This window comes from Brucella pseudogrignonensis (genome assembly GCF_031454375.1).
Classification (GTDB): Bacteria; Pseudomonadota; Alphaproteobacteria; order Rhizobiales; family Rhizobiaceae; genus Brucella; species Brucella pseudogrignonensis_A.
Genome location: NZ_JAVDQT010000004.1, coordinates 115,343 through 173,013 on the forward strand (window position 1 = coordinate 115,343; position 57,671 = coordinate 173,013).

The following is a 57,671-nucleotide window of genomic DNA, read 5'->3' on the forward strand; positions in this document are numbered from 1 at the left end:
AACCACTCCGAAAACTCATATAAACCGGCCCATTTTACCGCTTATGATAAAATGGGCCGGGCTGGAAAACCTGTTAGCGAATGTCGCTACCGATCCATTCCATCGAGATTTTTTCGTAAGTGCCGTCAGCAAGCATATCGTCCAATGCCTTCTGCATAGCGGCTTTCAGTTCTGGATTGTTCTTACGAATAGCAATGCCGAGCGCTTCACGTGCGCCATCAATATTCGGAGTTTCGAGAATGCGGACCTTCTGGCCGGTTTCCTTAACGGCGATCATCACCGGAATGCTATCCATGACCAGCGCATCAAGACGACCCGCATCAAGGTCGATCAGCATTTCTGGCAGACCCTTATAGGTGCGAACTGTCAGGTCGCCCTGAGCCTTGGCCCATTTTTCATGAGCATCACCCATCGTGACGCCAACAGTCTTGCCGTTAAGCTCTTCGAGTTTCTGAACAGGCGAGCTGTCCTTAACAACGACTGTACGTCCGGCATGATAGTATGGGCCGACGAAATCAACCGCTTTTTCGCGCTCTGGCGTAATGGTCATCGAGGCCACAACGGCATCATATTTCTTCGCCAGCAAACCAGCAATAATACCGTCAAAAGGGGTTGTAACGATTTCTGGCTTTACGCCCAGACGGTCGGCAATTGCAGAACCAATTGCGACGTCAAAGCCAACAACTTCGTTCTGCTCATTGGTGAAGCTGAACGGTGGATACTGACCGCTCATCGCAATGCGCATTTTGCCAGCGTCTTTGAGCTTGGCAAGTTCATCCGCCTGCACCGGGGCAATCGAGAACGTTGCAGCAATTGCTACAGCTGCGACAGCAATCAGGCTCTTAATCCTGGAATTCATGATTTTCGGTTTCCTCTGGATTTGTCTTTTTGTTTTAGGGCTATGGTTTACCATCAACCTTCATGACGGAGCTTGGCACAGGCTTTGTTTTCAAGCATCCAGCAATATGTCTGCAAGCCCGACACATTGCCGGAATTGACCGGCATATTGTCGGCACTCTTGCCACCAAATTTTTGCACCCAAACTCAAACACAAAAAGGTCGCACCCTTATCCCTTACGGATAAAAAGATGCGACCTTCAAAATAGCAAGTGAGCTATTTATTATTTCAAAGCGGCGGCAAAACTATCGCTCAATACGCTCAAGAGATGATCTGCATTGGCACGGCTGAACACCATCGATGGGCGCATTTTCAGCACGTTATCATGCGGGCCTTCAGTACCCATCAAGATGCCGCGCGCTCTTGCGCCATCATTGATTGCGCGCGCCAAAGCCGTTGCAGGCGCTTTGGTTTTACGATCTGTCACCAGCTCAATGCCGAGGAACAAACCGCTGCCGCGAACGTCACCGATAATATCGAAGCGCTTCTGCATCGCCCGGAAACCGTCAAGCAGATAGTTGCCGACATCAAGCGCATTTTCGCGCAGCTTATCACGTTCGATCACGTCAAGAACCGCGAGACCAGCAGCACAGGAAACAGGATTGCCGCCAAATGTGTTGAAGTACTCCATGCCATTGTTGAAGCTATCAGCGATTTCCCGCGTGGTGACAACTGCCGACATTGGATGGCCGTTACCGATAGGCTTGCCCATGGTGACGATTTCCGGCACCACATCCTGCAATTCAAATGCCCACCAATGGCTGCCCACGCGGCCAAAACCGACCTGCACTTCATCCGCGATACAGACGCCACCAGCGGCGCGAACCATCGCATAAACTTCCTTGAGATAGCCTTCAGGCAGGAACACCTGACCAGCGACACTCGGAATGGATTCCGCCAGGAAGAAAGCCGGACTACGTCCTTCTTTGCGCATGGATTCAATATGCTCTGCGATATTGGCTGCAAAGCGCTTTGCGTGTTCCTCGACTGGCCAGTCTTCCGGAGCGTGATAGCTGTCAGGAATTGTGCCTTCATAAACATGAGCAGGACGACCCTTACCGGCCTTACGCTTATATTTATAGGGGCTGAGGTCAATCAATTCCTGTGTGGTGCCGTGATAGGCCCAGTCGAGAACAATTGCTTCATTGCGATTGGTATGGTTGCGCGCCATGCGCAACGCCAGACTGTTTGCTTCGCTGCCCGAACAGGCGAAAGAAGCAACCGTCAGACCTTCCGGCAAAGTCGCTGTCAAACGCTCCGCGTAATTGACGATATTATCGTGCAGATAGCGGGTGTTGGTGTTGAGTAACGCCGCCTGACGCGCAATGGCTTCCACCACTTCCGGGTGGGCATGGCCGATATGACAGACATTGTTGAAGCAATCGAGATAGGCACGGCCTGTATTATCGATCAGCCAAGCGCCCTCACCGCGCACGAACTTGATCGGCTCAGAATAAGAGATTGAAAGGTTTGGCAGCAAAATCTGCTTACGCTTTTGGATAATCTCTGCGCGTGTGTAACCATCCTGATGGAAGGTTTCAGGCGGAATACCGGCCAGTTCAGCGACATCCGGGAACAGATCAGCCCAAACATCCAGATAGGCAGTTTCGCCCACACCCAGAACTTCCGTCGCAGTCAAATTGAGATCGGTGGTCATGCCGAAATGCAGATGCGGAGTCCATCCACCATTCTCATGAATATCACCCATATAGCCAACCAGATCACCGGCTTTGAGCTTCTGCCCCGCCTTCAGGCGATCCAAAGCCTCCTGCGCCATATGTCCCCATAAGGTCACGAATGGCGGACAACCTTCAGGGCTGTGCAATAGCGTTACCAGACCACCATAGCCGAGCGGCTCGCGTTCGACTTCAACGCTTTTTACGACTGCATCAAGCGGCGTATAAAGCGAGGTTCCAGCTGGCATAAACAAGTCAACGCCGAGGTGATGGATGCGGCGCTGACCATCGATGAAGCGCGATTCAAAAGCCGTATCTGTATAAACGGTGCGCTTTTCGCCCCATGAACCAATACCGAGCTCGATATTGTTTTCGGCGCAGAAATTATCCCACCACTCTGTTGCTTCTTTTGCACGCTGCTCAGCAGATGCGACCGTCATAAAGTGCGTTTCATCGCCATAAGGTACGATTGCCTTGGTCATGGTAGCCGGTGCGGGCTGCACGATTGGCGCAAAGCTTTTGTGGTTGTCGGAAATCCATTTGCGAATTGCACCAGCGCCTGAAATCGCATCAAAACCACAGGCTTTGCGCAGAATAGCGGTGGCAAAGCGTGGATTCATCGCATCCATCTTGGCCAGCAAATTCCATGCCGGTGCTTCGCTGATAGCGAGATATGGATTGTCTTCTGTCTGATCGCGACGCGATGCCGAGAATGTCACGCTGGTGACAAGCCGCATCGCGATGAGATCAAACAGCAGGTCAACTTCTTCTTCTTTCAGCGGATATTTTTCATGAAAGCCTGCGGCCAACGCTGCGGCTGCGCCAATCGGGTCTTCTGTATCAAGCGCTGCATAAGCACAGGCAATCGCCACTTCTGCTATCAGCACCGTATGAACGGCATCGCCGAAATCGATCAGCCCGGCAATCTTCTCATTGTCTTGCTTATCGACCAGAATATTCCAGTCATTCGCGTCATTATGAATGACCTGCGCGCGCAGACCTGCAAGTTTCGGCGCAACCAGTGTTTCAAAGCGAACGATAAAACGCTCAAGCAATGCCCTTTTGTCTGCATCACCGACAAAGTGCAGGCGCGTGCGTGCGCGTCCAGCATGACGCAGATCCCAGTCGAGTTCACGCACGGCACCGGGATGGATGAAGCCCTGAAGTGCATGATCCAGTTCGCCCAGCGAGCGACCCAGATTGCGCATCAGTTCAAAGGTGCGCGTGACCTGCGCCATTGGCGTGCCGGGAAGCCAGCCAACCAGCCGCACGGCATGGTTTTCGCCATCGGCAGCGGTGACGGATGCAAGCATTTCACCGGAGAGACTTGGCTTGAGATAAGGCACAGCCAGTTTGGAATTACCATTTGCGAGATGCCGGAAAAGCGCTGTCTGGAACTCGCTTTCGACCTTTGGTTCACTGGCATTAACGATTTTCAAAATCCAGCCTGCATCGCTTTCGGTTTTCAGCCGATAATTGCAGTCCCGTTCGCTATCAAGTGCGGATGCGCTTCCCGTGACACCGAATATGTCTTTGGCGAGCTTTTCAGCATCAATTGGCGAGAACTGGGGTGCGGGATGAGTGAGATCGGTCATAAACAGTTTTCCGGGTTAGATTTGGTGTCGGCAGCTTGGCACGTCAACCATTTTCAGGCATCAAGTATCCTGTCGGGATAACCGGCACATTGTCGGAATAGACCGGCATATGTCCGGCACTGTGAATGGAATTGGAATGCGGGAACTAGACGCCAAAGATCGCGAAATACTGGCTATCTTGTCGAAAGAAGCACGAATTGCGCTTAAAACGCTGGCCGGACGTATTGGCCTGTCGCGCAGTGCTACGAGTGAACGCGTCACCAATCTCGAAAAAAGCGGCGTTATCCGAGGCTATCGCGCAGACATAGGCGAGATCGATGCCAATGTTATCCGGGCCGCCCTGTTGATTAATCTCCGTCGAACGCCTGCACATGAATTGCTGGACATACTTGCCCGGCACCCTGAAGTGCGGCGCGTATCCTCGGTCAGTGGTCAGCTTGATCTCATCGTTGAACTTGAGGCCGCATCTATTGATGGTCTTAATCGCGTAAGAGACCTTCTCGCAGGTCATGATATTGTCGAAGATCTGACAACCGCCATTATATTGCGACGCGACATTGATCGCGAAATGAAATAATTCCAACCTGTTTCATATTCACAACCACATTGTTTATTCTCGGAATTTAAATTCCGGGCAACGAAGCTGCTTGCCAGTACAGCCTTTAAACTGACGTCGCTTTAAAAGCCTCTTTCTAGAGCGCATCCCGAAAAGTGTGAAACGGTTTTCGGATAAGATGCGCGTTAAAACAAATAATGAGAGCGTCGAACCCGAAATTCGCTCCGAGAGTTGCGTCAAAGTGATACGAATTTCGGGTTCGCCATACTAGGCGATTTATACATTATTCTAATATCATTCATGAAATTATAATATATAGTTCACCCCAATACAGTGAATGTGAGTAGATCAAAAACAGATAAATCTCATTAAAAAGCAGATTTGTCCAATATCCAAATACATAAGTTGAATAAAATTATCAACATTACCATTTGAGCTATTAGGGGCAAAATTATGACTGACGAGACAAAGGGTGTGAAGGATTATCACGGGCCAGCCGGCGGTTGGGGCGCACTTAAAGCTGTAGCGGAGGCGGTTCGTGATCAAATGGGTACAAGCACAAACACACGTGCTTTGCTACAAATGAACCAGCCAGACGGATTTGATTGCCCCGGCTGCGCATGGCCCGATCCAAAACACACTTCGTCTTTTGAATTTTGCGAGAACGGCGCGAAAGCTGTAACATGGGAAGCAACACCGAAGAGAGTTGACCCAGAGTTTTTTGCACAACACACCGTCTCTGAATTATGGGAATGGAGCGATCACAAGCTGGAAGCGCAGGGACGCCTCACCACGCCATTGCGCTATGATGCAAAGACCGATCACTTTGTTCCTATATCGTGGGAAGAAGCTTTTGAGAGAGCTGGAACTGCTTTGCAGGCCCTCGGAGATGCCAATAAGGCCGAGTTTTACACGTCTGGCCGCGCTTCCAACGAAGCCGCATTCCTGTTTCAGCTTTTTGCACGCGAATTTGGCACCAACAATTTTCCCGATTGCTCCAATATGTGCCATGAGGCCACCAGTGTTGGGCTGCCAAAATCGATAGGGGTTGGCAAAGGCACGGTCACACTTGAAGACTTTGATCATGCCGATGCCGTGTTCTGCATAGGCCATAATCCGGGAACCAATCATCCGCGCATGCTCGGGACCTTGCGATCTGTGTCTTTGCGCGGCAAGCCTATTATAGTGCTCAATCCAATGCGCGAGCGCGGTCTTGAGCGATTTGAAAATCCACAATCGCCCACTCAGATGCTGACGGTTGGATCGACACCACTCGCATCCTCCTATTATCAGGTCAAAGTTGGCGGCGATGTCGCGGCAATCAAAGGCGTGATGAAAGCTCTGTTTGAGGAAGATCATGCACAGGTTCAGCGCGGTGAACAGGGCCTGCTCGATCTTGAATTTATAGCAGAGCACACGGTCGGCTTTGAAGAACTCAAAGCTGATATTGAAGCTACCAGCTGGCAAAAAATTACCGCTCGCTCCGGCTTGAAACGCGAAGCCATTGAACAAATGGCGATGGTCTACTGGTCATCAAAGAACGTTATAATTTGCTATGGCATGGGTATAACACAACATCGCCACGGTACCGAAGCAGTGCAGCAGTTAACAAACTTGCTCATGCTGCGCGGGAATATCGGGCGCGAGGGAGCTGGCATTTGCCCGCTACGCGGACACTCAAATGTTCAGGGTGATCGTACTGTTGGCATCACTGAAATACCGACAGAGGCATTTCTGGATCGCCTGGATAAAGCATTTGGTATCAATGCACCACGCGCGCACGGGCATAATGCAGTGAAAGCTGTCGCTGCTATGCGCGATCACCAGTCCAAAGCCTTCATAGGATTGGGTGGCAATCTCGCAGTTGCAATGAGTGATCCGCAGGCAAGTTTTCCTGCATTCAAACAATTAGACCTGAGTGTTCAAATTTGCACAAAGTTGAACCGGACTTGCCTTCTCACGGCACGCGAAAGCATTGTTCTGCCTTGTCTTGGACGTACAGAGCGCGACATTCAGGCGACAGGGCGCCAGTCGATCACTGTTGAAGATTCAATGGCGATGGTTCATGCATCTTCGGGTAAGTTAAAGCCTGCGTCCGATCTGCTTAAATCTGAGCCAGCTATTATTGCCGGACTTGCAAAGGCCACCATTCCGAACACTAAAGTTCAGTGGGACGATCTGATTGCCGATTACGATCGTATTCGGGATAAAATCGAAGAAGTATTCCCCGACTTTCATAACTTTAATGCCCGTATTCGCATTCCCGGAGGCTTTCGCCTGCCTGTCGGTGCATCGGAGCGTCAGTGGGGCACTCCAGACGGAAAAGCCCACTTTCTTGTCGAGGCAACTACGGATGAAGATGATGGCCGCGACGATTCCGAACTAACACTCATGACAATTCGCAGCCATGACCAGTATAATACAACCGTCTACGGCATGAATGATCGTTATCGCGGTATAACTGGTCGGCGCGATGTCATTTTTGTAAACGAAGACGACATGCTCGATCTTGGCTTCGCAAATGGTGACGTTGTAGACGTCATTGCGGGCCAAAGGGTTTTGTCCTCACAAACACTGGTGGCTCATGCGATTTCGCGTGGCTCTGTCGCAGCTTACTATCCAGAAGCAAACTGTCTGATCGGTCTGGAAGATGTCGATAAACAAAGCTGGATACCCGCTTATAAATCCGTGCCCGTAAAACTCAGGGCAAGCTGATACCCCGGCTATTATCATCGCAAAACTCATAGTTTTAGAGCGCTGATCTGACGTGAACAGATCGGCGCTCTTATTATATGTTTTACGTATTTTTCCCGAACATCATCTCGTTTTCTTTTCATCTGGTCGCCTAAAAAAGGCGCCCCGACACGCATTGGCTGAATAATTTGCCGAGAGCCGGAATATTCTAACAGCTTTTCAAGCCAAACACTTCCTGCAACCATCTGCAAAATTCCTGTCTACAGAAAAAGAATACAAACAAAATAAAATTGATAATTTTGAAATAACGTGAAATATTTATTGTAATTATAATTTTATTTATTTGGATATTAAAGATGAATATTAATAATATTATAATATACACATCTTATACATTCATAATATACTTTGCAACATCACTTGAAACTACTTACGCTCAAACCGGGCAAATTAAAGCCGGGTATGGGGAGACAGTGGACATCCAGCCAGATGTCGTCACGACGCAATCCAATACGAGTGGTTACGGTCTTTATGCGACCGACGGCGGCATTATCCATTCGGGTCTCGGAAATGTGTCAACATCCGGCAGCAGCGCAACAGGCCTTTTTGCAGCCGAGCCCGGCAGCATCATTTACTGGCAGGGCACGAACATTTCCACATCCGGCTTTCGCGGGCGCGGCATCGATACTGTTCGTGGGGGGCAGGTTATTGGCTATGGAACAATCATCACCACCGGAGAGCGAGCCCATGCGATCCAGGCAGGCGACACCAATTCAACGGCAGGACCGGCAAAGGTAACTCTCTTATCCGGCACCTCTGTTCACACCACTGGCAATGGTTCTTACGGCCTGCACGCCTATGCGACTGGCACGATAAGCGGGACAGCGAATATCATAACAGAAGGTGTCAGTAGTTTCGGTGCGCATGCAGAAAAAGACAGCACAATTACGATCCACAACTCTAGCATTGAAACCCATGGTCTGAATGCTATTGGCCTTCTAGCAAACACAGATTCCATAATGCCCGGCGTCGATTACACGCCGGGGCACCTGACCGCAACGTCCAGTGTTGTCAAAACGACGGGAGACAATGCTTTCGGTGCTTTCGCTGATGTTCAGGCGTCGATCACCCTTATCGACACCACAATTGAAACATTTGGCGACAATGCAATTGGCCTGTTTGCAAACCGTGGCGGCACGATCGATAGCAAAAGCAGCGTGAGCACAAATGGCAACAACGCCCATGGCGTTGCAGCTGGAGTGATCGCAGTACCGGGAATGACGGACAGCGTTAAGCAGAATGGTAGCATCATTACAAAAGGAGACGATGCTTACGGCGCCTTTGCCCAAAACGCGGCTGAACTTGATATTTCAGGCTCCATTCAGACCTTTGGTGACGCTTCGCATGCTGCTGTCATTGACGGAGCAAAATTACGAATAGACAATCTGAGCGTTAAAACTGAAGGCAATGATGCACTCGGACTTTATGCAAAGGCTGGCGCCACCATTACTGGACAGGGAGACATTGCCACACAAGGTGGACATGCCCATGGCATCGTTGTTGAGACCGGTAGCGTTGTTAATCTGGATAACACGACGATTAAAACATATGGCGCATTTGCCGATGGGGCATCGGTAAACAAAGGCGCATTCACAATCGCCAACGGTGCTATTTCGACAAATGCGCATGGCATCGCCGTCGCGGACAGCTCCAATGTAACACTGGTGAACACAGACGTTGAAAGCAAACTAAGCACAATAGTAGCGCGGTTCACCGAAAATAATGCACAAATCAATCTGCACATTGACGGCACATCGAATCTAAAGAGCGACAACGGTGTTTTGCTTCACGTCGAGCGCGATGTGTCAGCAGCCAAGACGGGTGCGGTTAATTTAGTTATCGCCGACCAATCGACCGTTATAGGCGACATTGTAGACAATGACGCAAAGACAAGCGGTTATACGGATGTGACCCTCGGTGCCAATGTCACATGGAATGGCAGCGTACAGGGTGTCCGCCATTTCAAATCGACCGGCGGCAGCAGTCGTATCAGTTTTGGTGAAGGATCCAGACTGCATGGCGATTTCCACGCGATAAGCTCCGATATCAATTTTCATCAGACCGGAGCGAGTGTCGAAGGCAATATACTATTAAGTCAGAACTCCAATGTAGCGGGCGGCTCACCAACCAGCGCAATTGCTGTCGCGGGCACTATGATTGTCGATGCTACATCCTCCATGCGTGGCAGTTGGGCAGTTGCCGGAAACCTCACAAATGACGGAACAATAGCGCCGGGAACAACTGTAGGAACCATAACGGTCGGCGGTAACTTCGTTGCTTCTGACAGCTCTGTCTATGAAGTTGAAATTGATGCTTACGGCAACAACGACATCATCACTATTGCGGGAACAGCAACACTTGGCGGGCGTGTGTCTCTACTAACGCAAAGTCAAGAGAGTGGTTTCACCGTAAACCACCGCTATACAATACTATCGGCCCAAGGCGGCTTGAATGGAACAACATATGATAGTCTTGTGAATTGGAATGGTGCATCACCTTTCATATATGTAGCTCCAACACTATCCTATGACCTGCAGAATGTTTACCTAACGCTTGCGCGCAACAATGTCATGATCTCCAGCGCAGGCGAGACACCCAATGAGCAAGCAGTTGGTCGGGTCCTTGATTATGGCGGACTATCTGGCAATTTTGAGAGAATATTATTGCTGCAAACCAATCAAAAGGCTGTAAAGTCGCTACTGTCACAGCTTACAGGCGAAGCGCATCAGTCTCTTCTCAGTGCTCTGCAACAAAGTTCATCACACACGCGAGATACTATCAATGACCGGCTGCGCGATGCCTTTGCAAACGACGGTCCCGTTGTCTGGTCACGTGCGATCAATACGGACAGCACGACAAAATCCTATCCCGAATATAGTAGCCTGAAACAAAACAGCACCGCCCTTTTCGTAGGTGCAGATACAACCATTGTTGAAGATATCCGTGCTGGCATTATGGCTGGTATCAGCAACACTGACTTCAACGTCGACGCTTTGGGATCATCTGCGCATTCAAACAGCTATCACATTGGTGCTTATGGCAGTTGGAACTATGAAGATTGGAGGCTGAGTTTAGGAAGCGCTTACAGCTGGCATAACATTTCCATGAAACGCTCATTTCCAATTTTTGGTACGCTACAAGCGCTTGAGAGTGAATATCGCGCACATAGTTTTCAGGTATTCAGTGAAGTCGGTTACAAGTTTAAATGGGATGCGATTACCGTCGAGCCATTTGGTGGGTTGGCATATATTCAGACGAACCGCGATAGTTTCAATGAGGATGCGTATAATAGCACCTTCGCGGTCAATCTTAACGGCGAGCAATCATCGATGCGCAACACTATCTCATCGCTTGGCATTCGTTTGCAGAGCGAATGGCAGCTCGAAAATGCAATGCAGCTTGAACTCTATGTAACGCCAGAATGGCGCCACAGCTTTGGCAATCAAAATGCGCGTTCCTTGTTTTCATTCAACAACAGCAACAGCTTTGAGATAAGCGGACTACCAATCACTCGCGATGTATTCGCCATCAACAATGCATTGATGCTTTCCCTCAATGAGGCTGTAAGCCTGAGTGTGAGTTACAATGGTCAGTTTGGCAAAGGCTTCGTTGAAAACTCTATTAAAGGCCTCGTCAAAATCAAATTCTAGCCCACTTAGTCCATGCGCATCTTGCCACTGATAAGAGAAAACGTGGCGACCCGCGCCGCCACGTATAGATTGCAGACCGAAGACCCATCCTCAAAGAAACAATGCAGTCTCCGGTAAAGTACGGTCTTAAACAAAGAACCAAAGCACAGATCTGATACAATCAGATTGGAGCGCTAAATATTTGTTTAACGCACATCTTCTCCGAAAAACGTTTCACACTTTCGGAGTGGGCTTTAGTGTCCCTGAATATAAACGACATGCGTTTCCGTAAATTCGTAAAGACCGTGCTTTCCGTCAGCACCACCAATACCAGACTTGCGACGTCCCGCATGAAAACCCTGCATTGCCTCAAAGTTTTCGCGATTAATATATGTCTCACCAAACTTCAGTTCACGGCTGGCTTTCAAGGCAGCGTTGATATTGTTGGTATAGATAGACGAGGTGAGGCCATATTCTGAATCATTGGCGCATTGGATGGCTTCATCGAGACTATCGACAATCTGTATTGGCAGAACTGGGCCAAATGTTTCTGTCCGCATAATGTCCATATCAGAATTGGCTCCGACAATCAGTGTTGGCTGGTAATGGAAGCCCGGCCGGTCGTCCGCAACTTTACCGCCAGTGAGCACTTCTGCGCCCTGCTTCTTGGCTTTTTCTACCGCCGCCGAAACCTTCTCCAGAGCCTGCTTGTTGATAAGCGGCCCCATATCAAGATCATCACTCTTTGATGGATCGCCATATCTCGTATTCTCGAACAAGGCTTTGAGTTTTCCAACAAAGACATCATGCACAGCGCGCTCAACATAAACGCGCTCGGCACAGTTACAGACCTGACCAGTATTGATCACGCGTGAGTCAAAAATTGCTTTAGCGGCTAGATCAAGATCAGCGTCTTTCAAAACAATTGCCGGAGCCTTGCCCCCTAATTCAAGATTGACTCTGGTCAGGTTCTTACCGGCTGCCTGCATGATATGGCTACCTGTCTGAACACTTCCGGTGAAGGTGATCAGATCAACGGATGGATTGTTGATCAGCGCATTACCCGTAACTGCTCCGCGCCCGCCAACAAGGTTAAACACACCGGCTGGAAGATCCGTCTCTGCAACAAGTTGTGCGAAGATAAATGCGTTGAGCGGCGTCTCCTCACTTGGCTTAATGACAATTGTATTGCCTGTGACCAAAGCCGGAGCAAGTTTTCTCGCAATAAGAAAAAACGGGAAATTCCACGGCAAAATGCCAGCAACAACGCCCAGCGGCTTGCGGAACAAAAGCATCGTTTCGTTTGGACGATCGCTGGTAAGAATCTCACCCTCAAGACGTCGCGCCCACTCTGCCATATAATCAATATAGTCAGCGGTAAAATCGACTTCGACTTGCGCGAGCCCGCGTACTTTGCCTTGTTCCTTCACAATCACATCAGCAAGTTCGACACGGTGCTCCCGCACCTTGGCGGAAATCTTGCGCAGATAATTTGCGCGCTGGATAGCTGGCAAAGCTTCCCACGCTGGTTGTGCCTTACGCGCAGCTTCCACTGCCTGATCAACGATTGCAGCATCGCTATCTGGCACCCGTCCAAGCACATCATTTGTCGCGGGATTAAGCACGTCTATATAACTTGATCCGTCGTCGACGAACTTTCCATCAATATAATTTAAATAGGAAGCAGCCTTGTCTGAAAAAGAGCCTGCAACGGGACGCTTCGAGGTCTGTGATGTCAATTTCTTTCCTCCAGTTTGAGCTGCGCTTCAACAAAGGCAGCGATAGAGAAAAGATGTCGAATTCAAACAGGCATGTCATCTGGCCAACAGGCTATTACGTCCTTAAGTGGCTCAAGCTTGAGCCATTACGTGTTCTTTTTGACTGCATATTGCGTGATTTTCCGTTTCATTGTCGCACGGCTTACACCCAACGAGTCTGCCGTTGCTGAAACATTGCCTTTATTGCGACGCAGGCCACGCTGAATGACGCCCAATTCCGCCTGCGCGAAATCGTCTGACGCACGATCATTTAACAGATCTCCTGCAACCAGTCCCTCTTTGAGCATCTTCGGCACAATACCCAGATAATGACGCGCAGCGCGCGTGGCGCCGATAACCATGTCATAGGGGTCGAGAGCAAGGAGACGAAGACCAGTTCCCGGCACCTCAGGAAGAGAAACAAAACGCGCTGATGCATATGCATGGCGGAACAATCGCTCCTCGATTTGACGTACCGTGTTCAGCAACAAAGTTTGAACGATTTGCGTCTGCCAGCGAAATTGCTCATCTTTGTATAATGTGACGTTCAAAACGCCGTTTATTCCAGCCTCGGCATCAAAAATCGGTGCGGCTATGCAACTGATATTGACCTTGTCGACATAGAAATGCTGGTCTCGACGCACGGTGAGGCAACGCCCTTCGACCAGAGCAGTTCCAATGCCATTTGTTCCCTGAAATGGCTCGCTCCAGTTTACTCCGGGGGATAGTCCCCATTGCGTCAAGTCTTTCAAATCAGCCTGCGAACCACGCCGCGAAAGCGGAATACCATTTGCATCCGAAAGCAGAACGCAGCAGCCAATCTCCTCTACAGCGTTGAAAAAATCGTCTAGTGCGGCAGATGAAACGTGCAACAATATCTCGCTTTGCTCAAGAGCATCGTTAAGCTCCATCTGGCTTAACACATGCATGCGCCGGGAATTGGATGGGTCAAGATTATGAACATTGAGACAGCGTTGCCAGGATGCAACCGAAAATGAGCGTACAGCATCTCCAGCCTGAACGGCGTTGCTTATTCTCTGATAATGCTGTTCAGCCTCGACCATAACCTTCCCCATATGCCTGATGACAGATTTAACAAAGCATACATTCCCGGATCGGACGCTAAACTACCCATCGGCCAGCCACAACTCTTTAACATCATCTTTTTTGAGCATGAAACACATAAAAAGGAGCCGACATGATCAAATCATCGGCTCCTTAAGAATACGCGTTACGATGCAACACAGCGCAAATTTTAAAGGAAAGGGCTAGGCTTAGAACTTCATTCTTAGATTAGCATTGACGCCATTTTGCGTGAGGCCGGAGCCGAACTGTCCCTGATAGGAGACATTCAACAAAGCAGATTTGCTCAGTTCAAAATCGAAGCCACCCGAAACCAACGCAGTGTCTTTCCCAATGCTGGTTCCTCCAATGACAAAGCCATCAGATCCGGCAAAGCTTGCAAATGAGTTTGATCTGTCATCACCAAAGGCATGGCGCCATCCAAGATCTGCGCGTGCTTTGACGGGAATGACCTTCTCATTCAAAGTCGCTGTCGCACGGAAACCGAGCGTCGAAAGCGTGGTGTTCATCGAGTTTTCGTCGACGTTCAGCCCTGCTCCCTGACTGCTGGTTTCTGAAAAAGCATCTGTTTTCAGTCGAACATAAGCGAGATTTGCGTATGGCTCGAAGCTCGCCTTTTCGGTGAATGGAAGCTTATAACCCAATTCCCCAAACACCTGGAAACTGCCAGCATCATAGCTTGATGACAGACGGTCATCGAAACCAGCAAATGCAATTGCGCGCTTCATCTCAATGTTGTGCCATGTATAGGACAGGCCCGAGCGGAATGCGACAACGCCCTGTGCCACAGGTATTTCCGTACCTGCATAAGTGCCGATTGTGTAATCATCACTGGTACCGGACGACATACGCTCATTGAGACGGAAATTTGTCTGGCTGTAGCTGGCCAGCACACCGAGACGCCAGTTGTCAAAAACCTGCGCATCTATGCCGGAGACGAAACCACCAATGCTGGATTTCGAGCGTGCTGCATTGCCATCACCAGACAGGTTCGTCCAACCGCCAAAGCCGTGCCCCCAAATGGTTGGCAAACGCCCATTTTCTGGAAGCTGGTTACCTTCCGCAGATGCCGACGCGAAAGCCTGCGACAGATTATTGTAAACTGCCGAACGCGTATAAGCACTGTTGTTGATGAAGATCGACTGGACCGACGCATAGGCTTCGCCAGAGAGTTGATCATAAGCCTGACGAGCATCTTGCTGTGTCAAAAACAGAATATGATCATAGAGGGTGCCACCGCTCCCCTGACTTTCCAGCGCTACAGCCGTCGAAAACTGGTTTTGGCTATTTGCGATATCCGCAAATGCAACATCTGAGCGGCTTGTATCGAGAAAGACATTGTTGGCATCATAATCGAGCGCAAAATTGATAAAGCGCGCATCCTGAACATAGGAACCAGCGATCTCGCCATAAGTGCCGTTCACGCCGCCCGTTGCACTGAGCAAAACAGAACGCGATGAGGCCTGTGCGCCAGAAGAAAATCCTTTGTGCACCAGTTCGAGCGAACTGCCATCCTGAAGATCAGCGGCTCCATCGACAACAATCTGGTCAACGCCAGCATCTGGCCCATTTCCTGAAATGAGATCCGCCAGATAGGTTGATCCCGCTTGCTGCGTGAATGTTCCGTTGACAGTGAGCGTGCCAATCGCATTTTCGGGGTTGAACGCACTGCCCGGCGCAACGTTACCACCATCAAACAAGGTCAACTCGCCCACAGCACCAAGTCCGGCAATCGTGCCTTCTTCAGACACATCTGTGGGTGAAGTGATGCTGCCATTCACCTCAAGAACGCCACCAACGATGCTGGTTCCACCCTGATAGCTATTGTTGCCATCAAGAACGAGAATACCTTCGCCACGCTTGGTCAAATCGCCAATGCCCGAGATCGAGTTTGACCAGATCGAAGAATAGCCTTGCGTATCGACATCGAAAACGCCGGTATAGCGAAATGCCATGGGGCCATCGACGGCAGCACCGAGATTCAAAAGCCCTTGCCCGAACTTCGCTTCGTCTTCAAAACCTTCTTTGGTCGCTGTTGTGAGGATTGTTTCAATCGTCTGACGCGCGTTCAGATAAGGAAATGCTGATCGCACCACGGCTGCAGCCCCCGCAACATGCGGCGATGCCATCGAGGTGCCCGATGTGTATTTATACTCTAGATTGCCATTCGTCGGATCACCAGCTGGCCAGGTAGAAAAAATACCGTCCGGGTCATCTTCAGCTATTCCACCAGGAGCGGCCAGACACCATTCTGCTGCCTCACCACATTCATTGCTGTAGGGGGCCATTTTCCCGTCTGGCCCAACGGAGACAACAGCAATAAGCGAGCCTTTCAGATCAGAGAAATCCATGTCGTCGAAGTCGGGATCAGCGGGGTCGAGAAAAGTATAAGTGGATGGATCATTTATATTCAGGTCAGGGTTATCGGTATCGATAAACCTGATTTTTCCGCTACGAATGAAATCCGGCGTGATGAGTGGAAGCATACCATTCCCACTTGGCATGGACGTAGCATCGCCCGGCTGCTTCTGGCGACTATTACCCGCGGCAAAGACCAGCACAACGTCTTTTTCCGCCGCATATTTCAGTGCTTCATAAGTTTCCTCCAAAGACGCTGGATCGCTATAAACGGGTTGGTAGTCAAGAACCCAATAATTTGGATTTGGTTGCTGATCAATTTCTGGTAGCGGGTAGACAGGTGGACCATAACTGCCGTTCAAAACCTGAGCACCATGATCAGCAGCATAAAGAATAGCTTCGTTTTGTGGAAGAATATCTGGGTTTCTACCGCCGACCTCAATGGCACTTAGTGGCATGATTGTTGCATCATAAGCCACGCCTTGCATGCCAAATCCATTTCGCCCGGCACCGATAGTCCCTGCGACATGAACGCCATGCCCGTTCAGCGAGCCATCAGAACCCCGCAGAGGAAAAACATCATCGACCACCGGATTGCTGCCAAAGTTGTACAAAAACGGTGAAACACGTCCGGCAAATTCGGGATGATTCACATCAAACCCGGAATCGACAACCGCCACGACCACACCCTTGCCTGTGAAGCCCTTCTTATAGGCTGGCAGGGCGTTGATCATATCAAGCCCCCAATTGGCATAATATTCGGCATCAGCAAGATTTTCGGAGGCTTGCGGCACAGTCTGCGCAAAAGCAAAATTCGGCGTCATAAGCGCCGTTGATAGCAGCAGAAATTTCAATCCACTCTTAAAAGAAAACATGCCCGCCCCATAAAACTCGACAAATCAAATGCACCCCTGAAAAGAGGCCCCCAAAATATGATATTACTAAATAAGAATAAGTAATCCCTGAAATTGGCTATAATCACATAAAATTATCGATATGCTTAAGTTTTAAAAATAACTCGCATGAACAGGAGCCAAATGAATTTCCGGTATATTTGCAACTATGCTCTGTTTAACGCGTCATTTTCGCGCCTGATTGGTTCGAACTCGGACTAAGCGAGCTGGCTTCTTAACAAAAATTGGCAGCTCGAACGCCAGAAGCGCAGCCTAGTGCGAAAACCATTTCACAGATTCCGGCGCGCGCTCTAATGCGGTAGTGATAAAATTAAAACTGTAGTAAGCAGCACTGAAATAACACCAGGAGTGACAGTGTGAGTGAAATAACCGTAGAAGAAGCAACAAACCTTATTTATGAATCGCTCCAGGCAGATAATTTGGACATCGACTTGCATATTGCGACCCTCAAAGCGGCATTGGCTCGTGCGGGTTTGAAAGAAGCCATCTTCGATCCAGCCAAACTCGTTCAAAACAACCGTTCAGGCAGAAAGCTCATGCAAGCTTATTTTCGCCAGCGCGGCGTAACCGTGAAATATCTGGAATCTTAAGTAATTTTTGCTGGCCAATATCCCTATGAGGACAAATCACACGTGTAGTAAATCGTTTGCAAAGCATTCGACCAGCACACGGCGATCATCGCCAATAGGGATAGGCCAGCATGAGCTTTGCATGCTCAGCCAGATATAGATTAAGCGCCAAGCAGGAAACTGAAGCATTCAGCAATGCGCACGTTGCCAATCCCAGAATACTGATGGGATTACTTAGCTCTTTTTGTCAAAATCCATAAGAGATAAAGTCCGCCGAGTAGCCCTGTGGTTAGCCCAATCGGCATCTTGATGTTCAATGGAAAATGCTGCGCAAATAAATCGGCTCCAACAAGCAAAACTGCTCCCAACAACGCACTTGCAATCAACGGGACGCCCGGCGCGTGTGTCAGCCGACGCACGAGCTGCGGGGCCGCCAGTGCAATAAAAGCGATCGGCCCTGTGGCGGCAGTGGCGACCGAGGTGAGTGCGACAGCAACAAGCACCATCGCAAGACGTGTGGCCTCAACAGAAATACCCAATTGACGTGCCGCATCATCGCCCATTTCAAGCAGACTGATGCGTTTTGCAAAATAGCTGACAATTGGAACAACAAGGAAAAAGCCAATTGCTGCCGGGATCGCATGTGACCATGTTCTGGTATTTAGCGATCCTGCGAGCCAGAGCTGAGCGGAAGCGGCCTGATCAAGATCTCCGGCGACCAGCAATACAGTATTTACACCTGAAAGAACGGCGCCAACACCAAGCCCGATCAGAATGAGCCTGTAGCCGCCGGTCGTCCTGCCTTTCAAAGCAAGCAAGAACACAATCATGGCCGTTCCCAAGCCCGAAAGCACTGCCGCAAGCGCTGTTTCAAAGGGGCCAGCGTTAAAAAGAATGATCTGAACGATGGCCCCGGTCGCGGCGCCCGTTGTAAAGCCGATAATGTCGGGCGAGCCGAGCGCATTGCGCGAGATCGACTGAAAAATCGATCCGGCCATGCCAAGTGATGCCCCCACGAAAATCGCCGTTACAAGACGGGGCAAGCGTACACGCATAATAATGCGCTCTGCGGTCGGATTCGTTACATCTCCAAACAGGCTGTTGAAGATTTCGCCGGGCGAGAATGACATCGTGCCGGTGCCAATATGCAATATACCAAGCACAACCAAAACACATATCAGACTAACGCAAATGACCAGCGTGCGTGCTCGCCATTGGATAGAGATATTTCCCAGTCTGAAAACGGATTTGTGTTGACTGCTCATAGTTTTGACAATCGAAACTGGCGCACGATGATGATGAAAAATGGCCCGCCAATCAGCATCGCTATGATCCCAGCAGCGACTTCTGCGGGCGCAGCAACCACTCGCCCTACAATGTCCGCGCCGAGCAACAAAATAGCTGCAAACAATGCCGAATAAGGCAATATCCAGCGATAGTTAGGCCCGACAATTGTTCTTGCAAGATGGGGTGCAACGAGACCAACAAAGCCAATTGGTCCGGCACCCGCCGTTGCTGATCCTGCAAGAAGCATGACCGAAAGGCATGACAGGAACCATGTGGCATAAACATTGACACCAAGTGCAGCACCCAGTTCTTTGCCAAGCGCAATGGCATTCAATTTACCCGCAAGCGAAAAAGCAATCAGCAAGCCAATTGCAACGGAGACAGCCAGCACCTGAATAACATCATAGCCTCGGCCTTCGACCGATCCGGCCGACCAGTTTCGGAATTGGTCCAGCACGTCCGTTGGCGCATTGATGATGACAATGCCGGTTATCGATGCCAGTACAACTGAGAGACCCGCACCTGCCAACACCAGACGCACGGGATTGGTGCCCGTGCCATTGGCTTGTCCCAGAATGAACACGGCCACACCTGCGAGACCCGCACCAGCAAAAGCGAACCAGACATATTGCGCCATGCTTATCAGATTAAATGCCACGATCCCCAAGATCACAGCCACGGCTGCACCCGAATTGATGCCGAGCAGTCCCGGCTCCGCAAGTGGATTACGTGTTACCGCCTGCATGATTGCGCCTGCGACGCCCAGCGCAAGACCTGCAAGAATCGCAACTACCGTGCGCGGAATGCGCAATTCGCGGACGATCAGATGTTGATCATTATGCAGATCAGGCTTCCATAAAGCCTGCAAACTATCGCTGAGCGGGATCGTGCGGGAACCGAGCGTAAAGCTCAAAATAATTGCGATAAACAACACCAGCAACCCCACACCCAGCCCCCACATCCGACGTTTACGCAGATATGTTGCTGTTACCCTATAGGTGTTGGCGGGAGCGGCGTTTTCGGCGATCATTTACGGAAATTGGCAGCCACAATATCGATCAACTGAATACCAGAATAGTAGTCGATCCGGAAAGAGGTTGCGCCAAGTGGGTAGACCTGCTTGCTTTTCACAGCATCAAGATTTGCAAGCACCGGGTCTTTCAAAAATGCGCTCACATCGGCATCAAGGCCACGCAACAGGAATACACTTTTGCCTGTAATGGCGGCTGAAAGATTCTCATGCGAGATAAAATCAAAGTCCGAGCTGCGGGTCACCTGTCCGGCGAGTGACGCCGGAAGTCCCTCAACCTTAAAGCCAAGAGCCTGAAGAAGCTGCCCCTGCGCACTGTCAGTCTTACCGATCGAATAGCTGTTGCCGATATTATAGCCCACGATCGTAATGGGTTTGCTGGGAGCAACCATTTCTGAGGCTACTTTGGCGGCGTAATCGTTAAAACGCGCAGACGCTGCGACGGCTTCCTGTTCAAGACCTGTCGCTCTGCCGATTTCAGCTGCAATGTCCTGCCAGCTTTGGTTGGAATAATTGACAACCATCGTCGGAATACCCTGTGCTTTTAACTCAGGATAATGCTGCAAAACGCTGTCGGCACCAGTTGCCGATGCAATCACCAGATCAGGTTCAAATGCAATAATCGCTTCAATATCGAAATCGAGATTGGAATAGAGAACCTCAACACCTCTTTCATCGGCGACTTTAGCCCATTGCGAGAAAAAGCCCTTATCATCGCTCAGAATGCTCGGTGTGGTCGCAGTGCTTGCAATCAGAGGCGCATTGATCGCCAGCAGAATGCCGGTCAGGCTTGGCGCGGTTGAGACAATGCGTAAAGGCTTTGACTTTAATGTCAGTTCGCCCGAATAGTGCTTTATGGTTCGGGGCCAACTGTCATCCTGAGCAAGGGCAACTTTCAACGGCAGCATCAGAGCTGCAAGCACAACGAGAACTGAGGCGATGATTTTCGAGGGTTTCACGACCGATCCTTATCTGAGATCGTTATTCTGCGGTTCTGGCTAAGTGAGGACACTTTGCTAAAATATGAATGTTGCGCTCCATATTGCAGAACGCATTCTACAATGCAATACGGGGCGATCATGACGAGCCACCGATTTTCTACCTGTTGCCTTTAGGACTTCCTACATGACGCATCGCCTTCGCGCCGATACCGTAACGCTGAAATATGATGAGCGCACTGTCGCGCGGGATCTGTCTGTGTCTATTCCAGACGCATCTTTTACGGTGATTGTTGGTCCAAATGCCTGCGGAAAATCAACGCTGTTGCGGGCACTGTCGCGTCTGCTAAAGCCGTCAACCGGCAAGATCGTGCTGGATGGCGGCGACATTGCAAGCCTGCCAGCAAAGGAAACGGCGCGTCGACTTGGGCTATTGCCACAAAGCTCGATTGCGCCGGAAGGGATCACTGTTGCTGATCTGGTTGCACGCGGACGTTATCCGCATCAGTCATTTTTGCGCCAATGGTCGGAAGCCGATGAAGCAGCTGTAGCGCTTGCCATGGCATCGACCAAAATAACCGAACTTGCCAACCGTCCGGTGGACGAGTTGTCCGGCGGTCAACGGCAGCGTGTCTGGATTGCCTTGGTGCTTGCGCAAGACACGCCAATCCTGTTGCTTGATGAGCCAACGACCTATCTCGATATTGCGCATCAGATTGAATTGCTTGATCTTCTGGCCCAGCTTAACAAACAGGGGCGCACCGTTGTTGCTGTCCTGCATGAGCTCAATCATGCATGTCGCTATGCATCGCATTTGATTGCTATGCGCGACGGCGCATTGATCGCCCAAGGGAAGCCCGCTGATATCGTGACGGAAGAACTGGTCGAAGAGGTCTTCGGACTGGCATCGGTCATCATCGCCGACCCTGTTTCCGGCACACCACTTATTGTGCCGAAAAGCAGCGCCTCCATTGACGAAGTAGCCTAACTTTCAGGCATCTCCAGCTTGGTATCGACAAGCAATCCGCCGGTCGATTCATTGACCATACAGGCTTCATGAAAAAGCGCCCGGCGCTCTTCGTCGGTGCGCAACTGGCCAAGATCAGCGACCGTTGTCATCACACAGACGATTTCCCCCTGTGCATCCAGCACGGGGGACGCCTGACCTGTCACGTTTGATAAAAGGTGACTGGTCATCTCATACCATCGATCTCCACGCACCTTTTCAAGAACGGCTTTCGACGGCGGCGTGCCACGAAAATTCGCGGGCTGCACCTTGCGCACTGCATCAATGCTGCTCTTTGGCAGATAAGACTGAAAGACTAATCCGCAAGCCGTGTTGTCCACCGGCAGCGTGTCGCCGAGCGCCAGAGGATTGACCGAGAAATAAGCGCTGCGATACCAGCGCACCAGAGTCGGGCCGCGATCTGTCCAGATCGCAACGCCGCCACTCATGGCGTGGCGCTGCGACAGAGCTTTCATATGCTGCGCTGCGATTTCGACCGCGTCGACTCGCTTCAATGCGCCAATGCCGATGCTGAGAGCGGTTGGCCCGAGATCATAAAAGCCACTGACCGGATCTTGTTTTGCAAGCCCTTCCTTGACGAGGCTCTGCATATAACGATGCGCGGTCGATCCACCTGTGCCTGCACGCTTGGCCACCTCGCCAAGCGGAAGCTCATTTTCAGCATTGGCCAGAATCTTCAGAAATTTAGCGGCAATGGATACCGATTGAATGGTGCCGGAACGCTTATCGCCAGCACTCTCCGCTTCATCGATTGAAACGCCGTCTTGCTCTTTCAAATGCCTAGCCTCCCGCCAGACAGGCGTATGCCCATCCGTCATTCTCTATTCCGCTGGGGCCATGTGTAGCGCGAACCGCGTTGAAAATCATACGCGACACAATGCGCATACGATCACGACACACAAAACCCTCTGCCTATTGGCAGTGATAATCCGAAGCGTTGCCAAAGTGCAACAACGTAAATCAGCTTGCATTCATACTGTATTGCGGTATGCATTCCTTATTGCGGAATTGCAATAACGCAGATAACAGAACATGAACTGCATACTCATGTTTTGGGGCGACCTATGAATATCCATTTTACCCGCGGCTTTCTCCATAGTGTCAGTGCACTGACACTGGTCGCAATTTCTGCAACGACTGCTTTCGCACAGGATGCCCAGAAGACAACCGAATCCAAAGGATTGGTTCTCGACACTCTGGTCATCACCGGCGAAAAGGTCGCCCGCGACATCAAAAACACGGCGTCTTCAGTAACGGTCATAACCGGCAAGGAAATCAGTCGCCAAAAGACAGGCGACACTTCGGTTTCCGAAGTTGTGCGCGGTACGCCGAATGTCGTTTACACCGACACTGTCAGCGCCCCTGTTATTCGTGGACAAGACGCGCAAGGCCCAAACAATGGTGCAACGGCTTTCTTCTCCGGCACAGTTCCTCGCGCAACAATCAATCTCGATGGTCATTATCTGAACTATAACGAGTTCATTTTCGGCACCACTTCAGTTTGGGATCTCGACAACATCGAAGTTTTCCGCGGCCCGCAAACCACGTCGCAGGGTGCAAATGCGATTGCCGGTGCAATTGTCGTCAACACCAAAGACCCTACATTCGAACGTGAAGGTGCTTATCAGGTCGAAGTTGGCAATTACAATGCCAAGCGCACCTCGATCATGCTGAACAGCCCGCTTTACAAGGATGAGCTCGCTGGCCGCATCGCTGTTGACTATTCAGGTCGCGATACCTTTATCGATTATGTAAATCCCGGCTTTTACTCGTCAGGCACAGATCAGGATTTCAAATCACTCAACATTCGCTCCAAGCTTCTCTGGCAGCCTGCCGAGCTTCCCGGCTTTGAAGCGAAGCTGACTTACTCGTTCAATAAGAGCAATCGCCCGACCTATGAAGCTGCGACGCCACTCTACTATGATCTGGACTATAGCGGTGCAACGCTGCCAAGCTGGAAGCAAAACACCAATACGGGCATTCTCGATCTGAGCTATGAGTTTGAAAATGGCTTCAAGCTTCATAATCAGACGCAATATTCGGATTCGTCAGTCGAGCGCCGCGTTGGTATGGCGCATAATGGTGATGCCAATATTGATCAGACAAATATTTCGAACGAAACACGCCTGACCTTCGGCAATCAGGAAGATGTCTTGAGCGGTGTGGTCGGTCTTTACTATGCTCATACGAAGACCGATGAATTTCTCGATCTGATAAACAACGCAAAAAGCCCCCCAAACAACTACATCTCAACATTTGACGATAAGAAGACAAATGTTGGCCTGTTTGGTGAATTGAGCTGGCGCATCAATGATCAGTGGACTTTGACCAGTGGCGCGCGATTCCAGCATGATAGCATTCAGCGTGACGGTACGTCTGTCTATGCAAATACACCGGTCAATTTCGACGAGTCTTTCTCGGCTTTCCTTCCAAAAGTATCATTGGCTTATGCGATCACTCCTGATCTGACCGTCGGCGGTCTTGTCAGTCGTGGTTATAATCCCGGTGGTGTCTCGCTCTATTTGAACACCGCCAATCCGAGTTTGAGTGCATGGAAGAATTTCGACGAGGAAACACTCTGGAATTATGAGCTGTTCACACGCGCTGAGTTGCTGGACAATAGGCTCGTTATAAACGGCAACATTTTCTACATGGACTTCAAGAACGCTCAGTTCAACATTCCCGTTGTTGTGTCCCCGGGCGTAACACAAGCATATACGGTCAATGCTGAAAAAGCGCATTCTTACGGGCTTGAGCTTGGTGCAGACTATCAGGTCCTTGATAATCTTACGCTTAAGGCTGGCTTGGGTATTATGCGTACAAAAGTCGAGGAAATGTCTTGGAATCCAGCTTACGACGACAATGAATTTGCCAAGTCACCGGGTTATATGCTGAACTTTGGCGCGAGCTGGGATGTCACTGAGAAGCTCAACCTGTCGGGTGACGTGCGTCATATCGATGGTTACTATTCTGATGTCGCAAATACCCCGGGATACTGGATTGACTCCTACACACTTGCAGACGCACGCGTCAGCTATGAGTTTAATGAAAAAATTCAGCTCTACGGCTTTGTGAAGAACATCTTCAACGAGCGCGTCCCCACCTCCAAACAGGCAACACGCGGCCTGAGCGGAGCAACAACACAGGCAAGCATGACACTGCCACGTACTTTTGGGATTGGCCTCAAAGGCAGTTTCTGATTACCTGCATAATGCTTGATCAACCGCGGGCTTTCGGGCCCGCGGTTTTTGTCTTGAAAAGAAACCGGAATTAAACATGACCGCGCGCAAAAAGCTTCATATTGGTATGTCTCTCGCTCCGACCTGGCTGAGCAATGATGGCTGGCGACATGAAAACAGCGACATTGAAGGCGTGTTTGGTTCTGATTTTTATGTCGATATTGCGCAACGCGCTGAAGCGGCCAAACTCGATTTCGTATTTCGGCCTGACAATCTGTTTCTCAACAGTCAGATCATGGAAACAACGCCGGGTTTCGCAAGTCTTGACGCCACTGTGCTGATGGCAGCACTTGCGCGTGAGACCTCAAAAATCGGCCTTTTGACCACTGTTTCAACCACCTTTATGCCGCCCTATGTGGTAGCGCGGCAGGTTTTGTCGCTGCATCATCTGAGCAAAGGCCGGGCGGGTTGGAATATCGTTACCGCGCTCGACGGCAATGTAAATTTCGGTCTTGATGAGATGCCAACCTCAGACGAGCGCTATGCACGCGCAGCAGAGTTTACGCAAATCGTGAAAGAGTTGTGGCAGAGTTTTCCGGGCTCTGCTTTGCAGCGCGACCGCGCCACTGGGCATTATGCCGACCCATCGCAAATCAAGCCGATAGATCACGAAGGCGATTTCTTCAAAGTCAAAGGACCGCTCAATATTCCTTCGCTTGAAGAGGTTCCTATTCCGCTGTTTCAGGCTGGAGCATCGCCAGCGGGGCGCAATTTTGCAGCTTCGGTCGCAAATGGCATTTTCTCTGCAACGCCTGATATTGAGGCGGCAATCAGCTTGCGCAATGATTTGCGTTCGCTGGCTGAAACGCATGGTCGTAAAGCTGACGATGTTCGCCTGCTTCCCGGTTTGAGCCTCTATCTTGCCGCTTCACGCGCAGAGGCTTGGGAGTTGTTCCACGATACGCATAAGCGCGGCGACCGCACGCGGAAGATTACCTATATCCGGGACATGACAGGGCTCGATCTGACTGACTGGCCCGAAGATCGGCCTATCAGCCCATCGGATTTGCCGCCGCCGCCGGAAAAAACGCGCAGCAAAACTCACGCCGGATTGTTGCAGCGGCTTCTTTTAAAAGAAACGCTCTATATCAACGATCTTTTGCGCCGCCCGGAAGTCATCAGCGCTGCGCACTGGCAGGTGATTGGTACGGTCGATGATGCGGTAGAAGAAATCCAGAAATGGTCGGATGCTAGGGCAATCGATGGATTTATCACCGCGCCTGGCGGCTCCACATCGTCAATGCATCTTGCGCTTGACGAGTTGATGCCGCGTTTGTCTGAAGTGGGTCTGCTGCGTACGGAATATGCTGGCGAAACATTCGCGCAGCATATTCTACAGGATTAACAAACCCGACATCAGCACGGCATCATAGCCAAGTTGCAACTATTGCGAACTAGAATACGAGCGAGCGATAGCCACCATTGTGATAGACAAGCGGCTCACCCGAGTTCGATACAATCTTCAATGCACGCCCGATAATAATTGCGTGTGTATGACGTTCAATCACATCATCGACTGCGCAGTCGATTGATGACAACGCGCCTGAAAGTGCGAGTGCACCGCTCTCCAATTCAAACCACTCTGCACCATCATAGCGGGCAGCGCCTTTAATACCGCCCTTGCCGGCAAAGCGATCCGCAATCTCTTGCTGAGTTGACGACAGAATATTAACGCAAAAATGATTGTGGCGACTGATAACCGGCCACACGGAAGAGCCACGATTGATGTTGACGATAATCGTCGGCGGATCCATCGACAGTGCGGTCGCGGATGTAACCGTCGCTCCGGATTTATGTTCACCACGCCCTGCTGTCACGACACTCACACCACCTGCCAATTGGCGCATGGCAGTTTTCAGCTCAACCGCTTCAACGGGAGCTGTCAGATCTTCAGATATTTCGGAGCGCGGATTGCGAAGATAGGTCACCGTCGAAGCCATGGGGTCAGCCTTCTAAAAGTTCTCAAATTTGCTCATGAATAGCACGCAAATTATCAACATCCGAGGATAGGTTTTTCATATTCGACAAAATTAGTAGAAAATTGCCCCGCACCAATTGTTGTTATGAAAGCCGCTTTGTTGAGACCGTGATCATAGCGAGTTGGACATGACTTTACGCAGGGCTTGATAAGCTGAATGGAGAAATTGTTATTTGTGAATCGTCCTCCGCACAGCGTAGAAGTTTTTGCTAAGCACCGTTATGGTTCGCGCCAAAGACATTAGGGAGTATTGCGTTGAAAATTTTTATTTTTGGCAGCGTGAATGTGGATGTCAGCGCCAGAATGGCCGCACTGCCGCGTCCGGGCCAGACAATCAATGCGTCCGGCTATGGCATCGGCCTTGGCGGCAAGGGCGCCAATCAGGCTGTAGCTGCAGCAAAGCTTGGCGGCGACGTTCGTTTTGTCGGTGCCGTCGGCAAAGATGCTTTTGGCGAACTGGCTATCAAAGAAATGCAGCAGTTCGGCCTGAATACCAATAGTGTTCGGATGGTTGATGGTGCCGATACCGGAATTGCGATTATTCAGGTTGAAGAGGCAGGGCAGAACACGATTGTTGTTTGCGCTGGCGCCAATGCAAACTGGACTGCTTCAGATGTGAAGACCTACGAACCGGATATTGCCAAGGCAAAGATCACTCTTTTGCAGCGCGAAGTCCCGCACGAGGTCAATCTCGCAGTTGCTAAAGCTGTGAAAGCCGCTGGCGGCACTGTTTTGCTCGACCCTGCCCCGGTGGGTGACGCGAGCCGCATGGCTGATCTGATTTCATTGAGCGAAATAATCTCCCCCAATGAAACCGAAGCCGCTGAGATTACCGGCATTGAACCGACCGATATTGCATCGGCGGAGGCCGCTGCGCGCAAGCTTCTAGAGCGCGGCCCGAAGATTGTTATCGTCAAGCTTGGTGGTCGCGGCTCATTGCTCGTGAGCGCTGATGAGGTTAAGCATTTCGAACCATTCAAGGTGAAAGTTGTCGATACGGTTGCTGCTGGTGACAGTTTTAATGGTGGGTTTGCGGTTGCCTATTCGCAGGGTCAGTCGCTACATGACTGCGTGCGCTTTGCGTCGGCCTCCGGTGCGATTGCGGTAACGCGCGTAGGTGCCGGATCGGCCGCACCGACTGCTGAAGAAGTCGCTGAACTTTTGCGAAATCAGCACTAAACGCAAAAAATGCAATAAAACGCTGAGGCAAAAAGGCCGCAAGATTGTGAATCCTGCGGCTTTTTTATGTCAATTTCGTGATTTTAAGTGCATTTTTGAATGCATGGACCAGTTCAAAGCGTTGCGAGGCGCTCGGTCAGCAGCGTGAAGAAGCCACCTGCATCGACATCTTTGATGAAAAGTGCGTTCTTCGGACGTTCCGTTACGCCCCACCAATCAACGACCGTTTGTCCTATTGTCAGTTCGGAGCTGATCTCGATTTCGACATTGCAATGACGGCCTGCGTAAAGTTCAGGCTTGAGCAAATAGGCAATCACGTTTGGGTCGTGCAGTGGGCCGCCGTCGGTGCCGTATTTTGCTTCATCATAGCGCTCGAAAAACTCCAGCCATGCGGAGACAACTTCGCCGACATGTGTGCCGATGCCGCGAATTGCTGCGATGCGTTTCTCGGTGGTCAGAACTTTGTGCGTCACGTCGAGCGGCATCATGGTGATCGGGATGTCCGACTTGAAGACAACCGATGCCGCATGGGGATCAACATAGATGTTAAATTCGGCAGATGGCGTAATGTTGCCACCTTCAAAATACCCGCCGCCCATCAGCACGATTTCTTTTACGCGCTCTGCAATTTTCGGCTCTCGAATGAGGGCAGAAGCAATGTTTGTAAGTGGCCCAAGCGGGCAAAGAGTAACGGTGCCCGGCTTTTCTCTCATCAGTGTTTCAATAATGAAATCAACGCCATGTTGTGCTTGGAGCGGCATTGTGGGTGCGGGCAGATCGTAGCCATCCAGCCCTGTCTTGCCATGAACCTCTTCTGCCGTGACCAGCGCACGCAACAGAGGTCGGATAGAGCCTGCAAAGACTTTTGTTTTGGGCTTTTTCGCCACTTCGCAAATGGTGCGGGCATTGACGGCAGTGCGCTCCAATGGACCATTTCCTGCAACGGTCACAATGCCAAGAATATCGAGTTCAGGGCTGGCCAAAGCCAAAAGAATCGCGACTGCATCATCCTGACCGGGATCGGTATCGATAATGATTTTACGGGCCATAGGTGCTTCCTGTTACAATGCCTGGCTATTTCACAAGTGCCTGGCTTGGATGGCGTAATGTCGGGTCAAAAGGGTTAAGTTTTTCGGAAATAGTTGCTGCTTCCCGCTGTAAAAGCTCTGTGATCGTATGCTGACGTTTTTCTGTTAGTCGCGATGCCAACGTGCCGATGCTCAGTGCTGCCACCGCTTCGCCATTGCGGTTTAATACTGGGACGCCCAAACCCGACATGCCGTCAATCATGTTGAAGTTGTAGGTGGAGGCACCCGTTTCGCGGACCTCTGCGATCATGATACGCAGATCCACCTCGTCAAGCGTTGCCTTGTCCAGAATGCGGGGCATGTTGAAGCGGATGATCGCTTCACGTTCTTCTTCCGGCAGGAACGACAGGATTGCGAGACTGCCCTGACCAATGCCGAGTGGTACCTTACCGCCAATATCGCCGGTATAAGAGCGGATCGGGAACGGGCCTTCAACGCGATCAAGACAGACGGCATCGAAATTGCTGCGCACCAGCAGAAACACCGTGTCGTTAAACGTGGTTGAAAGCCTGAGCAGCGACGGGCGGGCAATGCTTAAAATTCCATCGCGCTGGCGCGCTTGTGCGGCCATCGCGAAAAACTCGAGTGACAGACGATAGGCCTTCTTGTCGGGAAGCTGCTCGACAAGATTTTCGGCAATCAGTGTTTTCAACAAACGATGAGTCGAAGGCTGGCTTAATTCCAGATCGCGGGCGAGATCAATCAGGCGGACGCCGTCCTCAGTACTACTGGCCAGACCTTTCAAAATATGAATTGCCTTCACCAGACTTGAGTTAAGCGAGGCACCAGATTTCATATTTTCTGATATATCATCCATAAAATTGCTTCCAAATTTTGTATTTTGAAAGAAATATATAATTTCTTCCGAAATTGAAAATTATAATTTGTAATCGTTCAAAATTTTCTGCCATTTAAAATCCGTCGCCAATGGGAAGGTCCGGCAAGGTGTCCAAAAAGGATGCCGCAAGCGGATCGGCGGTTTTAACTTGAAGTAAGGGGAACGCTACGGTCGCATCTTTGGCCGGATAATCATGCGTTCAAACGATCCAAGTCTGATCAGCGCTGAAAAAGCGCGGTCGAGCCGCTCCCGCCAGCCAAGCCCTATCGAAGAGGCGACGTGAGACAACATCACGGCGCTTCCGTTCCCCCAGCCTATGGCGGAAGTCTTGCCGAGAGGGAGACGCAATGAGCTTTTTGACCCTTTCCAATATTTCCCGTTATTACGGCAAGTTCGCAGCCGTGAATAACTTCAATCTGGAGATTGAAAAGGGAGAGTTCATCTCGCTTCTCGGACCTTCGGGCTGTGGCAAGACCACGACATTGCAGATGATCGCGGGTCTTGTGCCGCCGTCATCGGGCGCAATCACCCTTGATGGCCGCGACATCACCCGTCTTGCGCCAGCCAAGCGCGAACTGGGCGTGGTGTTTCAGAGCTATGCGCTGTTTCCGCACATGACGGTTGCGCAGAATGTGAGCTTCGGGCTTGAAATGCGCAAAGTGCCAAAGGCCGAGCGTGAAAAGCGCGTTCGCGATGTGCTTGAATTGGTACGTTTGAGCGCACTGGCTGATCGTTACCCGCGTGAAATGTCAGGCGGTCAGCGTCAGCGTGTGGCGATTGCGCGTGCGCTGGTTATCAATCCGCCGGTGCTGTTGCTTGATGAACCGCTGTCCAATCTCGATGCGCAGCTGCGCGAAGAAATGCAGTTTGAACTGCGCCGCATTCAGCGCACGGTGGGGATCACCACCATTATGGTCACGCATGATCAGGCGGAAGCGCTGTCGATCAGCGACCGCATCGTGGTTATGGAAAAGGGTCTGATCACGCAGGTTGATGCGCCCTACAAGCTCTATGAGCATCCGCATAACCACTTCATTTCCAACTTCGTCGGCAAGTCGAACTTCCTCAAAGCGCATGCCGATGGCGAGCATATTACGCTGGCCGATACGCAGATCCGTTTCCCAGCCAAGGATGCCTCTGCTTCTGGCGAAGTGTCGGTATTTATCCGTCCGGAAAAAGTGCATCTGGTGGATGCCGATGAAGGCCATGTCAGCGGTGAAGTCACCACGCGCTATTTCATGGGCGCACAGTGGCTGCTCGGCGTTCTGACCCCTGCCGGTATGCTGTCAGTCGCCTTGCCAAACCTTGGCAACCCGCCGCCAATTGAGGGCAGCAAAGTTGGCCTCAAGTGGAACCATGAAGATTGCCGCATCCTGAACAAGGGAGCGCACTGATCATGAGTGCCGTTTCACAAACAGGTTCAGGGGAAACGAAAGAGCGGCGCAATTGGATGCCGGTCTTTCTGACAGGCCCATCCACTCTGATGTTTTTTGCGCTGGTGCTGCTGCCGCTGGCACTCACCGTCATGCTGTCGTTCAACAGCTACAGCTATGACAAGGGCATTGAGGCCGTCTATACGATCTCCAATTATACCCAAGTGCTTCAGGACCCTTATTACCTGAACATCTTCTGGCGCACCTTGCGCCTTGCGCTGATTACCACGGTGATTGCCGTCATTATCGGCGTGCCTGAAGCCTATATTCTGTCGAATATGCGTGCGCCATGGCGCTCGATTTTCCTGCTGGTCATCATTGGCCCGCTTCTGGTTTCGGTCGTTGTACGTACCTTCGGCTGGAGCATGCTTTTAGGCCGCAACGGGCTTGTGAACAGCGTGCTGGAATTTGTCGGTCTGCCCGCCCAACAAATTCTTTATACTGAAACGGCAATCGTGATCGGCCTTGTGCATATCATGCTGCCATTCATGGTGATCCCGGTCTGGACCGTGTTGCAAAAGCTTGATCCAACGGTTGAAGCGGCAGCCCTGACCCTTGGTGCATCGCGCTTCACAGCTCTTCGTCGCGTGGTGTTCCCGCAGGCAGTTCTTGGCATTCTGTCGGGCAGTCTGATCGTGTTTGCACTCTCGGCAAGCTCGTTTGCAATCCCGGGTCTGCTGGGTGGTCGTCGCCTCAAGATGGCTGCAACGGTTGTTTATGACGAGTTTCTCATTGAGCTCAACTGGCCGCTCGGTGCTGCCATTGCGATCATCGTTCTCGTCGCCAATCTCATTATCATGATTGCCTATAATCGCATGCTCGAAGGGCAAGCGAGAAAGAAGCTGGGGTAACCGCTATGACAAAAAACGGTCCTTTCGCACTCTTCTTTCACGCGCTGGTCGTCATTTTCATGCTGGCACCAATGGTTGTGGTTTGTCTTGTGGCTTTCACGCCTGAAAATACGCTGACCATGCCGTGGAACGGTTTTTCGTTGCGGTGGTTCTATGCTGTCTTTGCGCATAACGACTTCATGACGTCGTTCTCGAACTCGCTGAAGCTCGCGATCTTCTCGGCTACGATTTCGACACTGCTTGCAGTGCCATCGGGCCTTGCAATTGCGCAGTATAATTTCCGTGGCCGCGATGCGCTGAACGCGCTGTTTCTGTCGCCGCTGATTATCCCGCATCTGGTGCTGGGCGTTGCGTTCCTGCGCCTCTTCTCGCTGATGGGTCTTACGGGTTCGTTCGGCTGGCTGGTCGCAACCCACGTTATCGTTGTTACACCTTATGCACTGCGCCTTATTCTGGCGTCATTGAGCAGTATGGATCGCAATGCGGAAAATGCAGCGCGTACTCTGGGTGCTGGCGAATGGACCGTGTTCCGTCGCGTAACGTTGCCGCTGCTTCTGCCGGGATTGTCGGGCGGTTGGTTGCTTGCTTTCATCAACTCGTTTGATGAACTGACCATGTCGATTTTCGTCACTTCGCCATCCACCGTTACGCTGCCGGTCCGGATGTATATGTATGCAAGCGAATCCATCGATCCGATGATGGCTGCGGTTTCGGCGCTCATGATCCTCGTTGCGACTGTGACCATGGTGATTATCGACCGTCTGTTTGGTCTCGACCGTGTCCTCGTGGGCAAGGGTTGATAGGGGCATACACATGGCGGTTTCAACCTCGCCTCTCACGCCCCAGTTCCGCAGACGTTATCGTTTGGATGAACAGCCGGTCGCTTTCCTGCTCGACGGCGTCCCTTATCAGGGACGTCGCGGCGATACGGTGCTGACGGCAATTCTCTCGGTGCAGAGCAAAGTGCGTCATACCGAATTTACCGGCGAGCCACGGGCAGGCTTTTGTCTGATCGGCGCATGTCAGGATTGCCATGTCATGACCAGTGAAGGCGGGCGTGTGCGCGCCTGCACGACGCTGCTTGAAGAAGGCATGTCGTTTGTGACGGAGCCACTCGCATGAGTACGGTTCTCAATCCGGTGATTGTGGGCGCTGGTCCTGCTGGTATTCGTGCGGCTGAAATGCTGGTCAAAGACGGTCATCGTCCGATTGTGCTGGATGAAGGCATGCGTGCTGGCGGGCAGATTTATCGCCGTCCGCCGTTTGATGATGGCCGCAGCTACAAAGCGCGTTATGGGTCGGAAGCACATAAGGCCGAAGCGCTGCATCAGACCTTTGATCAGTTGCGCGATGCGATTGATTACCGTCCCGAAACGCTGGTCTGGAACATTTCGCGCAATGAGACCAACCGCCTTGATTTGATGTCGGGCGGTGCTCATGTGCAATTGCCCTATAGCCATTTATTGCTTGCAACGGGTGCGACCGACCGCGTTCTGCCGTTTTCCGGCTGGACGAAACCCGGCGTCTATACGCTTGGTGCCTCGCAGACAGCATTGAAAGCTCAGGGCTGCACCATTGGCGAACGCGTGGTTTTCATGGGGTCTGGCCCGCTGCTATATCTGGTGGCATGGCAATATCATCATGCTGGTGCCAAGGTTGCGGCGGTTCTTGATACGGCATCGTTCAGTTCGAAATTTCATCTGGCGCATTTGGCGCTTCATGCACCGCGCATTGTTGCGCTTGGCGCTTATTATGGTTTGCGGCTGAAGCTTGGCGGCGTGCCGATCCATTATAATGTGCGGCCTGATGAAGTGCTGGGCGCGGGCCATGTCGAAGGCATTCGCTATCGCTCAGGCAGGAGCCAGCGCGAGATTACATGCGATGCGCTGGCCTATGGTTTTGCGCTGCGGCCTGAAACCCAGCTTTCCGATCTCGCAGGCTGTGATTTTGGCTTCAACGAGCGTGATCGCGCTTGGCTGCCGGTGGCGGATGCACTTGGCCGGACGAGCGAGAGCGGCGTTTATGTTGCGGGCGATGGCGCCGGAATTGCCGGTGCGGATGCAGCCGAAATTCGCGGGAAACTGGCGGCAATCGCCATGATCCGCGATCTCGGTGGCACGGCAGATGCTGCGCTTGAACAGCGTCTTCATCGCGAGCTTGATGCGATCTATCGTCAGCGTCTTATTCTCGAAAAGGCATTTCCATTCCCGCGTGACTGGTTTGAAACCGTTGATCAGGATGTGACGCTCTGCCGTTGTGAAGAAATCAGTCTTGGCGAAGCGCGCAATGTGATTAGCAATGCGAAGACGCAGGAAATCAACCGGCTCAAAGCATTAAGCCGTGTCGGTATGGGGCGTTGTCAGGGCCGCATGTGCAGTGCGGCGGCGGCAGAATTACTGGCATCCATGCAGGATAAGTCGCCTTCGCAGGCGGGCCGTATTCGTGCGCAGGCGCCGGTCAAGCCGATCCCGCTTGGCTTTGGCACGAAAGCTCAGCATGAGGTGTTGCCATGACAAAACGCCTTCAAGCTGATGCACTGATTATCGGCGGCGGCATTGTCGGCGGTTCGGCAGCGCTTTTCATGCGCAAAGCGGGGCTCTCGGTTATCCTGCTGGATAAGGGCTTTTGTGGCGCGCAGGCAAGTGGCGTTAATTATGGCGGCGTGCGCAGGCAGGGCCGTGAGCCGGAACAGATTCCGCTCTCCCAACGTTCGTTTGACCTTTGGGGACGATTGCCCGAACTGATCGGCATTGACGGCGAATATATGCGCAGCGGCCATCTGAAACTGGCGCGGACGCCTGAGCAATTCGCCAAGCTTGAAGCCTATGCAGCCAAAGTGAGGCCGCTTGGGCTGGAACTGGAACTCATCGGCGGCAATGCTGTGCGTGAACGCTTTCCATGGCTGCCGGGTGATGTGGCCGGTGCTTCGCTTTGTGCGGAAGATGGCAATGCTAATCCGCGACTAGTTTCGCCTGCTTTTGCCCGCGCTGCAAAAGCGAATGGAGCAACAGTGCTGGAAAATACGCCTGTGCATGAAGTGCGCTCGACTGGCGACGGCTTTGCAGTGCTGGCCGGTGATGGCATTGAGATCAATGCCGGCATGGTCTTCAACTGTGCAGGCGCGTGGTCGGATAAGTTCGCCGCATCCTTTGGTGAGCCGGTACCGCTCAAGCGCATCTATCCGTCTATGGTCGTGACGGAGCCGATGCCGCTGCGTCTGCCGATGAGCCTTGGCGAAGAGGGCGGCGGTTTTTATGGTCGTCAGGTCACACGTGGCAATTATGTGATGGGCGGCGGGCGCGGAACACCGCTTGAAAATCCGGATTTCTCAAGGCCTTCGGTCAATGCCGCATCATCGGTGATGCTGCGTGCGATTGAGCTTTTCCCGCATCTCAAACATGCGCAGGTCATTCGCTTCTGGTCGGGCACCGAAGCCGAAATGCCGGATGATAATCCGGTGATCGGCCCAAGTGGTCGTGTCAAAAATCTTTATCACGCCTTTGGTTTTAATGGTGCGGGTTTTCAGACCGGCCCCGCTGTCGGCGCAGTTCTGTGCGACCTCGCAACCAAAGGTGAAACAGCAACACCGATCGAAGCCTTTTCGATCAATCGCTTCACTCAAACGAACATCAAGCTTAACATGGAAGGGAACTAAGCATGAAAAATCAACGTATTACCGCAATGGCGGCAATGGCACTCGGCCTGTCCGTCGCTTTTGTATCGGGCGCGTCGGCTCAGACCAAGACGCTCTATATCGGTATGAATGGCGGCAACATGGAAAAGGCTTACACCGAGAACGTTCTGCCGGAATTCGAGAAGGCAAACAACGTTAAGGTTGTTGTCGTACCGGGTACTTCGGCTGATATTCTCGCAAAGGCAACCGCGCAGAAGGACAACCCTCAGATGCACGTCATGCTGCTTGATGACGGCGTGATGGTCCGCGCGATCAATGCTGGTCTTTGCCAGAAAATCTCTGATGATCCTGTTCTCGCTGACATTCAGCCAGCAGCGCGTCTGAAAGACGACATGGCAATCGGCGTCGATATGGGCATGACCGGTATTGCGTATAACAAGAAGCTTTTCGACGAAAAGGGCTGGGCTGCACCAACTTCGTGGATGGATTTCGCTGACGAGAAGTTCAACAAGGCTGTTGTGTTTCAGTCGGCTTCGGCTTCGACCTTTGGTCTCCATGCATTCCTGATGTTCAACCGCATTCAGGGCGGTGACGACAAGAACCTAGAACCAGGCTTTGAAAAGTTCCCGGACACCATTGGCAAGAATGTTTTGGAATTCATTCCATCATCGGCCAAGATTTCGGAAATGGTTCAGACTGGCGAAGCAGCAATCTTCCCGCTGACACCAACTGGCGTCAACAACCTGAAGGACAAGGGCATTCCGGTTGAATATGCGCAGCCAAAGGAAGGCTCGGTTGTTCTCGCAGTGACCGAATGTGTTCTCGCTGGCAACAACGAACCAGAACTCAGCCAGAAGCTTGCTCATTACCTGCTTTCGGCTGATGCGCAGAGCAAGGCGCTTGATCATGGCAACGTGATCCCGTCGAACTTGAAAGCAAAGGCTGGTACGCCAGAATCACAGGCTAAGCTTGATGCATTCAATGGTTACATGAAGACAGCTAATACGCTGGATTGGGATGCAGTGAACGAAGGTCGTCAGCAGCTTAACAGCCGCTGGAACCGCACAATCGAACAGTAAGATTTGTTGCTGATTGAAAGAAAAGCCCGCCCTGAGTAATCAGGGCGGGCTTTTTGTTATGCTGCGATTTTCGCTCTTTGCTTTCGTGCAGATTGCCAGACCAGCGGAACCAGAATGAATGCAACCGCCGGGAAAATCAGCCAGTTGATTGTCTGCCAGCCGGATGAATGCAGCAGGGATCCGGCAAAGAAAGAGGCGCAGGCAACGGTTCCGAAAACGAGGAAGTCGTTTGCACCCTGTGCCTTGCCGCGCTCTTCTGGCGTATGGCAATCAGCAACCATAGCCGTTGCACCGATGAAGCCAAAGTTCCAGCCAATACCAAGCAGGATCAGCGAAATCCAGAAATGCGTGAGATCAAGCCCTGATAAGGCAACGATTGCAGAAAGTGCGATGATGAAAAGGCCAATGGCGGTCACACGCTCTTTGCCAAAGCGAGTAATCAGCAGGCCGGTGAAAAAGCTCGGCGCAAACATTGCCAGCACATGCCATTGAATGCCCAAAGCTGCATGATCAATCGAGTGACCATGGTCGACCATTGCAACGGGAGCCGCAGTCATCACAAAGGTCATCAGACCATAGGAAACGACACCCGCAGCAACTGCCAATATATAGCGCGGGCTTCGCAATATTTGCTTCAATGGACGGCCCTTGTTTCCCGTAGTCGTGACTTTTGCAGCCTTTGGCGAGCGAAATAGCATCAAAACCGGGATAACCAGCAGCGCGAGTGCTGCCTGGCTGATAAAGCTGCCGACATAGGGCGTTTCTGGCAGCGCATCCCGCGTCCAGATGACAAGCTGTGGCCCGATAATCGCCGCTATCAGCCCACCCACCATGACCCACGAGATGGCACGCGCTTTCAGCGCACCTGTTGCAGCATCGGTTGCGGCAAAGCGATAGCTTTGCACGTAGGACGCATAAAAGCCCGCGATGAAGGTTCCGAGGCAGAAAATGAGGAACGAGCTTGTGAAGATGCCGAGCGCTGCCACAAGGCCCGACGAGATACCAAAACACGCGCCGAGCAGATAGCCGTTGCGGCGTCCAAATGCGCGCATGATGAAAGCGGCGGGTAATGTGCCAAGCGCTAGGCCAAGGCTGAACAGGCTGACGGGAAGTGTGACCAGCGCCGGATCGGAAGAAAGCTGTTGGCCGACCAGTCCGCCCAGCGAAATAATGATCGGTGGGCTTGCAGCGCCCAGAGCTTGTGCTGCGGTCAGCACGAAAATATTGCGTCTGGCGATGGTTCGGTCAGTCATGGTCTGTACTTCTTCATAGTCACTTAAGCAGTTGCGTTCAGTCACCAACTAGCCGTTTGCTGGCATCTGAAAATGTTTGCAAATCACCGCCATTACCTGCTGCGCGATGTCGCTTTCAACGCGATACCAGATTGTCTGGCCGTCACGTCGTCCGGCAACAATGCCCTCACGTCGCATCAGAGACAGATGTTGTGAGACAGTCGAATCCCGCAGGCCAATTAACTCAGCAAGCTGTCCCACAGACTTCTCACCTCCGTGCAACCGGCAAAGAATCATAAGCCGGTGATTGTTGGCGATTGATTTTAGGAATTCACTTGCCTTGTCGGCCGCGAGGTGGGTTTTTACGCCGGGGTCGATTGGGTCGGTTTTACTCATAACTTCATATCTACGAAAATACGAAGATATAGTCAATCATTCCTTTAATTCCGCCTTATCAGAAAATTTATTTCGAAGTTTTGCGGGCATCAAAGGGCTTCTGCCACGCGCTCTGATACTGTAGCGTGCGCGCAGTGATTTTACTGGTTGGGCTTGGAGTTCTCGTGCGCATAGCTGTGTTTGGAATTGTTTTCGGTGTTCTGATATCAGGTCAGGCGCAGGCGGAGGACGACTGGAAAGCCGTCGAAATTATAAAGCCTTATGCGATTAGCGGCCGCACGGGACCAGAGCTTTACCAATCCATTGGCCAGAAAGGGCCACGCATTGGAATCGCGCGGGTTATTGCACACACGACCTATGTGCTGACATGGGATCGCAAATTCGACAATTCCAACAATGGCTGTACGATTGTTTCGGCAAAGCCGAAACTGAAAATCACCTACACGCTTCCCAAGCCATCGCAGAAATTATCTTCTCCGGTGAAGGAAAATTGGGAGCAGTTTTATGAAGGTATCTACAAGCATGAGCTTGTTCATGGCGAAACTGCTAAGGACATGACGCGCGAGATCGTGCGTACCACGGTGGGGCTTTCCATTCCCAACGATCCAAAATGTCAGAAGATGCGGCGCGAGTTGATTGATCGTATCAATGCACTGGTTGCTGTTCAACGTCAGCAGGGTCGTGATTTTGACCGCGTGGAGATGGGTTCGGGCGGCAATGTCGAACAGCTCGTGCTGTCACTCGTAAATGGCTAAGTGGCAGAATATCGGATATTTACGTTAAATTGCACTCGCAATTTGTCCGGGCTATTCCCATTTGCTGGCTGAAACTCATTATCGAGTTCTCATTCTATTGCCAATTCAGGAGCATTTATGGAACGTTTGATTGAGCGCAGTCTCTTTGCCAGCCGCTGGCTGATGGCGCCTATGTATATAGGGCTGGCTTTAGCGCTGGTCATTCTGGTCTGGGTTTTCATGGTTGAACTCTGGCACCTTGCCTGGATGATCCCAACCATGACGGTCAACGACGCCGTTCTTGGAGTGCTGGCACTTATCGATCTCAGCCTTGCCGCCAATCTTCTGATGATCGTGATTTTTGCAGGCTATGAGAACTTTGTCAGCCGCATGGATCTTGCAGATCACAAGGATCGTCCTGACTGGCAAGGCGAAGTGGATTTCTCGGCACTCAAGCTCAAGCTGGTTGCCTCTATCGTTGCAATTTCCGGTATCCATCTTCTTAAAGTGTTCATGGATGTGGCAAAATATTCAGCCGATCACATCAAATGGATGGTTGTGATCCATCTGGTTTTTGTCGTCTCGGGCGTACTTCTGGCCGCGATGGACTGGATTGCAAATCACGGCAAGTCACTGAAGAAAAAGGCCGGAAAGGTCTGATACTTTGAAACACATTTAAACACCGGCTTCGCAGACACGAAGCCGATGTTTTCATTTTTGATATAGCTTATACAACAGGCAGAATAGAATTCTCGCATTTGCATAAACGGCGATATAAGTATGCGCGACATCACAGCCGATTCCGTTTATCTCAATCGGCACAATGCAAAATCCTTAAATTTTGCAGCATTGAAAAGGAACTGACGGTGTTTAGCCGGTTTCGTCTGTTCATACCCATTTTGGCTGGCGCGAATTTACGTGATCGTATGATCGCCTGCTTCGGTGCCTTGATCGGCATTTGCCTTACAGGTTTCATCACTGCAGCCATTCTGGGAAAGTCAATTGCTTTGCCGATTATTGTGGCCCCGATTGGTGCGTCGGCCGTATTGCTTTTTGCAGTGCCTGCCAGCCCATTGGCGCAACCATGGTCAATCATCGGCGGCAATGTTATTTCGGCTCTGGTCGGCATCACCGTTGTACAGTTCGTGGATAATCATGTGTTGGCGATTGGCCTGGGCGTGGGACTCGCCATTGCGGCCATGTCGTTTGGCCGTTGTCTGCATCCGCCTGGTGGTGCGGCAGCGCTCACTGCAATTATTGGCGGCCCTACTGTTACCGACCTCGGCTATCAATTCGCCTTGATACCTGTTGGCTTAAACTCGGCTATGCTGGTTATACTTGGCATTGCGTTTCACAAGCTCACTCGCCGCAAATATCCGCATGTTCCAGCGGCTGCACCTGTGAATACGCATAAGACCAGCGATCTGCCCGCCTCATTGCGTGTCGGCTTTAATTCAGACGATGTGAGCAAAGCGCTCGCATCAATTGATGAGACATTCGATATTGACCCGTCGGATCTCGATCGTTTGCTACGGCAAGTCGAATTACAAGCGCTGGTGCGGACCCAAGGCAAATCGCGGGCCAAAGATATTATGTCGCGTGACGTAATCTCGATCACAGAAAGCGACACGCCGGAAAAAGCGCGTGCGCTTCTGCTGGATCACAATATTCGCACGCTGCCGGTGATTGATGAAGCCGGGAAACTGAAAGGCACAGTCGGATTGCGCGAGTTGCAAAACACGGCGTCTGATGCCCGCTCTATCATGGTTGAAGCGCTGACAGCTTCGCCAGACGATCAGGTGGTTGGCCTCGTCCCGCAACTGACCGATGGTCGCGCACATGCGATTATTGTAACGGATAGGGACAACGTCGTGCAGGGTCTTATATCACAGACGGACCTTCTCAGCGCACTTGCACGCTCGCTGCGTTTTCAGGAGCCGGACCAGCCAAAGAAGCGGAAGTCTCCGCTTCATCTTCTGCGCGGCGCAGGGATTTAAAGCATTTCCTGCAAAAGTGCATAGCGGTTGTGCGTCGAAGATCTAGCCGATCTGAACAAGCTCTCTTGAGAGCTTGTTCATGCTTTCAGCACCGTTTTCAGTGATCAGAAACTGTTCTTCAATCATCAGCGCGCCAAGCCCATTGGCATAGAACGGGGTTTCAAGCGCTAGCACCATATTGGGTTCAATCAGCATTTCATTGCTGGCAGAGATAAACGGCCATTCTTCAATGCCAACGGCCGCCCCTACCGAATGGCCAAAATGGCCGCGATAATATTCGCTGAAGCCACGCTTTCGCATCGTTCCAAGCATGGCCACGTGAATATCGCAAAAGCGTGTACCGGGCTTCAGCAGCGCTTCACCCACCGCAAAACTTTCCTGCAATGCTTTGTAGATTTCAAGCGTCAGTGGATCGGGCGTGCCACAGACATAAGTGCGCGCACCATCTGACGAATAGCCGTTTATCAAGGTGCCAACATCTGCTTTGACGAGATCGCCGTTTTTAAGCTCGGCCTTCATGTCCTGAAGATCAGGGCCGGTCGAAATATAAGCCCAATGCCCGGAAAGCCCCTGACCATTAGCGCTTGCAGCCTGTGTAGCGCCTTCCAGCCAAGAGGCTGAAAGTGCAGTGATGCTTAAACCGCGTCGGGCTGTTTTCAGCATGTTTTCCAAACCGCTTTCTGCATAACGCGCTGCATTGTGCAGATATCCAATTTCACGGGCATTTTTGATGAGACGCAGGCGTTTCACAAGAATGGAAGCATCCTGCCAGTCGACCAACGGCAGCGCTTTTTTGAGAGCTACAAAATCAGCTGCAGGCATGAACTCCAGATCAACACCGATCTTTGCTTTGGAAAGTCCACGCTCTGCCAGCAGGTCGCCTAACAGCCTGAATGCTGCATCCCGATCAAATGTCTCAGCGCGCGGGCCGACATTGCTTTCCCGCTTATAAGCCGCATTGATGTCTTCAACGCTCTTTGCATTTCTGACACTCACCATATCGATCCAGATGCGATGAGTGCGAAAATCAATCGTGTCGCTCAGATGCGCCGCACCGGCATAAGCATGATCGCTGATAACCGCTGCAAGCTTTGCCTTTTCATGAGCTGGCACCAGCGCAATTGCCGAACCGGCTCGCCCCCACATCGTCGCCACACCGGCAACAGCGCCCGTCGCATAGCGGAAATTTTCCGGCTGAAACAGCGCGAGTGCATCGAGCCCTTCTGTTTCAAGAAGAGACTGTGCTCTGGCACGATCAATCTGGCTCATCATATTCTCTCGACGCATGAAGTGGGCTTGTTGCAATCAAGCTGCACAGGCCCTTGGTTTGCTATCGCTTATATAGAACGAAGCTGCGTGATCACGCAATTTTTGCAGTTCCATGGCTATCAAGCTATCGTGAAGCACAAATCGTCTACCAATTTTGCATATTATAGAATAATCTTCTAAAGAATCCTCTTATGATCTGACTGCGCCGCTTATCGTTGTTCCAGCGGTCGCTGTATAACCTGTATCAACTGAGGGCTTTATAGCGACCTCGAAGCAGGAGAATAAAATGAGCGGTTTGAATATTCGCAATCGCAAAATGAAGTTGCGCAACTGGGGTCCGATGACAGCGCTGGGCGTTGCGCTTGCATTTGGCGCGTTCTCGCCAGCGCATGCGCAGAAAAGCAACCCTGACGCGACGATCAATATCGGATCGCTTTACGAGCCGCAGAACCTGGACAATACCGCTGGTGCTGGTCAGGGCATCAATGAAGCTTTCAATGGCAACGTCTATGAAGCACTGTTCCGTCTGGACGATAATGGCACGGTCGAGCCTGTTCTCTCAAAGGATTACACGGTCAGCGATGACGGCCTGACCTATACGTTCAAGCTTCAGCCGGGTGTGAAATTCCACTCTGGCGCGCCACTGACTTCGAAGGATGTCAAGTTCTCCATTGAGCGTGTTGCAGCGCCTGAATCCAAAAGCCCACGCAAGAACAGCCTGAAAACGATCACTGCGATTGAAACGCCAGACGATGAAACTGTCGTCGTCAAACTTTCATCGCGCTCAATTTCGCTGCCTTACAATCTCAGCTATGTCTGGGTTGTGAATGACGAAGCAAGCGATCTGCAATCGAAGGAAGACGGCACCGGACCTTATGCGCTGGAAGATTGGCGTCGCGGTTCATCGCTGGCGATCAAGCGTTTTGATGACTATTGGGGTTCAAAGCCAAAGAACGAAGAAGTTGTCTTTCAGTATTTCACCGACGCAAGTGCGCTCAACAATGCACTTCTGACGGGTTCGGTAGACATTATCACTTCGGTTCAAAGCCCGGATTCACTGGCTCAGTTCAAGGATAATCCGGATTTTACAGTCAGCGAAGGCAAGTCCACGACCAAGCTGCTACTCGCCTATAACGACCGCATTGCGCCCTTCGACAATGTGAAGGTTCGCAAAGCACTGGCGCGTGCGATTGACGACAAGAAGCTGCTAAACGCCGTCTGGGGCGATTATGGTACTCTGATCGGCTCGTTCGTTCCGCCAACAGACCCTTGGTATGTCGATCTGACGGGTGTGGATGCCTATAATCCTGAAAGCGCGAAAGAGCTTTTGAAGGAAGCTGGCTATCCCGATGGCTTTACCTTCACCATTGATACGCCGAACTATGACCCGCACCCAATTGCTGCGCAATTTATCCAGAGCGAACTGGCCAAGATTGGCGTGAAGGTCAATATCAATGTGATCACGGCCAATGAATGGTACACAAAGGTCTATAAGGCGCATGATTTTCAGGCAACCTTGCAGGAGCATGTGAACCACCGCGATATCGTGTTCTATGGCAATCCGGATTTCTACTGGGGCTATAACAACCCGAAGGTCGTTGATCTCATTAAGGAAGCCGAAGCCAGCACCACGACTGACGAACAGACAGCGAAGCTGACCGAAGCCAACAAGATCATTTCAGAAGATGCAGCCAGCAACTGGTTCTATCTCTATCCACAGATCGTGGTTTCTAAAAAGTCAGTCAGTGGCTATCCGGTCAATGGTTTGAATTCGCAGTTCTTTGCCTATGATATTACAAAGGCCGCTGAATAATCAGCTGTCCATAATCGAGAACTGATACTCGACACAGAGCGCCGCCTGAATTATTTTCCGGCGGCGTTATCGCATTCTGAGTGGCCAAAAACTGCTCCCTCGTGCCTGAGAGGTAATCGCCATTCTTGCCTATATCCTGCGCCGTTCGGCCATTCTGATCGTTTCGGTATTCATTGCAGCTATCGTTCTGTTTTTGCTGTTGCGCCTGTTGCCCGGCGATCCAGCGAATGCGCTTGTCTCGGTCGGTGCTGATGCGGCACAGATTGAAGCAGCCCGCAAACAGGTCGGTTCCGATCTGCCGCTTTATCAGCAGTTCACGCAATTTATCGGTTCGCTTGTGCGTTTTGATCTTGGTAATTCCTTTGTCAGCGGCGCACCTGTTCTGACCGAAATTGGCAAACGCCTGATCGTAACACTGCCACTGACACTGATGGCTTTCGTGCTGGCAATCATCATTGCGGTCCCGCTCGGCATCTTATCGGTTGTGCGTCAGAAAAGCTGGTATGGCTCGATCATTTCCGTTGTTTCGCAGCTTGGCATTGCTGTACCAGTTTTCTGGATCGGCATTCTGCTGGTCTGGGTCTTTGCAGTGAAACTGCGCATTTTTCCATCGGGCGGTTTTCCATCACGTGGATGGCAATCCGCACCTGCTGCATTTCAAGCGCTGACATTGCCTGTCATAACCATTGCGATTGTCATGTCGGCATCGCTCATCCGCTATGTTCGTTCGGCAACGCAGGACGTTTTGGGCAGCGATTACCTGCGCACGGCACGCGCGCTTGGCTCGAGTTTTTCGGAAGCCTTGATCCGTCACGGCATCCGCAATGGTGCGGTTCCTGTGATTTCGATCCTTGGTATTGAACTCGCCTCGACACTTCTGGGCGCTGTGGTGGTGGAACGTGTTTTCTCGCTACCGGGCCTTGGTTCGATGCTGCTTTTGGGCATTGAACAGCGTGATTACCCCAATGTGCAGGGCGTTTTGTTTGTCTCTACTTTACTCGTTCTACTCGTTGGCTTTGCGGCTGACCTTGCCCAACGCCTGATCGACCCACGATTGCGCAGTCGTGCAAGCGGAGGCCGCGCATGAGTATGCAAATCAAACAACATGTCCGTTGGCCGTGGCCCTTTGTTATCGGTGGCATACTCGTCAGCATTCATGTGATTGTTGCTCTTATAACGCTGTTCTGGACGCCTTATGGTGTCGGCGACATGGTTGGCGGGCGATTGGCAGCCCCTTCGTGGGCGCACTGGGCAGGAACGGACCGCCTTGGTCGCGATCTGATGACACAAATCATGATTGGCTCACGTATTGCGCTGATTGTCGGGCTCGGCGCTGTTGCAATCAGCGCTGTGATTGGCGTAACACTTGGCGTCCTGGCGGCTTTTGCCACGCAAACACTCGATGATATGCTCGCAGCGACACTCGATATTCTGATCGCTTTTCCGACATTACTGCTCGCTATGCTGATCGTCGCTTCAAGCGATGGCGCCAGCCTATCAACAGGCATTCTCGCAATCGGTATTGCAGGTGCGGCGATTGTCGCGCGACTGACGCGTATTCTCGCCAAGCGCGTTCTGGCGATGGATTATGTCACGGCTTCCCGCATTTCCGGCACGTCATGGCTGGGTGTCGTCCGCATTCATGTGTTGCCGAATATCTGGCCAACCCTGATTGTGAATTTTGCACTTTTGTTTGGTCTGGCCGTTATCGCCGAAGCCTCGCTTTCCTATCTTGGCCTAGGCGCGCCGCCGCCCAATGCCTCATGGGGGCGGCTTTTGCAGGAAGCGCAGGCTTCCGTTTATACCGCACCTTTTGGTGCTATTGCGCCGGGACTGGCACTGGTTTCGCTTGTCATCGGGCTTAATCTTTTTGCCGATGGCTTGCGCGATGTCGCCGATCCAACGCGGAGGAGGCAACGATGAAGCCACTGCTGAACGTTGAAAACCTTAGCATTGAGACAGCAGACCGCGCGCTCGTTTCTGGAGTATCCTTTTCGGTCGCACAAGGCGAACGCGTAGGGCTGATCGGTGAATCAGGCTCCGGTAAATCACTGACCGCACTGGCCGTCATGGGACTGCTCGCAGATGGAATGAGAGCGAGTGGCTCAATCACATTGGATGATCATCAGATTATAGGCGCACGGGACCGGGAACTTGTTCCGCTGCGCGGACGAAGCGTTGCCGCCGTCTTTCAGGAACCGATGACCGCGCTCGATCCACTGATGCGCATCGGCAAACAGGTGTCGGAAGTGGTCCAGCGCCGTGCATCACGCGATGGCCTCAAGCTTAACAAAGCGGAGCTTGAGAGAGACGTTATTGGGCTTCTCGAACGCGTTTCCCTGCCAGAACCGACCCGCATTGCCCGGGCATGGCCACATGAAATTTCGGGCGGCCAGCGCCAGCGCGCAGCAATTGCTATGGCGCTCGCCTGTCGACCAAAACTGCTGATCGCGGATGAGCCAACAACTGCGCTTGATGTGACAACGCAGGCGGAAATTCTGAAGCTCTTAGAGCAACTTGTTCGCGATGAAGGCATGGGGCTCTTGTTCATCAGCCATGATCTGCCGGTCGTTGCAAGCATTGCCGAACGCGCACTCGTGCTCAGACATGGGGAACTGATCGAGCAAGGCCCGGTTGGTGAAATCTTTGCTCACCCATCCGAGGATTATACAAAAGGGCTGGTTGCTGCCGCGCGTGCCTTCGACGCTGCATTGGAGGTGGCACGATGAGCCTCATCGAACTTTCAAACGTATCTTTTGCCTATAGCGGCAGCAAGGCTGTGCTACACGACATCGATCTCACGCTTGAGAGCGGCAGCAACCTTGGCATTGTGGGTGAATCCGGCTCTGGCAAGACGACCATGCTTAAACTGTTGCTGGGGTTGCAGGCCGCAACATCCGGCGATGTTAACTTTCGCGGCCAAAAACTCAACATCAAAGACCGTAGCTTTATGCGCGGTTTTCGCCGGTCTGTTCAGGCGGTTTTTCAGGATCCCTATTCGTCGCTTGATCCGCGCCAGAAGGTCTTTAACATTATCGCTGAACCGTTGCGCTCGCTCAAAATCGAAACGGATATTGCGCAGGCTGTCGCGCAGGCACTGGCTGCCGTCGATCTGCCAGAAGATGCGGCCACACGCTACCCGCACGAGTTTTCCGGTGGTCAGCGTCAGCGTATCGCGATTGCGCGTGCGATTGTCGCCAATCCCGATCTGATTATTGCCGATGAAGTGGTGAGCGCACTCGATCTTACCACACGGGCACGTATCATCGATCTCATGCGGGCATTGTCAGAACGAACCACCTTCGTGGTCGTTTCGCATGATATTGCGCTGGTGGCTTTGCTGTGCGAACAGTTGATTGTGCTTGAAAAGGGCAAGATCGTTGAGCAGGGCAATACGCGCGATATTCTTGCCAATCCTCAACATGCCTATACGCAGAAATTGCTGGCAAGCCTGCCACGCATGCCAAAAGCCGATGCCGTGTAGGCCATCGAATAAATTCTATTCCGTCGCCTCTGGAAAGAAACCGCGTTAGTTTCTATCATAGTGCTTCACACGTAACGCTCTGGGGACGACTTTGTTATTTGAAATCATTACAGTGATACTGCTGACTGTCCTCAACGGTGTCCTGGCGATGTCAGAACTCGCAGTTGTTTCATCTCGTCCGGCGCGATTGCGTGTTTTGGCCGATAAAGGCAGCGCAGGCGCCAATATTGCAATTGAACTCTCTGAAAACCCTGGCCGGTTTCTATCAACCGTTCAGATCGGAATTACACTGGTTGGCGTTCTTTCGGGCGCATTTTCCGGCGCAACACTTGGCGCACGTCTGACCGGCTGGCTACTCAGTCAGGGCGTTTCTCCAACATTCGCCGATGCGCTTGGCGTGGGTTCAGTGGTTGTCGTAATTACATATTTGTCGCTGATTATCGGCGAGCTGGTTCCAAAACAAATTGCCCTGCGCGAACCAGAAGTCATCGCGAGCCGCGTCGCACCAACAATGAAGATGCTGTCTAAAATAGCAGCACCGCTGGTATGGCTATTGGATACATCTGGTCGTCTTGTCCTAAAACTGCTCGGACAGTCCGGAAAAGCCAGCGATGGCGTTACCGACGAAGAAATCAAATCTCTGCTGGCAGAAGCACATAGTACTGGCGTTATTGAGACTGAAGAATCCCGGATGATCGCCGGTGTCATGCGGCTCGCAGACCGTACAGCGCGCGGATTAATGACCCCGCGTCTTGATGTCGAAATGATCGACATTGATGACAGTTTGGAGGAAATTCGGGATCAATTGCAGCAGAGCAGCCGCTCACGCTTGCCGGTGCGCGGCGAAAATTCCGATGAGATCATTGGTGTGTTGCAGGCGCGGGATTTCTTCAATCAGCTTTCGTTAAAAGGCGGCGTCAGTATTCGAGAAATCGTGAAAGACGTACCCGTCGTTTCAGACTTTTCTGACGCGCTGGATGTGGTTGAAGCCATCCGCGGCACCCCAACACATATGGTTCTGGTCTATGATGAATATGGTCATTTCGAAGGTGTAATCACTGCAGGCGATGTGATGGAAGCCATTATCGGTGCTATGCAGGAAGATCACTTTGAAGAAAAGGCAATAGTTCGCCGCGCTGACGGATCATATCTCGTATCGGGCTGGATGCCTATCGACGAGTTTTCTGCATTTATGAACTTCGAGGTGGAGGAAGACACCGAATATAGCACGGTGGCAGGCCTCGCTCTTGAAGAGTTTAAGCACCTTCCCGAAGTTGGCGAAATGTTCATAAAAAATGGCTGGGTTTTCGAAGTCGTTGATCTGGATGGACGCCGTATCGACAAATTACTTGTCTCTGCGCAACAAACAGCCAGCGAATGACTTCAAAAAACGCAGAGATTGCCGATCGTGATTATGAGAGCAAATGCCAGCGCATAGGCGACCCAAAACAGGTCGCTTTCAACAAAGCGTGTCAATGAAATTCTCTGACTGTTCTTAAAGCGCATAACTTTGCTCGTTACTAAAAGCAGCCCCCGGCGCTCCCAATATTTAATATGAATATAAAAATCAAGTTTAATCGTAATACGTGCAGTTTTCTTTCTACATTACCAGAGGAAGCAGACCCAGACATAAATGCGCTTCATGCAAAGGCACGATAAGCATTTGGCTTTGAATTTACCCCAAAGGCCATTGCAGCATGATGCCATTTCGTGAAAAGAGTTGAGTGATAGTAATCTTCCTGCCAAAGTTCCTACCAAGCAATCTATAGCTAAGGACCCGTAAATGAACGAGAATTGGGCATCTGTCGATGAAAGTCTGGAACGCGCACGCGTTGCCTGGCTTTATTTCATCGGCGGTCAGACCCAACAGGAAATTGCCCAACAGCTCGATATAACGCGCCTGAAGGTCAACAAGATTATCGGACAGGTCCGAGAGTCAGGGCAAGTGCATGTCAATGTGAGTCTGCCTCTGGTTGATTGCATTGAGCTCGCACAAAAAGTTACCTCCCGATATGGCCTTGCTGATGCAGTCGTTGTCCCTGATCTGGACGATTATCTTGAGCAAAAACGCGTGATAGGCGAAGCTGCCGGGACCATGACGAGCGAGCTGATCGCAGGCCGCGACATGGGTGTGGGCATCGCATCGGGGCGGACATTGAGCTTTGCCGTTCGCAGTCTGCGTGCGCGCCCAAAGCCTGAAAGCTGGGTCGTGGGTTTGACCGGCGGTGTTACCAGCGGTTCATCAACCAATACATTTGAGGTTGCGACAGCATTTGCACGTGCTTTGGGCGTTGAATGCCACTATCTGACCGCTCCCATTTATTGCGCCAATAAAGAAAGCCGCGAAGCAATCCTGTTGAGTGACGAATTGACAGATGTGCTCGCGCGAACTGAAATCGCCGATATCGGACTTGTATCGTGCGGGCCGCTCAACTCTGAGACGTCGCTCACACATATTCGAGTGGTGAAAGATAATCTCGACGCCGTTCTGAAACTGGGAGCTGTGGGTGAATTTCTTGGATACTTCCTCGATGCTCAGGGCAAGCCTATCGACCACTTTCTCAATGAATCCATCATTGCGCTGCCACCGGATAAGCTAAAGCTAAAGCCCGCCTCAATTCTTGTGTCCGGCGGGCTCAATAAAATTCCTATCATCCGGGCCATTCTGCGCGGTGGTTATGTCAATCGTCTGGTTACAAATGAAGGCGTTGCACGCGCATTGCTGCAAGGCCCCAGATAGAAGTCACCCTCGCCCAACAAACGGCATCTTCGTTGCCATGACAGTCATCGTCAGCACATTCGCGTTCAATGGCAGGCTGGCCATGTAAACGACAGCATCTGCCACATGCACCGGATCAATTGTTGGCTCAGAAGCCAGGCTTCCATTGGCCTGTATAACGCCTGTAGCAATTGTCTGCGTCATGTCACTCGCCGCATTACCAATATCAATCTGGCCGCAAGCAATATCGAAATCACGTCCATCAAGCGCAGTCGATTTGGTAAGGCCGGTGATCGCATGTTTGGTTGCTGTGTAAGGAGCGGAGTTGGGACGCGGGGTCGTTGCAGAAATCGAGCCATTGTTAATAATACGACCACCACGCGGGACTTGCGCTTTCATGATACGAAACGCTTGTTGAGTGCATAAAAATGCGCCGGTCAGATTTGCACCAACGATTGTATTCCACTCGTCAACACTTAACTCTTCAAGTGGTACACCACGCACGAACACGCCGGCATTGTTAACGAGCAAATCCAGACGGCCAAATTTGTCTTCAATAAAATCGAACAGTTTCCGCACGGCGATCGGATCGCTTACGTCTGCGGCATATGCATGAAAGCTTCCACCGTCATTCGCAGACATTTCTCTCGCCGCACGCTCCAAGACATCTAGGCGTCGACCTGAAATCACGACCTGATAGCCTTGTGAGCCCAGGGCTTTCGCAATGGCGCGGCCAACCCCAGTCCCACCTCCGGTCACAAGGGCAATGGCACCTCTCCCGAAATTTGCCGTCTCAACCATAAAATCCTCCCACAACAAAACTTAGCATTAAACAGGTTTACGCTTTTTACCCAAAAAAGCATCCCGCCACGTGTTTACACCCCAGCATGGCGAGCCTGGAATCCGTAGCACTTTGAAGCAGCTCTCGGAGCAAATTTGGTTAAACCAGAAGAAAGATGCTCTGATCACTTTTGCAAAATTAGTCATAATTACAAAGAAAGCCGTGCGCTGCCACCTCGGTAACGCTTGAATAAGCGAAAGCTGCTATAAAGCTGTTTCCGGAAAGGGGAGGTGATTTCATATGGTACGTAAAAAGCCGCCAAATGAACGACGCAAAGAAGAACGCCAACAAACACGTTTAAGATCAGGCAAGATTGTCAGTCTTGAAGGGCGCTTCATCATTGAATGCCAGTTCAGGGATATTGCGCCGCATGGTGCGCGTTTAAGCACGGCTGACGTGCCAAACCTGCCAGAGCGCTTTTGGCTGTTTGATGATTTCTATGGGCGGGCTTTGTTGGCGCAAGTCGTCTGGCGTGCAAGCCGGGAAATTGGCGTGCAATTAATCTCTGATGCCACGGTAATACCACTCGATGATGAGCGCCTCAGCCAGCTTGCGGGTAAATACTACTCGCTATGAGCGGACGCTTCCGGTTTTGCCGATGCCTGCTGTCCTGAAGTGGCTGCACCGCCGCGCATATTCATCGCGCGAATCTCAGCAGCAGAAATATAATTAAATTGTTCAACCAGAAGATCCTGGATTACCGGCTCGGGAAACCGCGAGTTAATGTCGGTAATAATTGATGCGCGAACATCTTCAAAGCTGACTTTCTCGACCTCTTTCGTATCCGAATAACTGCCATAGAACTTGCGGAAAATTTCATCGCTTATAAAAAGCTCAAGCGGCACCGTCAGTTTCTTACGGATATTTGAATCCAGCGTATAAACAAGCTGTGTAACAATATAGCCCGCGACCGAACCATTGGCGATGATCGGCACACTCATCACGTCAGTCTTCACATAATCAAGACCACCAAAGCCAGCCGGAGATGTTGCCACTTCATCAGACGGCAGCATGCCCTTCTGAAAAGAAAAATACAGCGAGCCGAAAGCAACCGCACATATCCAGAGGCCAATGGCGATAATACGGATCATCGAGCGTGACCAAGCCTTGCACTTTGCCTGCTATAGGTGCCATCGGCATCCTGTGTTTCAAGCGCTCCACGAATAAGATCAGCAAGCTCACCTACCGCGCGCAAATGAAGTTGCAGCGCTTCACAATTCTTTTCCAGCTTCTGCTTGAGGCTATCAAGCAATGGTTGCAGCCCCTTCATCATCGTCGGGCCGGCAACATCCGAGGCTTTGGTCATGGCCTTGTTGAAATCGTAAAGGCCGCGGCTTTTACGAGCGTTAATTTCGGCAAGATCAGGATTTCCGCCTTCAAGCAAAAGCCGGGTCTCGCTATCAATCACATCCTCAAGGTGTCGGATTGCCCGTACTACCGGCTTCAGTGCAGCCTCCTGCTCAGCGTCATGCACTGAAGGCATAACGGTTATCTCCTGTTCTGGCTGGCTAATTTCGGAGCTATCGGTCATTGTCGGGTTCCTCAGTCTTTTATCGGCAAATAGTGATCATGCGCAGTTTCAGATGGCCGCACTGTCCTTGCCGTCGTTATTTTCAAGTTGTTGCTGTATGAGCTGGCGTTCAAATCCATGAACGATGTCTTTCGATACGGAATTTTCGCTTATTCCACTTCCCAGATCGTTCATGACGCCATTCAATGCCAGCGTCGCTGAATTATCAGCCTGTAATTTGCGTTGTGCCTGATCTTCGAGAATACGTGCGATGCCAACCCCGCCCGTATCCGCCATCTTATTTGCCATGGCCTCCGACATCATCGACTTCCAATACTCACCAGCAATACCCTTGCCAAAAGTGGCAGATGTATCGCTTGTAAACATCGACTGGACAAAGGATTGCAGCATGAAAGCTTCAAACTTCCGATAGGCCGAGCTTGCCGGGTTCTGTTGCTGCGCGCCCATAGTCACGCCAGAGGAAAGACTCTCAGAGATGCTTGAGAAGCTCCCATCGGATGAGCCATTAATTACATTGTTAAACGCAACTTCCGAACCGGCCGTCATAGATTTCAGGCGCTCTGATGCCACGCGATAGGCTTGTGGATCAGCGGCACGCGCTACATCCATCACCAAATCTGACGGCGGGTTGATCGCCATGCATTAATCCCTCTTCATCTCTTGATTGCACACTAGCTTTTCAATCTTGACTGAAGCTTGCGACACGCATTGAAACGAAAAAACTACTATTTCATCTGCAGAGTAGTTACTCGACTAATAAATTCTTCGATTTGCATTGAGAACTCTTTGCGTTCATCTTCAGATCGAACAGTTTGAAGCCGCTTTTCCAGATGCTCGACACGGCGCTGCTCTTTCAACAAGGCATTGCGTGCATTTACAAGCTCCTGCTCAACACGAGCCTGCGCAGATGCATTCGCCCCCATGCGGCGGATCAGCAGCGAAGGATCGATGGTAAAAGCGTTGCTGTCATAATGACGATCCTGCATGGCAATCAACGCCTCGCGCTCTTCATCCAGCGCAGCACGACGCATATTGGTAGCCACGAGAGAGGCTTCCAGCCGCGAAGCGCCTAGCTTTTGCAGTGCCACCAGCTTGCTTAAACTTTTTGCCTTTGTTTGTGCCATCGGTGCCTCAGAACAAATTGCGCAAATTGGCCGCGAGCTCTCCGGTGAAGAAGCGCAACAATTCTGGAAGAATGAAATAGACTAACAACAATCCGCCGCCCAAAACGAAAGGCATTGAAACGAAGTAAATCGGAATAGTCGGGGTAAGCTTATTGATGAGACCAATCGCAAAATTCACCAGAACCGCAAAAACAATGAACGGGGCCGCTATGCGCAAGGTCACCAGAAATGCATCAGACAAAGTATCGGTAAAGTCTGTCATTGCTGCATCGGGGCGAAACCGGCCATCAACCGGAATTGCCGTGTACGAATTGAGCAGTGCGCGCAAAATCTCGAGATGCATGTCAGTGACGAAAAACAAAAATAGCGCGCTGAAGGTAACAAGTGTTGCAAGAGCTGCTTGTGGTTCAGGCTCTGTGATCGCATCTCCAGGCGAGCCGGAATAGCCGACAGCCATTGCCATCGTATTGGCCATAAACTGCAATGCCCAGAAATAGATATGCGCCAAGATACCGATGATACCGCCGATAAACATTTCGCTCAGCATCAAGCGAAGCACAGTCCACGGCTGGCCACCATCAAGGCTGGTCGTGATACTACCGATTACGATTGGCAGCACCGCAAACGAGCATGCCAGCGCTATGAACAGACGCACTTGCAAAGGTATACGCGCGCTAGAAATCCCAGGCATCAACATGATGCAGGCACCCACACGGCAGAACGCCAGCATGGCTGCCAACACGATCTCATTGAGCGGCAATTGCGCTAACATCGGCAACAGGCTCTCTTACGTCAGGAAATCGCGCCAAGCGATTTCACTTCCACACCACGCGCGATTTCGACATGCGACAATACGGGCAAGGTTGCAAACAAGCGCTCGATAATCATCCGGATATAGGGCCGCGCTTCGGGTGAAGACACCAGTACAAATCGCTCACCGCTATCAAAATGCTGCCGGATTACCGCCGAAGCCTCGGTGCCGAACTGCTCAAGCTGACGAGGATCAATATCAAACTCGACAATTTCACCCTTATTGTCGCGTTTGAGGCTTTGATGGAAAACCAGATCCCAGCGATTACCAAGCCGAAGCACATTCAGCACGCCATTATCCGAAAGATCACCACATATCTGTTGTGCCATACGCATACGCACATGCTCGACAATCATTTCGGGGCGGCGAACCAGGGGCGCAATCTCGGCAATCGATTCAAGAATTAAATGCAGATTGCGGATTGAAACACGCTCTGCAAGCAGCAATTTCAGCACAGCCTGGAGACCGGAATAGGAAATGTTTGCCGGGCAAATATCTTCAAGAAGCTTGCGATATTCCGCACCAAGACGGTCAAGAAGAATACGCATATCCTTGTAGGACAGCAGCTGTGAAAGGTTATTGCGAATGATTTCACTCAAATGCGTCAGTAGTACCGAGAGATTATCGACAGTCATATAACCGTCGCGACGCAGATCAGATGCAAATGTTTCAGGCACAGAATAGGCGCGCATGCCAAATGCCGGCTCACGCATTTCTTCGCCCGGAATTTGCGGGATTGGACGTTCGCCCAGCACAACCAGAATCTCACCCACCCGCAACTCATGGCTTGCAACAGCGGTACCATGGATCTTGATGCGGTAGCTTTTGGGTGGCAGCGAAAGATCGTCTGTCACCTTGATCTCAGGAATGACGAAACCGTATTCTTGTGCAAATTTCTTGCGCATCTTGGCAACACGATGCGCCAATTCCTGCTGCGATGCCATCAAACGGGCTGAGAGTTGCTTGCCGAGGCAGAGTTCGATCTGGTTTGTTTCCAACGACGCTTTAACGGAATTGCGTTCGCTTTCATCCGCTTCACGCTGTTTAAGTTCAGCTTCCGCTGCTTGCGCATCACGCTGCTTTGCCTGTTTGCGCGGCACAGCAACACCCACAAAAGCCATCACACTACCGAGCAAGAAGAACGGAAATGCAGGAAGCCCCGGTAAAATGCCCAGCACAAACATCAGGAATGAAGCGATCAGAAGTGCTTTTGGATAGGCACCAAGCTGACCGAAAATCGCCTGATCGGCGGAGCCACGCGTCCCGCCTTTGGAGACCAGAAGGCCCGCTGCAAGTGACACGATCAGCGCTGGAATTTGCGTAACGAGACCATCGCCAACAGACAGCTTTGTGAAAACGTCCGCCGCTTGTGAAATATCCATTCCGTGACGTGTTACACCGATGATAATGCCGCCGAAAATATTGACCGCCGTAATAATCAGACCGGCAATCGCATCACCACGAACAAACTTCGATGCACCATCCATCGAACCGAAAAACGAGCTTTCTTCTTCGAGTTCGCGACGGCGATGCTGCGCCTCCTTTTCGTCAATCAGGCCGGATGACAGATCGGCATCAATCGCCATCTGCTTGCCCGGGATGGCATCGAGGGTAAAGCGCGCGCCCACTTCCGCGATACGTGTAGCGCCCTTGGTGATGACGAGAAAATTGACGATAATCAGGATCGTGAAAACAACAAGCCCGATAACGAAGTCGCCGCCCATCACGAATTGCGAAAATCCGTGAATGACATGGCCAGCCGCGAGATAACCCTCATTACCATGGGTGAGGATCACACGCGTCGTCGCAATATTGAGCGACAGGCGCATCATCGTTGCAATAAGCAGCACCGTCGGGAAGGCAGAGAAATCAAGCGGGCGCTGAATCCACAGCGAGACCATCAGGATCAGGACGGAGAAGGCAATCGAGAAGGCAAGTCCAATATCCAGAAATACCGCCGGAACAGGCAGAAAGAGCACCGTCAGAATAATGATAATGCCAGCAGCCAGACCCATGTCGCTGCCAGTCAAAATTCCGCGTTTTGTGAAAGGCTTAGCTACTGCCTGCTGCACGTCCGTCTCCTGTTGTCAGACGGACCATAGAATGCGAAGCTTGCGCGAGGGCTTCGTCGCACTCGCAGATTATATCAGAAGCCCTTTTCGATCCTCGAATAGACGAGCAGCGTGAAAGCATTGATTTGCGCGCCTACGAAAGGCGCTGTCAAAGCCAGAACGACGAAAATGACGACAATCTTCGGAACGAAGGTCAGCGTCATTTCCTGAATCTGGGTCAATGCTTGAAACAATGCAATACCAATACCGACCAGCATC

51 protein-coding genes (1 of these 51 cut by a window edge) are annotated in these 57,671 nt (G+C 51.5%); 26 read left to right on the top strand and 25 right to left on the bottom strand.

What is annotated here, in order from left to right:
* Nucleotides 1-73 precede the first annotated feature (73 nt).
* The 3 genes from J2782_RS13840 to J2782_RS13850 all read right to left on the bottom strand — a co-directional run bounded on the left by J2782_RS13840 (nucleotide 74) and on the right by J2782_RS13850 (nucleotide 4,169).
* A complete protein-coding gene (locus J2782_RS13840) occupies nucleotides 74-859 on the bottom strand; it encodes an ABC transporter substrate-binding protein (protein ID WP_250043921.1) in 786 nt (261 codons plus the stop codon).
* Nucleotides 860-912: 53 nt separating this feature from the next.
* Complete coding sequence (locus J2782_RS13845; RefSeq protein WP_260525760.1) at nucleotides 913-1,038, bottom strand: hypothetical protein; 126 nt, start codon at nucleotides 1,036-1,038, stop codon at nucleotides 913-915.
* A gap of 83 nt (nucleotides 1,039-1,121) precedes the next feature.
* Nucleotides 1,122-4,169 carry an aminotransferase class III-fold pyridoxal phosphate-dependent enzyme gene (locus tag J2782_RS13850; RefSeq protein WP_310013525.1) on the bottom strand — a complete coding sequence of 1,016 codons (3,048 nt, stop codon included), beginning with the start codon at nucleotides 4,167-4,169 and terminating at the stop codon, nucleotides 1,122-1,124.
* Nucleotides 4,170-4,305: 136 nt separating this feature from the next.
* Between J2782_RS13850 and J2782_RS13855 the strand changes: the two genes are divergently transcribed.
* The 3 genes from J2782_RS13855 to J2782_RS13865 all read left to right on the top strand — a co-directional run bounded on the left by J2782_RS13855 (nucleotide 4,306) and on the right by J2782_RS13865 (nucleotide 11,129).
* Nucleotides 4,306-4,746, top strand: coding sequence for an Lrp/AsnC family transcriptional regulator (locus J2782_RS13855; protein ID WP_310013526.1), 441 nt, complete (start codon nucleotides 4,306-4,308; stop codon nucleotides 4,744-4,746).
* 432 nt (nucleotides 4,747-5,178) lie between these two features.
* Nucleotides 5,179-7,440 (top strand): FdhF/YdeP family oxidoreductase, encoded by a 2,262-nt coding sequence (locus tag J2782_RS13860; protein WP_310013528.1) that lies wholly within the window; start codon nucleotides 5,179-5,181, stop codon nucleotides 7,438-7,440.
* Between the two features lie 452 nt (nucleotides 7,441-7,892).
* Nucleotides 7,893-11,129, top strand: a complete 3,237-nt coding sequence (locus J2782_RS13865) for an autotransporter outer membrane beta-barrel domain-containing protein (RefSeq protein WP_310013529.1) — start codon at nucleotides 7,893-7,895, stop codon at nucleotides 11,127-11,129.
* A 233-nt stretch (nucleotides 11,130-11,362) separates the two neighbouring features.
* Here the strand turns inward: J2782_RS13865 and aldA are convergent, their stop codons facing one another.
* From aldA to J2782_RS13880, 3 genes are all read right to left on the bottom strand, one after another.
* Nucleotides 11,363-12,847 (bottom strand): aldehyde dehydrogenase, encoded by a 1,485-nt coding sequence (aldA, locus tag J2782_RS13870; protein ID WP_310013531.1) that lies wholly within the window; start codon nucleotides 12,845-12,847, stop codon nucleotides 11,363-11,365.
* A gap of 125 nt (nucleotides 12,848-12,972) precedes the next feature.
* Complete coding sequence (locus tag J2782_RS13875; protein ID WP_310013533.1) at nucleotides 12,973-13,929, bottom strand: GAF domain-containing protein; 957 nt, start codon at nucleotides 13,927-13,929, stop codon at nucleotides 12,973-12,975.
* A gap of 210 nt (nucleotides 13,930-14,139) precedes the next feature.
* Nucleotides 14,140-17,181, bottom strand: coding sequence for an autotransporter domain-containing protein (locus J2782_RS13880; RefSeq protein WP_310013535.1), 3,042 nt, complete (start codon nucleotides 17,179-17,181; stop codon nucleotides 14,140-14,142).
* Nucleotides 17,182-17,576: 395 nt separating this feature from the next.
* Between J2782_RS13880 and J2782_RS13885 the strand changes: the two genes are divergently transcribed.
* Nucleotides 17,577-17,810 (top strand): hypothetical protein, encoded by a 234-nt coding sequence (locus J2782_RS13885; protein WP_310013537.1) that lies wholly within the window; start codon nucleotides 17,577-17,579, stop codon nucleotides 17,808-17,810.
* Between the two features lie 209 nt (nucleotides 17,811-18,019).
* On the opposite strand, the gene J2782_RS13890 is transcribed toward J2782_RS13885, so the two are convergent.
* From J2782_RS13890 to fepB, 3 genes are all read right to left on the bottom strand, one after another.
* The gene (locus tag J2782_RS13890; protein ID WP_404989641.1) at nucleotides 18,020-19,054 is read right to left on the bottom strand and encodes a FecCD family ABC transporter permease; all 1,035 of its coding nucleotides are present in this window, start codon (nucleotides 19,052-19,054) and stop codon (nucleotides 18,020-18,022) included.
* Nucleotides 19,051-20,037, bottom strand: coding sequence for a FecCD family ABC transporter permease (locus J2782_RS13895; protein ID WP_404989648.1), 987 nt, complete (start codon nucleotides 20,035-20,037; stop codon nucleotides 19,051-19,053). The genes J2782_RS13890 and J2782_RS13895 overlap by 4 nt, the downstream gene beginning before the upstream one ends.
* A 65-nt stretch (nucleotides 20,038-20,102) precedes the next feature.
* Nucleotides 20,103-21,065 (bottom strand): Fe2+-enterobactin ABC transporter substrate-binding protein, encoded by a 963-nt coding sequence (gene fepB / locus J2782_RS13900; protein ID WP_310013542.1) that lies wholly within the window; start codon nucleotides 21,063-21,065, stop codon nucleotides 20,103-20,105.
* A gap of 166 nt (nucleotides 21,066-21,231) precedes the next feature.
* Here fepB and J2782_RS13905 point away from each other — a divergent pair, with 166 nt between their 5' ends.
* Nucleotides 21,232-22,032 carry an ABC transporter ATP-binding protein gene (locus tag J2782_RS13905; protein WP_310013544.1) on the top strand — a complete coding sequence of 267 codons (801 nt, stop codon included), beginning with the start codon at nucleotides 21,232-21,234 and terminating at the stop codon, nucleotides 22,030-22,032.
* Here J2782_RS13905 and J2782_RS13910 read toward each other — a convergent pair.
* Nucleotides 22,029-22,889 (bottom strand): IclR family transcriptional regulator, encoded by an 861-nt coding sequence (locus tag J2782_RS13910; RefSeq protein WP_310013545.1) that lies wholly within the window; start codon nucleotides 22,887-22,889, stop codon nucleotides 22,029-22,031. The two genes, J2782_RS13905 and J2782_RS13910, sit on opposite strands and share 4 nt — an antisense overlap.
* Before the next feature lie 246 nt (nucleotides 22,890-23,135).
* Between J2782_RS13910 and J2782_RS13915 the strand changes: the two genes are divergently transcribed.
* Together J2782_RS13915 and J2782_RS13920 are read left to right on the top strand one after the other, a co-directional pair.
* A complete protein-coding gene (locus tag J2782_RS13915; protein ID WP_310013546.1) occupies nucleotides 23,136-25,271 on the top strand; it encodes a TonB-dependent receptor in 2,136 nt (711 codons plus the stop codon).
* A gap of 76 nt (nucleotides 25,272-25,347) precedes the next feature.
* On the top strand, nucleotides 25,348-26,655 hold the full coding sequence (locus J2782_RS13920; RefSeq protein WP_310013548.1) for an NtaA/DmoA family FMN-dependent monooxygenase: 1,308 nt from the start codon (nucleotides 25,348-25,350) through the stop codon (nucleotides 26,653-26,655).
* Nucleotides 26,656-26,704: 49 nt separating this feature from the next.
* Here J2782_RS13920 and J2782_RS13925 read toward each other — a convergent pair whose 3' ends face one another.
* Nucleotides 26,705-27,250, bottom strand: coding sequence for a flavin reductase family protein (locus J2782_RS13925; RefSeq protein WP_310013551.1), 546 nt, complete (start codon nucleotides 27,248-27,250; stop codon nucleotides 26,705-26,707).
* A 341-nt stretch (nucleotides 27,251-27,591) separates the two neighbouring features.
* On the opposite strand from J2782_RS13925, the gene rbsK reads away from it, so the two are divergent.
* A complete protein-coding gene (rbsK, locus tag J2782_RS13930; protein ID WP_310013886.1) occupies nucleotides 27,592-28,467 on the top strand; it encodes a ribokinase in 876 nt (291 codons plus the stop codon).
* A 113-nt stretch (nucleotides 28,468-28,580) separates the two neighbouring features.
* On the opposite strand, the gene J2782_RS13935 is transcribed toward rbsK, so the two are convergent.
* The 3 genes from J2782_RS13935 to J2782_RS13945 form a co-directional block, all read right to left on the bottom strand.
* Nucleotides 28,581-29,516 (bottom strand): nucleoside hydrolase, encoded by a 936-nt coding sequence (locus J2782_RS13935; RefSeq protein ID WP_310013553.1) that lies wholly within the window; start codon nucleotides 29,514-29,516, stop codon nucleotides 28,581-28,583.
* Nucleotides 29,517-29,541: 25 nt separating this feature from the next.
* Nucleotides 29,542-30,372 (bottom strand): IclR family transcriptional regulator, encoded by an 831-nt coding sequence (locus J2782_RS13940; RefSeq protein ID WP_250042559.1) that lies wholly within the window; start codon nucleotides 30,370-30,372, stop codon nucleotides 29,542-29,544.
* A gap of 186 nt (nucleotides 30,373-30,558) precedes the next feature.
* A complete protein-coding gene (locus tag J2782_RS13945) occupies nucleotides 30,559-30,684 on the bottom strand; it encodes a hypothetical protein (RefSeq protein ID WP_260525725.1) in 126 nt (41 codons plus the stop codon).
* 56 nt (nucleotides 30,685-30,740) lie between these two features.
* Between J2782_RS13945 and J2782_RS13950 the strand changes: the two genes are divergently transcribed.
* From J2782_RS13950 to J2782_RS13980, 7 genes are read left to right on the top strand one after another with little or no spacing between them, the layout of a single operon-like run.
* A complete protein-coding gene (locus tag J2782_RS13950; RefSeq protein ID WP_250042557.1) occupies nucleotides 30,741-31,787 on the top strand; it encodes an ABC transporter ATP-binding protein in 1,047 nt (348 codons plus the stop codon).
* A gap of 2 nt (nucleotides 31,788-31,789) precedes the next feature.
* Nucleotides 31,790-32,677, top strand: a complete 888-nt coding sequence (locus tag J2782_RS13955; protein ID WP_310013558.1) for an ABC transporter permease — start codon at nucleotides 31,790-31,792, stop codon at nucleotides 32,675-32,677.
* A 5-nt stretch (nucleotides 32,678-32,682) separates the two neighbouring features.
* Complete coding sequence (locus J2782_RS13960; protein WP_250042555.1) at nucleotides 32,683-33,477, top strand: ABC transporter permease; 795 nt, start codon at nucleotides 32,683-32,685, stop codon at nucleotides 33,475-33,477.
* Between the two features lie 13 nt (nucleotides 33,478-33,490).
* Nucleotides 33,491-33,799 (top strand): (2Fe-2S)-binding protein, encoded by a 309-nt coding sequence (locus tag J2782_RS13965; protein ID WP_310013559.1) that lies wholly within the window; start codon nucleotides 33,491-33,493, stop codon nucleotides 33,797-33,799.
* Nucleotides 33,796-35,190, top strand: coding sequence for an FAD/NAD(P)-dependent oxidoreductase (locus tag J2782_RS13970; protein ID WP_310013562.1), 1,395 nt, complete (start codon nucleotides 33,796-33,798; stop codon nucleotides 35,188-35,190). Before J2782_RS13965 ends, J2782_RS13970 begins: the two co-directional genes overlap by 4 nt.
* Nucleotides 35,187-36,332 (top strand): NAD(P)/FAD-dependent oxidoreductase, encoded by a 1,146-nt coding sequence (locus J2782_RS13975; RefSeq protein ID WP_310013564.1) that lies wholly within the window; start codon nucleotides 35,187-35,189, stop codon nucleotides 36,330-36,332. The genes J2782_RS13970 and J2782_RS13975 overlap by 4 nt, the downstream gene beginning before the upstream one ends.
* A 2-nt stretch (nucleotides 36,333-36,334) precedes the next feature.
* The gene (locus tag J2782_RS13980; protein WP_310013565.1) at nucleotides 36,335-37,390 is read left to right on the top strand and encodes an ABC transporter substrate-binding protein; all 1,056 of its coding nucleotides are present in this window, start codon (nucleotides 36,335-36,337) and stop codon (nucleotides 37,388-37,390) included.
* 56 nt (nucleotides 37,391-37,446) lie between these two features.
* On the opposite strand, the gene J2782_RS13985 is transcribed toward J2782_RS13980, so the two are convergent.
* Nucleotides 37,447-38,643: an MFS transporter gene (locus J2782_RS13985; RefSeq protein WP_310013567.1), complete on the bottom strand. Its 1,197-nt coding sequence runs from the start codon at nucleotides 38,641-38,643 to the stop codon at nucleotides 37,447-37,449.
* 48 nt (nucleotides 38,644-38,691) lie between these two features.
* A complete protein-coding gene (locus J2782_RS13990) occupies nucleotides 38,692-39,018 on the bottom strand; it encodes an ArsR/SmtB family transcription factor (RefSeq protein WP_310013569.1) in 327 nt (108 codons plus the stop codon).
* A gap of 170 nt (nucleotides 39,019-39,188) precedes the next feature.
* On the opposite strand from J2782_RS13990, the gene J2782_RS13995 reads away from it, so the two are divergent.
* The 3 genes from J2782_RS13995 to J2782_RS14005 all read left to right on the top strand — a co-directional run bounded on the left by J2782_RS13995 (nucleotide 39,189) and on the right by J2782_RS14005 (nucleotide 41,749).
* Entirely contained in the window at nucleotides 39,189-39,773 is a 585-nt protein-coding gene (locus J2782_RS13995) for a DUF922 domain-containing Zn-dependent protease (RefSeq protein ID WP_310013888.1), read from the top strand.
* A gap of 117 nt (nucleotides 39,774-39,890) precedes the next feature.
* Nucleotides 39,891-40,412: a TIGR00645 family protein gene (locus J2782_RS14000; protein WP_310013570.1), complete on the top strand. Its 522-nt coding sequence runs from the start codon at nucleotides 39,891-39,893 to the stop codon at nucleotides 40,410-40,412.
* 206 nt (nucleotides 40,413-40,618) lie between these two features.
* The gene (locus J2782_RS14005; protein WP_473087870.1) at nucleotides 40,619-41,749 is read left to right on the top strand and encodes an HPP family protein; all 1,131 of its coding nucleotides are present in this window, start codon (nucleotides 40,619-40,621) and stop codon (nucleotides 41,747-41,749) included.
* Nucleotides 41,750-41,791: 42 nt separating this feature from the next.
* Here J2782_RS14005 and J2782_RS14010 read toward each other — a convergent pair whose 3' ends face one another.
* Nucleotides 41,792-43,018: a M24 family metallopeptidase gene (locus J2782_RS14010; RefSeq protein ID WP_310013892.1), complete on the bottom strand. Its 1,227-nt coding sequence runs from the start codon at nucleotides 43,016-43,018 to the stop codon at nucleotides 41,792-41,794.
* A 286-nt stretch (nucleotides 43,019-43,304) separates the two neighbouring features.
* Here J2782_RS14010 and J2782_RS14015 point away from each other — a divergent pair, with 286 nt between their 5' ends.
* The 7 genes from J2782_RS14015 to J2782_RS14045 all read left to right on the top strand — a co-directional run bounded on the left by J2782_RS14015 (nucleotide 43,305) and on the right by J2782_RS14045 (nucleotide 51,055).
* Nucleotides 43,305-44,831 (top strand): ABC transporter substrate-binding protein, encoded by a 1,527-nt coding sequence (locus J2782_RS14015; protein ID WP_310013571.1) that lies wholly within the window; start codon nucleotides 43,305-43,307, stop codon nucleotides 44,829-44,831.
* Between the two features lie 136 nt (nucleotides 44,832-44,967).
* Nucleotides 44,968-45,918, top strand: a complete 951-nt coding sequence (locus tag J2782_RS14020) for an ABC transporter permease (protein WP_310013896.1) — start codon at nucleotides 44,968-44,970, stop codon at nucleotides 45,916-45,918.
* A complete protein-coding gene (locus J2782_RS14025; RefSeq protein ID WP_310013573.1) occupies nucleotides 45,915-46,754 on the top strand; it encodes an ABC transporter permease in 840 nt (279 codons plus the stop codon). The genes J2782_RS14020 and J2782_RS14025 overlap by 4 nt, the downstream gene beginning before the upstream one ends.
* The gene (locus J2782_RS14030) at nucleotides 46,751-47,560 is read left to right on the top strand and encodes an ABC transporter ATP-binding protein (RefSeq protein ID WP_310013575.1); all 810 of its coding nucleotides are present in this window, start codon (nucleotides 46,751-46,753) and stop codon (nucleotides 47,558-47,560) included. Before J2782_RS14025 ends, J2782_RS14030 begins: the two co-directional genes overlap by 4 nt.
* Complete coding sequence (locus tag J2782_RS14035) at nucleotides 47,557-48,315, top strand: ABC transporter ATP-binding protein (protein WP_310013578.1); 759 nt, start codon at nucleotides 47,557-47,559, stop codon at nucleotides 48,313-48,315. Before J2782_RS14030 ends, J2782_RS14035 begins: the two co-directional genes overlap by 4 nt.
* Nucleotides 48,316-48,406: 91 nt before the next feature.
* The gene (locus tag J2782_RS14040; RefSeq protein ID WP_310013581.1) at nucleotides 48,407-49,696 is read left to right on the top strand and encodes a hemolysin family protein; all 1,290 of its coding nucleotides are present in this window, start codon (nucleotides 48,407-48,409) and stop codon (nucleotides 49,694-49,696) included.
* A gap of 402 nt (nucleotides 49,697-50,098) precedes the next feature.
* The gene (locus J2782_RS14045) at nucleotides 50,099-51,055 is read left to right on the top strand and encodes a sugar-binding transcriptional regulator (protein ID WP_310013582.1); all 957 of its coding nucleotides are present in this window, start codon (nucleotides 50,099-50,101) and stop codon (nucleotides 51,053-51,055) included.
* A 3-nt stretch (nucleotides 51,056-51,058) separates the two neighbouring features.
* Here the strand turns inward: J2782_RS14045 and J2782_RS14050 are convergent, their stop codons facing one another.
* Complete coding sequence (locus J2782_RS14050) at nucleotides 51,059-51,835, bottom strand: SDR family oxidoreductase (protein ID WP_310013584.1); 777 nt, start codon at nucleotides 51,833-51,835, stop codon at nucleotides 51,059-51,061.
* A 280-nt stretch (nucleotides 51,836-52,115) separates the two neighbouring features.
* Here J2782_RS14050 and J2782_RS14055 point away from each other — a divergent pair, with 280 nt between their 5' ends.
* On the top strand, nucleotides 52,116-52,451 hold the full coding sequence (locus J2782_RS14055; protein ID WP_310013586.1) for a PilZ domain-containing protein: 336 nt from the start codon (nucleotides 52,116-52,118) through the stop codon (nucleotides 52,449-52,451).
* On the opposite strand, the gene J2782_RS14060 is transcribed toward J2782_RS14055, so the two are convergent.
* From J2782_RS14060 to fliQ, 7 genes are all read right to left on the bottom strand, one after another.
* Complete coding sequence (locus tag J2782_RS14060) at nucleotides 52,439-52,966, bottom strand: hypothetical protein (RefSeq protein WP_310013588.1); 528 nt, start codon at nucleotides 52,964-52,966, stop codon at nucleotides 52,439-52,441. The genes J2782_RS14055 and J2782_RS14060 overlap by 13 nt on opposite strands.
* Complete coding sequence (locus J2782_RS14065; RefSeq protein WP_404989649.1) at nucleotides 52,963-53,358, bottom strand: flagellar protein FlgN; 396 nt, start codon at nucleotides 53,356-53,358, stop codon at nucleotides 52,963-52,965. The genes J2782_RS14060 and J2782_RS14065 overlap by 4 nt, the downstream gene beginning before the upstream one ends.
* A 96-nt stretch (nucleotides 53,359-53,454) precedes the next feature.
* Nucleotides 53,455-54,045 carry a rod-binding protein gene (locus J2782_RS14070; protein WP_310013592.1) on the bottom strand — a complete coding sequence of 197 codons (591 nt, stop codon included), beginning with the start codon at nucleotides 54,043-54,045 and terminating at the stop codon, nucleotides 53,455-53,457.
* Between the two features lie 86 nt (nucleotides 54,046-54,131).
* On the bottom strand, nucleotides 54,132-54,530 hold the full coding sequence (locus J2782_RS14075; protein WP_310013594.1) for a hypothetical protein: 399 nt from the start codon (nucleotides 54,528-54,530) through the stop codon (nucleotides 54,132-54,134).
* A 7-nt stretch (nucleotides 54,531-54,537) separates the two neighbouring features.
* Complete coding sequence (gene fliR, locus J2782_RS14080; RefSeq protein ID WP_404989650.1) at nucleotides 54,538-55,302, bottom strand: flagellar biosynthetic protein FliR; 765 nt, start codon at nucleotides 55,300-55,302, stop codon at nucleotides 54,538-54,540.
* Nucleotides 55,303-55,322: 20 nt separating this feature from the next.
* Nucleotides 55,323-57,413 (bottom strand): flagellar biosynthesis protein FlhA, encoded by a 2,091-nt coding sequence (gene flhA, locus J2782_RS14085; protein ID WP_404989642.1) that lies wholly within the window; start codon nucleotides 57,411-57,413, stop codon nucleotides 55,323-55,325.
* Nucleotides 57,414-57,487: 74 nt separating this feature from the next.
* Nucleotides 57,488-57,671, bottom strand: the 3' portion of a protein-coding gene (gene fliQ, locus J2782_RS14090; protein WP_310013600.1) for a flagellar biosynthesis protein FliQ. 83 nt of this gene lie beyond the right edge of the window; 184 of the gene's 267 nt are visible here — the last part of the coding sequence; the start codon falls outside the window, past its right edge — the gene reads right to left on this strand; the stop codon is at nucleotides 57,488-57,490.

What these genes read in the sequence shown, in the direction of transcription:
- J2782_RS13945 (WP_260525725.1), bottom strand. Translation starts at nt 30,684, where the DNA reads ATGTTGTCTCACGTCGCCTCTTCGATAGGGCTTGGCTGGCGGGAGCGG.
- J2782_RS14000 (WP_310013570.1), top strand. Translation starts at nt 39,891, where the DNA reads ATGGAACGTTTGATTGAGCGCAGTCTCTTTGCCAGCCGCTGGCTGATG.
- J2782_RS13920 (WP_310013548.1), top strand. Translation starts at nt 25,348, where the DNA reads ATGACCGCGCGCAAAAAGCTTCATATTGGTATGTCTCTCGCTCCGACC.
- J2782_RS14060 (WP_310013588.1), bottom strand. Translation starts at nt 52,966, where the DNA reads ATGATCCGTATTATCGCCATTGGCCTCTGGATATGTGCGGTTGCTTTC.
- J2782_RS13860 (WP_310013528.1), top strand. Translation starts at nt 5,179, where the DNA reads ATGACTGACGAGACAAAGGGTGTGAAGGATTATCACGGGCCAGCCGGC.
- J2782_RS13970 (WP_310013562.1), top strand. Translation starts at nt 33,796, where the DNA reads ATGAGTACGGTTCTCAATCCGGTGATTGTGGGCGCTGGTCCTGCTGGT.
- J2782_RS13855 (WP_310013526.1), top strand. Translation starts at nt 4,306, where the DNA reads ATGCGGGAACTAGACGCCAAAGATCGCGAAATACTGGCTATCTTGTCG.
- J2782_RS13950 (WP_250042557.1), top strand. Translation starts at nt 30,741, where the DNA reads ATGAGCTTTTTGACCCTTTCCAATATTTCCCGTTATTACGGCAAGTTC.
- J2782_RS14055 (WP_310013586.1), top strand. Translation starts at nt 52,116, where the DNA reads ATGGTACGTAAAAAGCCGCCAAATGAACGACGCAAAGAAGAACGCCAA.
- J2782_RS13915 (WP_310013546.1), top strand. Translation starts at nt 23,136, where the DNA reads ATGAATATCCATTTTACCCGCGGCTTTCTCCATAGTGTCAGTGCACTG.
- J2782_RS14010 (WP_310013892.1), bottom strand. Translation starts at nt 43,018, where the DNA reads ATGAGCCAGATTGATCGTGCCAGAGCACAGTCTCTTCTTGAAACAGAA.
- J2782_RS13955 (WP_310013558.1), top strand. Translation starts at nt 31,790, where the DNA reads ATGAGTGCCGTTTCACAAACAGGTTCAGGGGAAACGAAAGAGCGGCGC.
- J2782_RS13890 (WP_404989641.1), bottom strand. Translation starts at nt 19,054, where the DNA reads ATGAGCAGTCAACACAAATCCGTTTTCAGACTGGGAAATATCTCTATC.
- J2782_RS13910 (WP_310013545.1), bottom strand. Translation starts at nt 22,889, where the DNA reads ATGACGGATGGGCATACGCCTGTCTGGCGGGAGGCTAGGCATTTGAAA.
- J2782_RS14050 (WP_310013584.1), bottom strand. Translation starts at nt 51,835, where the DNA reads ATGGTTGAGACGGCAAATTTCGGGAGAGGTGCCATTGCCCTTGTGACC.
- J2782_RS13990 (WP_310013569.1), bottom strand. Translation starts at nt 39,018, where the DNA reads ATGAGTAAAACCGACCCAATCGACCCCGGCGTAAAAACCCACCTCGCG.
- J2782_RS13935 (WP_310013553.1), bottom strand. Translation starts at nt 29,516, where the DNA reads ATGGCCCGTAAAATCATTATCGATACCGATCCCGGTCAGGATGATGCA.
- J2782_RS13975 (WP_310013564.1), top strand. Translation starts at nt 35,187, where the DNA reads ATGACAAAACGCCTTCAAGCTGATGCACTGATTATCGGCGGCGGCATT.
- J2782_RS14025 (WP_310013573.1), top strand. Translation starts at nt 45,915, where the DNA reads ATGAGTATGCAAATCAAACAACATGTCCGTTGGCCGTGGCCCTTTGTT.
- J2782_RS14035 (WP_310013578.1), top strand. Translation starts at nt 47,557, where the DNA reads ATGAGCCTCATCGAACTTTCAAACGTATCTTTTGCCTATAGCGGCAGC.
- J2782_RS14075 (WP_310013594.1), bottom strand. Translation starts at nt 54,530, where the DNA reads ATGGCACAAACAAAGGCAAAAAGTTTAAGCAAGCTGGTGGCACTGCAA.
- J2782_RS13980 (WP_310013565.1), top strand. Translation starts at nt 36,335, where the DNA reads ATGAAAAATCAACGTATTACCGCAATGGCGGCAATGGCACTCGGCCTG.
- J2782_RS13925 (WP_310013551.1), bottom strand. Translation starts at nt 27,250, where the DNA reads ATGGCTTCGACGGTGACCTATCTTCGCAATCCGCGCTCCGAAATATCT.
- J2782_RS14015 (WP_310013571.1), top strand. Translation starts at nt 43,305, where the DNA reads ATGAGCGGTTTGAATATTCGCAATCGCAAAATGAAGTTGCGCAACTGG.
- J2782_RS13960 (WP_250042555.1), top strand. Translation starts at nt 32,683, where the DNA reads ATGACAAAAAACGGTCCTTTCGCACTCTTCTTTCACGCGCTGGTCGTC.
- fliR (WP_404989650.1), bottom strand. Translation starts at nt 55,302, where the DNA reads ATGTTAGCGCAATTGCCGCTCAATGAGATCGTGTTGGCAGCCATGCTG.
- J2782_RS14065 (WP_404989649.1), bottom strand. Translation starts at nt 53,358, where the DNA reads ATGCCTTCAGTGCATGACGCTGAGCAGGAGGCTGCACTGAAGCCGGTA.
- J2782_RS13895 (WP_404989648.1), bottom strand. Translation starts at nt 20,037, where the DNA reads ATGTGGGGGCTGGGTGTGGGGTTGCTGGTGTTGTTTATCGCAATTATT.
- J2782_RS13840 (WP_250043921.1), bottom strand. Translation starts at nt 859, where the DNA reads ATGAATTCCAGGATTAAGAGCCTGATTGCTGTCGCAGCTGTAGCAATT.
- rbsK (WP_310013886.1), top strand. Translation starts at nt 27,592, where the DNA reads ATGGCCGCACTGCCGCGTCCGGGCCAGACAATCAATGCGTCCGGCTAT.
- J2782_RS13880 (WP_310013535.1), bottom strand. Translation starts at nt 17,181, where the DNA reads ATGTTTTCTTTTAAGAGTGGATTGAAATTTCTGCTGCTATCAACGGCG.
- J2782_RS13875 (WP_310013533.1), bottom strand. Translation starts at nt 13,929, where the DNA reads ATGGTCGAGGCTGAACAGCATTATCAGAGAATAAGCAACGCCGTTCAG.
- J2782_RS14045 (WP_310013582.1), top strand. Translation starts at nt 50,099, where the DNA reads ATGAACGAGAATTGGGCATCTGTCGATGAAAGTCTGGAACGCGCACGC.
- J2782_RS14070 (WP_310013592.1), bottom strand. Translation starts at nt 54,045, where the DNA reads ATGGCGATCAACCCGCCGTCAGATTTGGTGATGGATGTAGCGCGTGCC.
- J2782_RS13965 (WP_310013559.1), top strand. Translation starts at nt 33,491, where the DNA reads ATGGCGGTTTCAACCTCGCCTCTCACGCCCCAGTTCCGCAGACGTTAT.
- J2782_RS13985 (WP_310013567.1), bottom strand. Translation starts at nt 38,643, where the DNA reads ATGACTGACCGAACCATCGCCAGACGCAATATTTTCGTGCTGACCGCA.
- J2782_RS13905 (WP_310013544.1), top strand. Translation starts at nt 21,232, where the DNA reads ATGACGCATCGCCTTCGCGCCGATACCGTAACGCTGAAATATGATGAG.
- J2782_RS13940 (WP_250042559.1), bottom strand. Translation starts at nt 30,372, where the DNA reads ATGGATGATATATCAGAAAATATGAAATCTGGTGCCTCGCTTAACTCA.
- J2782_RS14030 (WP_310013575.1), top strand. Translation starts at nt 46,751, where the DNA reads ATGAAGCCACTGCTGAACGTTGAAAACCTTAGCATTGAGACAGCAGAC.
- J2782_RS13850 (WP_310013525.1), bottom strand. Translation starts at nt 4,169, where the DNA reads ATGACCGATCTCACTCATCCCGCACCCCAGTTCTCGCCAATTGATGCT.